52 protein-coding genes and 1 tRNA gene (2 of these 53 running past the window's edge) are annotated in these 57,671 nt (G+C 43.4%); 24 read left to right on the top strand and 29 right to left on the bottom strand.

Annotated features, from left to right (window positions below; translation table 11 throughout):
• The 3 genes from AACV32_RS13715 to AACV32_RS13705 all read left to right on the top strand — a co-directional run.
• Positions 1-563 carry the end of a zonular occludens toxin domain-containing protein gene (locus AACV32_RS13715; RefSeq protein ID WP_170895285.1) on the top strand. The gene continues 811 nt to the left of window position 1, outside the view, so only the last 563 of its 1,374 coding nucleotides appear in the window; the start codon falls outside the window, past its left edge; it ends in the stop codon at positions 561-563.
• Positions 564-1,209: 646 nt separating this feature from the next.
• On the top strand, positions 1,210-2,373 hold the full coding sequence (locus AACV32_RS13710) for a cytotoxin (protein WP_170895284.1): 1,164 nt from the start codon (positions 1,210-1,212) through the stop codon (positions 2,371-2,373).
• A gap of 482 nt (positions 2,374-2,855) precedes the next feature.
• A complete protein-coding gene (locus AACV32_RS13705; RefSeq protein WP_017049554.1) occupies positions 2,856-3,230 on the top strand; it encodes a MotA/TolQ/ExbB proton channel family protein in 375 nt (124 codons plus the stop codon).
• 461 nt (positions 3,231-3,691) lie between these two features.
• Here AACV32_RS13705 and AACV32_RS13700 read toward each other — a convergent pair whose 3' ends face one another.
• The 9 genes from AACV32_RS13700 to AACV32_RS13660 form a co-directional block, all read right to left on the bottom strand.
• Entirely contained in the window at positions 3,692-3,847 is a 156-nt protein-coding gene (locus tag AACV32_RS13700; protein ID WP_013867794.1) for a YoaH family protein, read from the bottom strand.
• A gap of 45 nt (positions 3,848-3,892) precedes the next feature.
• Positions 3,893-5,083 carry a conjugal transfer protein TraF gene (locus AACV32_RS13695; protein WP_013867795.1) on the bottom strand — a complete coding sequence of 397 codons (1,191 nt, stop codon included), beginning with the start codon at positions 5,081-5,083 and terminating at the stop codon, positions 3,893-3,895.
• A 60-nt stretch (positions 5,084-5,143) separates the two neighbouring features.
• Positions 5,144-6,028, bottom strand: a complete 885-nt coding sequence (locus AACV32_RS13690; protein WP_013867796.1) for a DUF2861 family protein — start codon at positions 6,026-6,028, stop codon at positions 5,144-5,146.
• Positions 6,025-6,684, bottom strand: a complete 660-nt coding sequence (vxrB, locus tag AACV32_RS13685) for a response regulator transcription factor VxrB (RefSeq protein WP_013867797.1) — start codon at positions 6,682-6,684, stop codon at positions 6,025-6,027. The genes AACV32_RS13690 and vxrB overlap by 4 nt, the downstream gene beginning before the upstream one ends.
• The gene (gene vxrA / locus AACV32_RS13680; RefSeq protein ID WP_170895283.1) at positions 6,659-8,113 is read right to left on the bottom strand and encodes a sensor histidine kinase VxrA; all 1,455 of its coding nucleotides are present in this window, start codon (positions 8,111-8,113) and stop codon (positions 6,659-6,661) included. Before vxrA ends, vxrB begins: the two co-directional genes overlap by 26 nt.
• 151 nt (positions 8,114-8,264) lie before the next feature.
• Complete coding sequence (pntB, locus tag AACV32_RS13675; RefSeq protein WP_017046914.1) at positions 8,265-9,641, bottom strand: Re/Si-specific NAD(P)(+) transhydrogenase subunit beta; 1,377 nt, start codon at positions 9,639-9,641, stop codon at positions 8,265-8,267.
• 11 nt (positions 9,642-9,652) lie between these two features.
• Positions 9,653-11,203, bottom strand: coding sequence for a Re/Si-specific NAD(P)(+) transhydrogenase subunit alpha (locus tag AACV32_RS13670; protein WP_170895282.1), 1,551 nt, complete (start codon positions 11,201-11,203; stop codon positions 9,653-9,655).
• A gap of 289 nt (positions 11,204-11,492) precedes the next feature.
• The gene (locus AACV32_RS13665) at positions 11,493-11,777 is read right to left on the bottom strand and encodes an HlyU family transcriptional regulator (RefSeq protein ID WP_026028968.1); all 285 of its coding nucleotides are present in this window, start codon (positions 11,775-11,777) and stop codon (positions 11,493-11,495) included.
• Positions 11,778-11,787: 10 nt separating this feature from the next.
• Positions 11,788-12,156: a late competence development ComFB family protein gene (locus tag AACV32_RS13660; RefSeq protein WP_013867802.1), complete on the bottom strand. Its 369-nt coding sequence runs from the start codon at positions 12,154-12,156 to the stop codon at positions 11,788-11,790.
• Between the two features lie 114 nt (positions 12,157-12,270).
• Between AACV32_RS13660 and AACV32_RS13655 the strand changes: the two genes are divergently transcribed.
• Both AACV32_RS13655 and AACV32_RS13650 read left to right on the top strand, forming a co-directional pair.
• The gene (locus AACV32_RS13655) at positions 12,271-13,635 is read left to right on the top strand and encodes a GGDEF domain-containing protein (protein ID WP_094132280.1); all 1,365 of its coding nucleotides are present in this window, start codon (positions 12,271-12,273) and stop codon (positions 13,633-13,635) included.
• A 175-nt stretch (positions 13,636-13,810) separates the two neighbouring features.
• Positions 13,811-14,023, top strand: a complete 213-nt coding sequence (locus AACV32_RS13650) for a cold-shock protein (RefSeq protein ID WP_013867804.1) — start codon at positions 13,811-13,813, stop codon at positions 14,021-14,023.
• 81 nt (positions 14,024-14,104) lie between these two features.
• Here the strand turns inward: AACV32_RS13650 and AACV32_RS13645 are convergent.
• Positions 14,105-14,179: transfer RNA gene (locus AACV32_RS13645), tRNA-Gly, on the bottom strand.
• A 164-nt stretch (positions 14,180-14,343) separates the two neighbouring features.
• Positions 14,344-16,341 (bottom strand): methyl-accepting chemotaxis protein, encoded by a 1,998-nt coding sequence (locus AACV32_RS13640; RefSeq protein WP_249339499.1) that lies wholly within the window; start codon positions 16,339-16,341, stop codon positions 14,344-14,346.
• Between the two features lie 247 nt (positions 16,342-16,588).
• Here AACV32_RS13640 and AACV32_RS13635 point away from each other — a divergent pair, with 247 nt between their 5' ends.
• Positions 16,589-18,940 carry a fatty acid cis/trans isomerase gene (locus tag AACV32_RS13635; RefSeq protein WP_170895280.1) on the top strand — a complete coding sequence of 784 codons (2,352 nt, stop codon included), beginning with the start codon at positions 16,589-16,591 and terminating at the stop codon, positions 18,938-18,940.
• Between the two features lie 35 nt (positions 18,941-18,975).
• Positions 18,976-19,164 carry a hypothetical protein gene (locus AACV32_RS13630; RefSeq protein ID WP_013867807.1) on the top strand — a complete coding sequence of 63 codons (189 nt, stop codon included), beginning with the start codon at positions 18,976-18,978 and terminating at the stop codon, positions 19,162-19,164.
• A gap of 59 nt (positions 19,165-19,223) precedes the next feature.
• Here the strand turns inward: AACV32_RS13630 and AACV32_RS13625 are convergent, their stop codons facing one another.
• Both AACV32_RS13625 and AACV32_RS13620 read right to left on the bottom strand, forming a co-directional pair.
• A complete protein-coding gene (locus AACV32_RS13625; protein ID WP_047691143.1) occupies positions 19,224-19,721 on the bottom strand; it encodes an RNA-binding S4 domain-containing protein in 498 nt (165 codons plus the stop codon).
• A gap of 74 nt (positions 19,722-19,795) precedes the next feature.
• Complete coding sequence (locus tag AACV32_RS13620; RefSeq protein WP_013867809.1) at positions 19,796-20,464, bottom strand: glutathione S-transferase family protein; 669 nt, start codon at positions 20,462-20,464, stop codon at positions 19,796-19,798.
• Positions 20,465-20,628: 164 nt separating this feature from the next.
• Between AACV32_RS13620 and AACV32_RS13615 the strand changes: the two genes are divergently transcribed.
• The gene (locus AACV32_RS13615; protein ID WP_017042825.1) at positions 20,629-21,024 is read left to right on the top strand and encodes a PPC domain-containing DNA-binding protein; all 396 of its coding nucleotides are present in this window, start codon (positions 20,629-20,631) and stop codon (positions 21,022-21,024) included.
• A 267-nt stretch (positions 21,025-21,291) separates the two neighbouring features.
• A complete protein-coding gene (locus AACV32_RS13610) occupies positions 21,292-22,896 on the top strand; it encodes an ABC-F family ATPase (protein ID WP_013867813.1) in 1,605 nt (534 codons plus the stop codon).
• Positions 22,897-23,052: 156 nt separating this feature from the next.
• Here AACV32_RS13610 and AACV32_RS13605 read toward each other — a convergent pair whose 3' ends face one another.
• From AACV32_RS13605 to AACV32_RS13590, 4 genes are all read right to left on the bottom strand, one after another.
• Positions 23,053-24,741, bottom strand: coding sequence for an SgrR family transcriptional regulator (locus tag AACV32_RS13605; protein WP_088733382.1), 1,689 nt, complete (start codon positions 24,739-24,741; stop codon positions 23,053-23,055).
• A gap of 79 nt (positions 24,742-24,820) precedes the next feature.
• Positions 24,821-25,054: a DUF3389 domain-containing protein gene (locus AACV32_RS13600; protein WP_010320752.1), complete on the bottom strand. Its 234-nt coding sequence runs from the start codon at positions 25,052-25,054 to the stop codon at positions 24,821-24,823.
• A gap of 1 nt (position 25,055) precedes the next feature.
• On the bottom strand, positions 25,056-25,508 hold the full coding sequence (locus AACV32_RS13595) for a hotdog fold thioesterase (protein WP_010320753.1): 453 nt from the start codon (positions 25,506-25,508) through the stop codon (positions 25,056-25,058).
• Between the two features lie 271 nt (positions 25,509-25,779).
• A complete protein-coding gene (locus AACV32_RS13590; RefSeq protein WP_026028495.1) occupies positions 25,780-26,862 on the bottom strand; it encodes a site-2 protease family protein in 1,083 nt (360 codons plus the stop codon).
• 203 nt (positions 26,863-27,065) lie between these two features.
• Between AACV32_RS13590 and AACV32_RS13585 the strand changes: the two genes are divergently transcribed.
• Positions 27,066-27,632: a PhnA domain-containing protein gene (locus AACV32_RS13585; protein WP_026028496.1), complete on the top strand. Its 567-nt coding sequence runs from the start codon at positions 27,066-27,068 to the stop codon at positions 27,630-27,632.
• Between the two features lie 150 nt (positions 27,633-27,782).
• Here the strand turns inward: AACV32_RS13585 and AACV32_RS13580 are convergent, their stop codons facing one another.
• From AACV32_RS13580 to AACV32_RS13570, 3 genes are all read right to left on the bottom strand, one after another.
• Positions 27,783-27,974 (bottom strand): hypothetical protein, encoded by a 192-nt coding sequence (locus AACV32_RS13580; RefSeq protein WP_017042819.1) that lies wholly within the window; start codon positions 27,972-27,974, stop codon positions 27,783-27,785.
• A 324-nt stretch (positions 27,975-28,298) separates the two neighbouring features.
• A complete protein-coding gene (locus AACV32_RS13575) occupies positions 28,299-29,249 on the bottom strand; it encodes a TerC/Alx family metal homeostasis membrane protein (protein WP_170895279.1) in 951 nt (316 codons plus the stop codon).
• Between the two features lie 498 nt (positions 29,250-29,747).
• On the bottom strand, positions 29,748-31,487 hold the full coding sequence (locus AACV32_RS13570) for a bifunctional metallophosphatase/5'-nucleotidase (RefSeq protein ID WP_017045544.1): 1,740 nt from the start codon (positions 31,485-31,487) through the stop codon (positions 29,748-29,750).
• Positions 31,488-31,746: 259 nt separating this feature from the next.
• Between AACV32_RS13570 and AACV32_RS13565 the strand changes: the two genes are divergently transcribed.
• Entirely contained in the window at positions 31,747-33,378 is a 1,632-nt protein-coding gene (locus AACV32_RS13565) for an ATP-dependent endonuclease (protein ID WP_026028965.1), read from the top strand.
• Between the two features lie 162 nt (positions 33,379-33,540).
• Here the strand turns inward: AACV32_RS13565 and AACV32_RS13560 are convergent, their stop codons facing one another.
• Both AACV32_RS13560 and AACV32_RS13555 read right to left on the bottom strand, forming a co-directional pair.
• Positions 33,541-34,047: a DUF1097 domain-containing protein gene (locus AACV32_RS13560; protein ID WP_013867824.1), complete on the bottom strand. Its 507-nt coding sequence runs from the start codon at positions 34,045-34,047 to the stop codon at positions 33,541-33,543.
• A gap of 329 nt (positions 34,048-34,376) precedes the next feature.
• Positions 34,377-35,282, bottom strand: a complete 906-nt coding sequence (locus AACV32_RS13555; protein WP_013867825.1) for a LysR substrate-binding domain-containing protein — start codon at positions 35,280-35,282, stop codon at positions 34,377-34,379.
• Positions 35,283-35,521: 239 nt separating this feature from the next.
• On the opposite strand from AACV32_RS13555, the gene focA reads away from it, so the two are divergent.
• Positions 35,522-36,973, top strand: coding sequence for a formate transporter FocA (focA, locus tag AACV32_RS13550; protein WP_170895278.1), 1,452 nt, complete (start codon positions 35,522-35,524; stop codon positions 36,971-36,973).
• 107 nt (positions 36,974-37,080) lie between these two features.
• Here the strand turns inward: focA and AACV32_RS13545 are convergent, their stop codons facing one another.
• Positions 37,081-37,953, bottom strand: coding sequence for a YdcF family protein (locus AACV32_RS13545; protein ID WP_170895277.1), 873 nt, complete (start codon positions 37,951-37,953; stop codon positions 37,081-37,083).
• Positions 37,954-38,258: 305 nt separating this feature from the next.
• Between AACV32_RS13545 and AACV32_RS13540 the strand changes: the two genes are divergently transcribed.
• Positions 38,259-39,743, top strand: coding sequence for a peptide MFS transporter (locus AACV32_RS13540; protein ID WP_170895276.1), 1,485 nt, complete (start codon positions 38,259-38,261; stop codon positions 39,741-39,743).
• 187 nt (positions 39,744-39,930) lie between these two features.
• Entirely contained in the window at positions 39,931-40,722 is a 792-nt protein-coding gene (locus AACV32_RS13535; protein ID WP_094164972.1) for a siderophore-interacting protein, read from the top strand.
• 96 nt (positions 40,723-40,818) lie between these two features.
• Here AACV32_RS13535 and phnR read toward each other — a convergent pair whose 3' ends face one another.
• On the bottom strand, positions 40,819-41,529 hold the full coding sequence (gene phnR / locus AACV32_RS13530) for a phosphonate utilization transcriptional regulator PhnR (RefSeq protein ID WP_026027711.1): 711 nt from the start codon (positions 41,527-41,529) through the stop codon (positions 40,819-40,821).
• A gap of 173 nt (positions 41,530-41,702) precedes the next feature.
• Between phnR and rnk the strand changes: the two genes are divergently transcribed.
• On the top strand, positions 41,703-42,110 hold the full coding sequence (gene rnk, locus AACV32_RS13525; protein ID WP_026027712.1) for a nucleoside diphosphate kinase regulator: 408 nt from the start codon (positions 41,703-41,705) through the stop codon (positions 42,108-42,110).
• A gap of 68 nt (positions 42,111-42,178) precedes the next feature.
• On the opposite strand, the gene yjjG is transcribed toward rnk, so the two are convergent.
• A complete protein-coding gene (gene yjjG, locus AACV32_RS13520; RefSeq protein ID WP_017045536.1) occupies positions 42,179-42,853 on the bottom strand; it encodes a pyrimidine 5'-nucleotidase in 675 nt (224 codons plus the stop codon).
• A 158-nt stretch (positions 42,854-43,011) separates the two neighbouring features.
• Positions 43,012-44,631, bottom strand: a complete 1,620-nt coding sequence (locus tag AACV32_RS13515; RefSeq protein WP_038148414.1) for an NAD(P)/FAD-dependent oxidoreductase — start codon at positions 44,629-44,631, stop codon at positions 43,012-43,014.
• Between the two features lie 213 nt (positions 44,632-44,844).
• Between AACV32_RS13515 and fdxA the strand changes: the two genes are divergently transcribed.
• A complete protein-coding gene (fdxA, locus tag AACV32_RS13510; protein ID WP_170895275.1) occupies positions 44,845-45,168 on the top strand; it encodes a ferredoxin FdxA in 324 nt (107 codons plus the stop codon).
• 127 nt (positions 45,169-45,295) lie between these two features.
• Here fdxA and AACV32_RS13505 read toward each other — a convergent pair whose 3' ends face one another.
• Positions 45,296-46,030 carry an RNA methyltransferase gene (locus tag AACV32_RS13505; protein ID WP_088729640.1) on the bottom strand — a complete coding sequence of 245 codons (735 nt, stop codon included), beginning with the start codon at positions 46,028-46,030 and terminating at the stop codon, positions 45,296-45,298.
• Between the two features lie 132 nt (positions 46,031-46,162).
• Between AACV32_RS13505 and AACV32_RS13500 the strand changes: the two genes are divergently transcribed.
• The 3 genes from AACV32_RS13500 to msrB all read left to right on the top strand — a co-directional run bounded on the left by AACV32_RS13500 (position 46,163) and on the right by msrB (position 49,470).
• Positions 46,163-46,306 carry a hypothetical protein gene (locus AACV32_RS13500; protein ID WP_013867835.1) on the top strand — a complete coding sequence of 48 codons (144 nt, stop codon included), beginning with the start codon at positions 46,163-46,165 and terminating at the stop codon, positions 46,304-46,306.
• A 118-nt stretch (positions 46,307-46,424) separates the two neighbouring features.
• Complete coding sequence (locus AACV32_RS13495) at positions 46,425-48,173, top strand: formate--tetrahydrofolate ligase (RefSeq protein ID WP_170895274.1); 1,749 nt, start codon at positions 46,425-46,427, stop codon at positions 48,171-48,173.
• Between the two features lie 145 nt (positions 48,174-48,318).
• A complete protein-coding gene (gene msrB, locus AACV32_RS13490; RefSeq protein WP_170895273.1) occupies positions 48,319-49,470 on the top strand; it encodes a peptide-methionine (R)-S-oxide reductase MsrB in 1,152 nt (383 codons plus the stop codon).
• 114 nt (positions 49,471-49,584) lie between these two features.
• On the opposite strand, the gene folE is transcribed toward msrB, so the two are convergent.
• On the bottom strand, positions 49,585-50,238 hold the full coding sequence (gene folE, locus AACV32_RS13485) for a GTP cyclohydrolase I FolE (RefSeq protein ID WP_013867838.1): 654 nt from the start codon (positions 50,236-50,238) through the stop codon (positions 49,585-49,587).
• Positions 50,239-50,390: 152 nt separating this feature from the next.
• Here folE and moeA point away from each other — a divergent pair, with 152 nt between their 5' ends.
• From moeA to AACV32_RS13470, 3 genes are read left to right on the top strand one after another with little or no spacing between them, the layout of a single operon-like run.
• Positions 50,391-51,626, top strand: coding sequence for a molybdopterin molybdotransferase MoeA (gene moeA, locus AACV32_RS13480; protein WP_017046934.1), 1,236 nt, complete (start codon positions 50,391-50,393; stop codon positions 51,624-51,626).
• Positions 51,627-51,634: 8 nt separating this feature from the next.
• Positions 51,635-52,384, top strand: a complete 750-nt coding sequence (moeB, locus tag AACV32_RS13475) for a molybdopterin-synthase adenylyltransferase MoeB (RefSeq protein ID WP_094145690.1) — start codon at positions 51,635-51,637, stop codon at positions 52,382-52,384.
• A 21-nt stretch (positions 52,385-52,405) separates the two neighbouring features.
• Positions 52,406-53,290 (top strand): sulfurtransferase, encoded by an 885-nt coding sequence (locus tag AACV32_RS13470; RefSeq protein ID WP_170895272.1) that lies wholly within the window; start codon positions 52,406-52,408, stop codon positions 53,288-53,290.
• 65 nt (positions 53,291-53,355) lie between these two features.
• Here the strand turns inward: AACV32_RS13470 and AACV32_RS13465 are convergent, their stop codons facing one another.
• Positions 53,356-54,357 (bottom strand): sugar-binding transcriptional regulator, encoded by a 1,002-nt coding sequence (locus AACV32_RS13465; RefSeq protein WP_170895271.1) that lies wholly within the window; start codon positions 54,355-54,357, stop codon positions 53,356-53,358.
• A 455-nt stretch (positions 54,358-54,812) separates the two neighbouring features.
• On the opposite strand from AACV32_RS13465, the gene tal reads away from it, so the two are divergent.
• On the top strand, positions 54,813-55,763 hold the full coding sequence (gene tal, locus AACV32_RS13460) for a transaldolase (protein ID WP_026027792.1): 951 nt from the start codon (positions 54,813-54,815) through the stop codon (positions 55,761-55,763).
• A 75-nt stretch (positions 55,764-55,838) separates the two neighbouring features.
• Positions 55,839-57,671: the 5' portion of a transketolase gene (gene tkt, locus AACV32_RS13455; RefSeq protein WP_306690528.1), read on the top strand. Its footprint extends 162 nt past the window's final position; only the first 1,833 of its 1,995 coding nucleotides appear in the window; its start codon is at positions 55,839-55,841; its stop codon lies beyond the right edge, outside the window.

Here is a 57,671-nt window from a genome sequence, read left to right as displayed (position 1 = left end):
CGAAAAATCCGGCACTCATTGCGGTTTTTCTAATTATCATTTTAGGCATAGGATACTTAACGTATGGTTTATCCCGTCTGGTTTTTGGTTCTTCTTCGGAGATTCAGGACGCGCAAGCGGACTCGACTCAATCTAGCGTTTCTCAATCGTCCAGTGTCAGCAATAAGGCGGATTCTTCGTCTAATTCTTCTGTATCTGATGGTGGGAATAGCAATACGGCTGCTAGTGGTTCCGGTGGTCCATCTGGTTCTGGGCGTTTAGATGGTTTACGTTCGATGCTTGGCTTGTATGATATTCAAAACTTGTACTACACGGGCCATACCACAAAAAAAGGGCCAAATGGTTTCAAGTTCTTTATTACGCTTGAGGCCAAAACACCAGACGGAACGTATTATTTTGATGATACGTTTCTCGCGGCCAACGATATCAAATACGCTCACTATGACGATTGCTTGCTCAAGCTGACAAAAGACAACATGAATCTAAACGTATTTTGCAAACCGCGCGCACTGGATGCGCCAGTTCCTGAACGCGCTGAAGTCAAACTCAACTCTATTTTTTAAGAGGCCGCTTAGCGGCCTTTTTACTGCCAAGCGATAAATGACATACCGATTTGCGCGAGTATGTCAAAAAATGACATACCAACCCCGTAGGGATAAGAGTGCGCGTGCGCGAACGATGCACCAAGCCGCCCGACTAGGGTTAGTGGTTCTCTAGATTCAATCGGCGCGGTTTCTAACTGCCCATGCTTATCGACATGCTGCCACCCTTCATCCTGCTAGAACATCCCCTCGCAGAGCCTCTCCGCATCAGTGGGGCTTTATGCCACTGCAACCCTATGGACGTTCAGCGTTTGGGCTTTGCGAGTGTCGAGCAATGCCCTTGCCTCTTTCATACAGGATCATTTATTGAGAATTAGGATCTTTGCTCGTGAGAGAGCGTGCACGACGACGAGGACTGAGGAGGAGGAGCGAGAGCGAACGAGAACCCCCGTCTTGTACTACGGGGGTACTACGGGGGTACTTTCCACCTAACTATCAGGCTTAGCGGTGTTTTTTCATTATTCTTTTGTAGCAATACGCAACAAAACAAATAAAGATGATTTTTATGGTGACATCAGTTCCGTTTAACTTAAGCGCATATATTGCGCACATGTTTTCTTTGTAATAGTACTATGCGTATATTCAGATAAAGCGAATGGATTGTGATATGAACTTAGCCGATATTTTTGACCCTTCTAAACCTCATAAGTGTCCCGTGATGCATCCTAACCCGCTAGAGTGTCCTTGTGCGAGTTGTGAGATGGCTAGGGAATCCGCTGCATCAAAGGCAGCATTAGATCGCGCTACTGCTAGCAATTTTGCGCCTACAAGCTCTTTAATGCCAGTAAAGCAAGTTATTAAGGAACCCGTAATAACAAAAGAGAGCCCCGGAGAAAAAATTGAAAGACAGGGTAAAGAACGACTTCAGGAGCGAAAAAAAAGCTGGCAAGAAATTCAAGCTAGTGAGGCTCGATACGCTGAGCATAGAAAGAAGATAGTCGCTGACCGTAAAGTGGAAAAACAAAATAACCATATTTATGTGGGTGAAGAACGAGAGTTTCCTGATGCAATTTTGTCACCTATGCCAGCATCAAGAATGGGAATGAACGATGCGATAGGAAAACGCGTATTGCCATCTGATCTACTTGATTCCAGCTTTGCTAATCAGCCTGTTAGCACTGACGTCGTCGCTCTTCAGATCTCATCACTCAGCCCTGAGACTCAAAAGGAAGTAAGAGAGAGTGGTGAACTTGTTTTTAGTGGCATGCAGTACAAATACACTCATGGAACAGTAGGTACTATCCAAGTCATCGACACATTCTCAGGTGAACAGCCCGATAAAAATACATCAGAGATGGCCTACTGGGTCGCGCAAGGCAAATATCTCAATATACCCAAACACCCCGATCCTCATCGCGACCATTTATATGTTTTCACACCAAACTTTAGCGGTTGCTCTTTTGTTGTGGATGACTGGGGAGATGAAGTAATCAGAGTTTACCATGTGGAAGGTGGCAAAGAAGATAAGCAATACAATGACGTGGAGAACCACGGTAAAGGATTGATTAATTATATGAGTTTTCGTGATTATGGTTTTTACCAAAAAGGTAGCACCACTATTAAGAATATTACAGGCTTTGCTTTTATGCGTTACAACACTCAAATTCGAAATTGGGAAATTCATTATCAGAAGCAAGAGCATGCCCCTTGTATCAGCCAACCTATGACATCAGCTAAATCACTTTTCTCACAAGAAAAACACACGGCAAAAGTTCTGGCGTCGAAGGAGTCTCGCGTGGTGGAAACGGGAACCATTGTAATAAAGCGCTAACTCTGAGGTAATAATGAGTTTTAGCTGTATACGAATGAGCGTCTGAGGGATGTTTTAGGGGGGAAACCTAGCGATTTAACATAATTTCCTGTGGTAATCTTGGTTCAATATTGTGTTTTTCTTTGGGCATTCTTTGTTAGATTTCTTTTATGATAATCACTTGTTATGAACTTTGTTGCTTAGAATGTTATGTCATCATCGTTAATCACGAGTGCTATAGAGCAAATCTATGGTCGTGTGTCCGAGAGAAATGCTGCTAATAAATTGTATAAAGTGCTTGTTCCTGAGCTTCATGAGGCGTTGGAGAGTGGAAAGCCAATTAGCGATCCTCAAGTCCAGCGGTTAATTGCTGCAATCAGTGATCTACCATCAGCAGGTGCTAAACAACGAAACTTTGTAAGGCGTTACATGCAAGATAGAGATTCTATGCTGCGTCTACCACGTAACCCTGACAGTCTTATGTACGGTTTTTGGTGGTAAATATGATTAGTAAATTTATAAAAATTTTATATGTAGTTAGTACTTTTCTTATAATAAATGAAATAGCGTCTCTTGGTGATGTATTGCAATTTATAGATTTGAGTAGCTTTTTAATTGTGGCTATCCCTAGTCTTCTAGCTTGTGCTGTTGGTTGGTTTGAATCTAAAACTGCTGCAATTCATTGCGCTTTTTATTCTTTAATTTTGAGCGGGATCTTGGGTGCGGTTATCGGGCTTATACGAACTTTTTCAGATGCCATGGGTGATAGCGTTATTCTTCAGGCTGGTATAAGTGTTTCTTTACTTCCTATTTTTTACGGCCTCTCTATCGCATTGTTGATTTTACCTTTTTATTTAATGAGCAAATCGACTAAATGAAAGATAAAAGCCCCTTACGGGGCTAATTTATGCCTTTATTTTGCTGATTGCTCGCGCGAATTTAAGCCGCTTAGATAGTGTTTTCACATCGTTGACCGCCTCAATTTCTAACAACGCTATACCGGCTAAAATTTCTTGGGGTGTTACAAGCTGCCCTGTCGGCAATTCCATTCTGTTATAGTGCATTTTGTTTACCCTAACACGATCAGCACTTATTCGAGATGAACGCAGTGACATGTAATAAAATTACACTAGGTCGATTCGTGATATTCGTACAGTTTTTTATCCTACCATATCTTGTTGTTTTTATTGAAAATTATCCTTTTCTGTTCGATCGAATTCGATATGTGCAATGAATTCGTTTCTGGTTTGTAATGATTTAAAGTCGAGATAATAAGGGTATAAAAAGCGTCCACTAGTGAGTGAACGCTCTTATGCAATGGAAATAGTTAGGTTGAGAATTAATTCGTTTTATCTGCAGATTTTTCTGCTCTAATTTGGGATGCAACGATTTTTATGGCTTCTGCGGTACTGATACCTTGAGCCATTAGTTGTTGAATTTTCTCAACAGCTTCTTGCTGTTCTTGGTGAGATAAAGTTGGAATATCATCAAACATTTAAAAAGGCTCCGGTTGATTAGGAGCCTGACTATAGAGATCGAGTTAATAACTAGCAAGGAAATTTATGTAAGCTCCCATCGCATTATCGTTTGTATAGCTAGCTCCAATGTCCAGTTGGAAGAGATTGAGAGGTGAGATCCCTACCCCTGCTGTGATTGTTCCATCAACATTATCGTATGCTAAGTTCTTCTTATATCCTGCTCTTAATTTTAACTGACGCATGATATCGATTTCACCACCTACTCGAATCATCTGTGTATTGTCGTTAAAATTAGTGTAGCGCTCTTCTTCATTAAGATCATAATCCACGCTTAATGTGGCATAGTCTGCAACAATGCCTACGCCTACTGTATAAAGTGGCCTCATTTGGTATGCGTAGCCAATATTGATGTCTCGTGTTTTACCGAATTGGCTCTTAAGACTCTTAGTGTAAGATTGAGTTTGAATGTCTCTCTTGACTAAATTGGTTGCGGAAAATCCAACTCTTAAAGGCCCATAAAACCACAATGCGCCGGCATCAAGGTTGAACATGGTTTCACCTTGGCCATTATCTCGTGCATCTTTGATATCGTAATCGGTTACGCTTGCTGAATATACATAGGTGTAGATGCGTTGAAGTTTAGGTGTTACACCAAAGGCAATATGTTGGCCTAAAAATGTTTGGTACTTGGCTAGCGAGAAACCCACTTCTGTTACCCCAACGGAAACAGCGTTCACTGCGCTGAGCTCTGCGTTTTCGACAGTTTGTAGCTCAGGAGTTAATGATGCAGTATTTTCGCCGCTGTAAATATCAGGAGTGACAAACGTTTCGGTATAGGCTTTGGCGAATAAATTAGCCGCTATAAATTGGTTAGGAATGGCAAAGGCGACAACACCGCCAATTTCGGCTTTTAGTTTATCATTTTGTAAATTATCTAAACTTTTCTGCAGCTGTTCAGTATTTGTGTAATCTTTTTTTTCTATGAAGCTTGAAATGCTGTCTAAATCATCGACCATGTGGTCTTCATCATTATAAGAAATCCCGAAACTCGGAACGATCATACCTACGTCATCGTTACGACGATAAATAGCCACAAGTGCAGGGTTATAAAATGGAGCCGTGAGAAAGTTCGCAGATACAACCCCTACACCACCCATCGCATCCCCTCGTGCCTCTATTGCATAATTGGCTGCGAAGCTGAAAGATGGTGTAAGTACGACTGCAAGTGGGAGTATTTTAATGAAATTTTTCATAATGTTATAAACGTGTCGTTTCCTTTATGTCTATAACGGCACATTGTCTATTATCTTTAATTATTCATCTACTGAAACATCGTAGGTTTTACTGATTACTTGAGATTGCTCAATGATAATCGGCCCTTGCCAACGCTGTTGAGTCATTGATACCGCTAATACATAACGGTCTGCAGCCAAATTAGTGATTTCAAGTTCATTAGGATACTCAGACTCGTATCGTTGACTCCATATTTCAGAGTATTTTCCATCGATGTAATCATACAGCGATACATTGAGTTCAGGTAAAGGACAATATGGATTGAGTAGCGCTTTTTTTTCAATTTGCCATTGATCTTTCGAAGCCCAACGTACAATTTGCTTTGCTTTGGGTTCACCAAGCACAATCCATGCGCTCCAAGATTGCTGATCTTTGGCTGTTATATCAAGACGGTATAAACCCATTGTAATTTTACTATTGAGATTATAACGCTTTAAGTAATGTGTCTTTCCAGTGACGCTGTCACTCGAAGTGGTCGTTAATACACTATCGGTTGATAAACTTTTATCGACCCACTGCGCCAGCCTAATATCAGCAAGTGGTTTCTCAGCGTCCACTTCTATATCAACATGAAATGCATCTCTTCCTGGGCTCTGGATCTCTTGCCTATTAATGGTGATTGATTTAAGCCATTCAGGGAGTGGTTTTTTGTCTAAACTTTTACCGCAATCAACGGTTAATGATTGTAATAATAATTCATTGAGATGGCTCTGAATGTTTTTGTTATGTTCAAGCTGCCACACTTCGACAAGTGAGTTAAACATTGCTTCTAAATTATTATTTAAAAGATTCTGATGCGCTTGGGTAAGCGGTGTGATTTGATCAAACCACTCAACATTTTGTGCTTTGGTAGGAATAGTCACAAATGCTATGCCTACCAATAGTAAACGAGATTTCTGCATCACGCTTTCATCTTGTATCCAACACCGCGCAAGGTTTCAATCTCTAAGCCTGGAAGTTTTTGGCGCAATTGCAACACGTGGGTATCTACGGTTCTTGTCGTTGGAAAGTGGTTATAACCCCATACATGATCAAGCAATTCGTCACGCGTAAACACTCTCCCGAGATTGCTTGCTAAAAATAAGAGTAAGTCAAATTCAGTACGCGTTAAGGTAATTGAATCTTCTTTAAAAAAAACTTCTCTTGTGGCTTTATCAATAACAAGATTGGGTGTAACCACTTTCGTGTCATCCTGCCCTTCTGATTCTGGTGAACGAAGCTGGGCTCGAATTCGTGCAAATAATTCAGCCTCGGCAAAAGGCTTGGTTAAGTAATCATTTGCCCCCGCGTCCAATCCAGCCACTTTGTCTTTGACCGTAACAAGTGCGGTTAAAAGAATTACTGGCAACTCTTTTATTTTACGCCATTCTGGCAAATGCTGAACAGAATCGCCATCGGGTAATTGGCGATCGAGGATGACTAAGTCTGCACTGTCCCAATGCTGTTTAACATCTGCAATAGTTTCTGCATGTAAACAGTCATACCCTGCTTGTTCAAGGCTTACTAATAAGCCATCGGCAAGGTTTTTATCATCTTCAACGAGAAGCAATGTCTGTTTCACAGGGGATCTCCAATATAAATGTGGTTGGCGGTCCTGCGAGTGTCATCTTACCACCCATCCGACCTACCATTGATTCTACAATAGTCAAACCTAAACCTAAGCCACTTTTGCTGACGAAAGGTTTACGCAAATTTCTCCAATCTCGATGATTTAACAGACCTTGATCTGTAACTTTGATCGTGATTGAATTTTGTTTAGTTGTTACCTCTAACGTAACTGGAGCAACACCGTATTTTACTGCGTTTCTAATTAAGTTATCGATGCATGTCCCAAGCCAATAAACATTCAGTTTAGCTGCAATATCTTTGTTTATAACAAGATCTATGCTTTCGCGAAACTCTTCTTCCACTTTGTATTGTAACCATTCTTCAACGGAAGGTACCCAGTCTGTTGCAAGCGGCCTGCTCTCTGACTGTAAATAATCCTTACTGGCTTCGGCTAGTTGCCGTAAACGTCTGGAATCTTCGCATAGTCGTCTAAACTCATCGTAAACAGTTGATGGTAACCTTTCAAATTCGCGCCGAAATCCTTCAACGGTTAGCGATAGACTTGCAATGGGTGTTCTGAGCTCGTGAGTAAGAATCTGCAGCACCAACATACGACTTTTCATTTCCTGTCGTTTTGAATTCCAACGATAAAGGGACCAGCCTAATACAAGTATTATGTTAGCTAGGACAAGAATTACCATACTTATCCGTAACACGTTGGAATGATCTTCAACATTCCAACAAATGTTGCCTCTTTGAATAAAACAGGTCGAATTTTCCGAGGCCATGCTATAGCTGAGTCCTGCTTTACTCGCGTTGTCTAACCATACGTCTTCGTTAAAAACGTAATAAATATCCCCTTTTCTCAGCCAAAGATCGTTGTTCTCTACAAACATGGTTGCACCTGATATAAGTGCTAAGATCGTATCTTCATTCATGTTTTGGATGCGGCCAAGCAAAGAATCCATACTTGCTTTGGTGCGCTCTCGTATGTGCATATATTGCTGTAACTCTACAAATTTCTCAGGGTATTTTTTCACATAACGAGCCGCATATGTCCCACCTCCTGGGTGAATCAAAGCGCTTCTCGCAAACCATTTCGACGGTAATGGGGATCCTTTACAGATAGCTCTCGTGAAGACTAATGGCTCTGTTATGAGTGGGCTCAGCGGCAACTTACCTGTACAGCTTTGAGATAATTTGTATAACAACTGTAGATCTTTTAAAGGGTATTCAGCAGTTTGCGGTAACATTGATTCGGGAGTCAATAAGCGAGTTGGATAATCAACCTGCAAAGTACGGATATCATAACTTACATCAGCGGTACTATAATCAAAAAGCGACGCAAAAAGGTCGATGCGTTCTGGCAACGAATCGGCATAGGTTTGAATAGGTATTAGAACTAAAATAGCCCAAAAGTAGGTCTTAATCGCTTTAAACAAGTTTTATTTTCATTAATGGTTTAGATTAAAAACTATATAACATTATTAACTAATAATACATTGTACGTGTTATATCCATGTCAATAATGATTGCTCAAAAACAGAAGAAGCCAGCAAAATGCTGGCTTCTTTATTATCCTAATCGTAGATGCTATAACGCTTTTGAGATGGCGTCTACACTCTCTTTTGCATCACCAAAAAGCATGTAGGTATTATCTTTAAAGAAAAGAGGGTTTTGTACACCCGCGTAGCCAGTATTCATTGAACGCTTGAATACAATGACATTTTGCGCTTTCCATACTTCCAACACTGGCATTCCGGCGATCGGACTGTTCGGATCTTCTAATGCTGCTGGGTTTACTGTGTCATTTGCACCGATCACCAAAACCGTATCCGTTTCAGTAAAATCATCATTTATTTCGTCCATTTCTAACACAATGTCATAAGGCACTTTTGCTTCAGCAAGCAGTACGTTCATATGGCCAGGCAAACGTCCCGCTACTGGATGAATACCAAAGCGAACTTTAATGCCTTGTGCACGTAACTTCTCCGTGATTTCGTGAACAGGATACTGTGCTTGAGCCACTGCCATGCCATACCCTGGAGTGATGATCACTGACTTAGAGTTTTTCAGCATTTCGGCTACTTCTTCAGCGTTTATTTCACGGTGTTCACCGTATTCAACGTCTGCGCTGATAGCTACATCCTGGCCAAAGCCCCCGGCAATCACACTAACAAAAGAGCGGTTCATCGCTTTACACATAATGTAAGAAAGAATGGCACCTGAAGAACCAACCAGTGCTCCGGTTACGATCAACAAATCATTCGCTAACATAAAGCCAGCCGCTGCCGCTGCCCAACCTGAATAGGAGTTAAGCATCGATACCACAACGGGCATGTCTGCACCACCAATCGAAGCCACCAAATGGTAGCCAAACGCGAACGCTATCAGAGTCATAATAATCAATGCAAACATGCTGCCACCATTATTAACAAAGTAAATCATTAATAATGTGGAGACAACAATGGCCGCGAGGTTGAGCTTATGCTTATGAGGGAGGTTGAGCGACGACGACGAAATGATTCCACGCAGTTTACCAAAGGCGACGATAGATCCTGTAAAGGTGACGGCACCAATAAATACCCCAATGAACACTTCAACCAAATGAATCACGTGTTCAGCGTGATCGAGTACAATTGGCGCATCGATATAGCTGTTATAACCCACTAATACCGCAGCCATGCCCACAAAACTGTGGAGAATAGCCACAAGTTCGGGCATTTCGGTCATTTCTACTTTTTTAGCATAATGAATACCGATACCACCCCCAATTACCATCGCCAACAATACCCAAGCTAAGCCCTGCGCATCTGGACGAAAAATAGTGGCGATGAGTGCGATAGCCATACCCGCGATACCATAGTAGTTACCAGCTCTTGCTGATTCCTGCTTTGATAATCCAGCAAGGCTCATGATGAAGAAGATAGCAGCAATAATATATGCGGCTTGTACTAATCCTGCAGACATATATTACTCCCTTAGCCTTTACGGAACATTTCAAGCATACGTTTGGTGACTGTAAAACCACCAAAGATGTTAATGCTTGCAATTAAAACAGCGATAAACGCGAGGAAAGTGACCACACCACTCCCTTGACCTATCTGCAATAAAGCTCCGACCACAATAATGCCGGAAATTGCATTGGTAACGGACATCAAAGGAGTATGTAAAGCATGAGTAACATTCCAAACGACGTAGTAACCCACAACACACGCTAAAACAAAAACGGTGAAATGGCTTAAGAAAGCCGCAGGTGCGACCGATGCGATCCAAGCAAAAGCGCCAACGGCAGCAACTAAGCCAGTAATTTTTTTCGTCGCAGAAACGGGTTCTTGTTTTTTTGGTTCAGGTCTAGTTGGTGCGGTCTTGACTTGCGGTTGCGCAGAGACTTGGATCGGTGGTGCTGGCCACGTTATTTCGCCTTCTTTCACGACCGTCACACCACGTAAAACAACGTCTTCAAAGTCAATATTGATGGATCCATCTTTTTCCTTGCATAACAATTTCAGCAAGTTAACGATGTTTGTTGAATATAATTGAGAGGATTGTGTTGGTAAGCGGCCAACCATATCAGTATAACCGACCACTTTCACACCATTGGCGGTTGTAATCACCTGATCGGCAACCGTGTATTCACAGTTCCCTCCGTTTGCAGCTGCAAGATCGACGATCACGCTACCAGCGCTCATACTGTCGACCATCTCTTTGGTGATCAGCTTAGGGGCTGGACGTCCAGGGATCAAAGCCGTCGTGATAATGATGTCGACATCTTTAGCTTGCGCTGCATACAGTTCAGCGGCCTTTTTATTAAAGTCGTCAGACATCTCTTTGGCGTAACCATCGCCTGAACCAGCCGTTTCTTGGAAATCGACTTCCAAAAACTCTGCACCCATTGATTGAACTTGTTCTTTTACTTCTGGGCGAACATCAAAAGCTCGTACAATTGCCCCCAGACTGCCTGCGGCACCGATAGCAGCGAGGCCAGCAACGCCAGCTCCAGCAACCAGTACTTTTGCCGGCGGGACTTTGCCCGCTGCGGTAATTTGCCCTGTAAAGAAGCGGCCAAATTCATGTGCAGCTTCAACAACAGCGCGGTAGCCAGCAATGTTAGCCATTGATGACAAAGCGTCTAAAGCTTGTGCTCTGGATATTCTCGGCACTGAGTCCATCGCCAGCACGTTGATTTTTTTACTTGATAACTGTTCCATCAATTCTGGGTTTTGTGCAGGCCAGATAAAACTGATTAGGCTTGCCTCTTCTTTGATCAAAGCAACCTCATTAATCGATTGTTCTTCATCAACAATCGGCGCATTGACCTTCAAGATAATGTCTGAATTCCAAACATCTTGTGTCGAAACAATCGTGGCACCAGCCGCCTCAAAAGCCGCATCATCAAAACTGGCTAAAACCCCAGCTTGAGTTTCAATGGAGACGTCGAAGCCTAGTTTGATTAATTGCGCTACCGAACTCGGTGAAGCTGCAACCCGTGTTTCACCCGTAAGGGTCTCTTTTGGTACACCAATTTGCATAGTTATTCCTTGACTATTGGCACAATGATTATTCTGTTTTTATCTAACCACCAGCATAACTGCAAGCAGTTTGTAATAAAAATACAAAATGCTATTACATATAAGGTTAAGTAATGAGTGATTGTCATAGGTGAAAGACAAAAACACAACGACATCCAAACAAAGAAGAGGTCGAACCACTTATCACAAAGCTCTATAAAAACAGGATATTAGCCATGTATTTTACTCAATGAATAAGGGTATCGACTAATGAGGATATTCATTATGATTTTTATCAAGTTGGACGATGTTAGGAAAAGATTTTCTCGCCCATCTGATCGATGAGCATTTTTGCTTTTTTAAGCATAAGCTCATCAGCGTCGCTTCTGCTAGCTACGACATCGGAGCGGATAAAACGGTGAGTACATATTTCACCATTAACATCTTTACTAATTTTACCAGCGACACGATATTGCCCTGATTCAGACATTGCATCTTGGTAAATTAAAAAACCTTTATATTCAATGGGATCCAAAAGCTTCATTTTTGAGTCATTGCCTGACCCTTGATTAAATAAACGAGAAAAAAATCCCACAAGAGCTCCTTTAAGACTTGTTTGTTTCAATAATCGGCTTCTCGAACCACTCTAGTTCTAAGTTATCGTCAAAGCGCAATTGGCCTAGAATGATAGGAATATCATCTTCTCTGTGTCTACGTCGATCATTAACGATCATGCTTTCCGCCGATTCAACGGCAACTTGTGCATTCTCTTTAAGTATGACCAATTTTTCTTCAGGTAGCGCAGAGAGAAAATCTATGTCGTATCGAATATAGATCGGTCTCAATTGAGCAAGGGATAAGCAAGCAAGATCGGCAAGCTGCTCATTATCATAGTGATTTACATACTTATCTTCAGCCAATACGCGTCCGACAAGTGTTTCCATGTAATTATGTACATCAACACTGATTTGCATCCTTACACTCCTTCCTCTTCGTACTAATCAAAATATTTAGATAGAACTTAGCAGTAACAACTTAGCGTACCTTGGTGATTTTATACAACTTTTAGATGCGTTGTCGTCTAAACTTTGTTCAAGTGCTCGCTTTCATTTAGTAAGTCTAGCAAAAAGCTTGGCAATCTATTAAATAAAAGTATGCTATGGGCCTTATTATCAATTTTAATTTTAAATGCCACAAAGGTCATATTTGTATTATTAATGCCGACAAGTTTTGTATCATCTCATTGGTTTCGATTCTTATTCCCAATAGGGTTGCTAATAGCCATTATGTTGGGGATGGAAAACGTCATTCTGATCACTAGCGCCAATATTGGCTTCGCTAGTAACCTGCCTTATATTCTTTTCACGGTAGCAATCGCATTAGGACACATTTTTAAGCAAGGGCGTTTGGCTATGATCTCGACAGCGATGATGGTGGCCTACGCAATCATCCAGTGGCGCTTACAGATGCCCCTTTCTACGGGAACAACCTTGCTAGAGCTTTCGTTATTAAGTTTGTTATTACCCGTTTTGTGTTTAGTACCTTATGCGTTAGGAAGTAATGCTACTGTATTGAGTAAAACTTATGGCTTATACATCGCTATTTTGCTGCTGTTAATGTTTTGGGCCGTTGTTACTTTGATGTACGTCAGTGATGGCGGATTTGAGAATTTTAGCCAAGTTTTTTTAGTAACTATACCGAAAATATCGAAATTGCCATTTTTGTTGGTGATGTACCTCTTGGCATTAATTGGGGTCTCCGCAATATTTGTGCTCACGCGAAACCAGATCTTAGACACCAGCATTTACGCCAGTATTTTACTTTCCTCCGTCACCTTTATTTTTTTCCACGTGAGTTATATCTCAAGCACACTTTTCTCTCTAGCCGGGGTTTTATTGATCTTATATCTAATTTCGGCGGGTCATAAAATGGCGTTTATTGATCGCTTAACGGGTATCCCAGGTCGCCACGCCTTAGATCTTGACATCAAATACTTAGGCAAAAAATATGCGATAGCGATGCTAGATATAGACCATTTTAAGCAGTTCAATGATCGCTATGGTCATGACACTGGTGATGATGTGCTTAAGTTGATTGCTAGCCGTTTATTGCTGACTCAAGGAAACGCACGTGTTTATCGCTACGGTGGTGAAGAGTTTACCATCCTATTTAAAGGAAAAAATGCACAGCAAGCTGCAATCTACTTAGATTTGCTTCGCAAAGATATTGAACAGTACCAAATGGTCATTAGGAACGCAGAAGACAGACCAAAAGACGATAAGCTCGGTTCCAAGAAGCGTGAGCAGAAAACACCATCAAATCTTGTCTCTATTACGGTTAGTATTGGCGTTGCTGATAGCTACGCCTCAGAAAAACCTGAAGCAGTGTTAAAAATTGCGGATCAAGCGCTCTATAAAGCTAAACAAAATGGCAGAAATAGAGTTGAAGTATGAACAGTTACCTTGATTTAATGCATCACATTTTGGTATAGAAATCGCAAAATTTGATATTCAACAAGGCGTACATCACATTCACAGAAACTTCATTAGATTGTGCAAAATACTTTGGTTAAGTTATTCATGTTGCAACTGTTTCGCAACGTCAAAACAACATAGCAAGAGTAAGATTATGAGTGAAAAAGTAAACGGAATTGTAAAGTGGTTCAACCAAGATAAAGGTTTTGGCTTTATTACCCCAGATAATGGCAGCAAAGATGTATTTGTACATTTTTCCGCTATTACAGGTGAAGGGCGCCGCAACTTAGTCGATGGCCAAAAGGTGAGTTTTGTAATCACTGATGGTCAAAAAGGGCCACAAGCAGAGAGCGTCAGTCCCGTTTAAATTTTTAAAAAGAACGACTCTAATCCACTCTTTCTAGGGTGGATTTTTTGTTTCTAGTAGACTGGATAAATACGAGAATATTGGAGCGGGCAGCGGGAATCGAACCCGCATCATCAGCTTGGAAGGCTGAGGTAATAGCCATTATACGATGCCCGCGCACCGAATTGACGCTGTCACTATGCCACAGTTAGCAAAAAAGAAAACCCATTTTTTATCAAAACCCGTTCAAGCGAACAGTAAATAAACAAAGTAAATTCAATTGGTTGAGATTTGTGTGGCTTTTGGTTATTTTTAACTCAATTGAATATCTACTCTTGCGTTTAAATTTTGAACTTTTCCATTTCTTGATTGAGTACAGTGACATTATCTTTTACTTGCGCTGACGTTTGGTTTGAGATTTGGCTAATACTTGCCACACTTTCCACCGAACTGACAACCTCTTGCATGAATTGAGTCATTTGGTGTGTTGATTGTTGTTGTAGATCCGCCGCCGAGGATAACTGGTGCATTTCCTTATCTAACGCCGTTATTTTTCCTTGTACGTCCATCATTTTGTTGAAGGCGTGGATGGTCTGCGTCGCACCTTCATTGGCAAGGTTCTGACTCATGTTAATTTCATTGACCACAGCCGCAGTCGCTGACTGTATGGCGTTTATAATAGTGTTAATTTCTGTGGTTGATTGAGTGGTTCGAGTCGCCAGCAGCCTAACTTCATCCGCTACCACAGCAAAGCCTCGTCCGTATTCTCCGGCTCTTGCGGCCTCAATCGCCGCATTTAAGGCTAGAAGGTTAGTTTGTGCCGCTAATCCCTCTATTACTTCGGTCACACGCCCAATCAATTCGCTTTCTCGACTAAGATCGAGCACCAATTGCGTTGCCTTTTGTATGGTTTGATCAAGCTTATCAATACTCTTTCTATTTTGTTCTAGCGCCGAGGCTCCCTCTTTGAGCTCATTTTGTGATAACAAAAGAGATTGCGTAGATTGTTCAGCTTTTTCTGCGGTCACCATAGAATACTGCGCCACATCGCTTAAACGTACTGTAACCTGCTCAATACTTGCTCTCTGCTGCTGTACTTGCTGCCGAGTGTTTGAGTTATAGTTCAGAAGCTCATCCATGTTTTGACTGACCTGTTGCGCTTTGGTACTAACTCCCTGAACGATCGTTCGCAGTGAGTTGTTCATATTGTTTATCGCGGCGGTAAGCTGAGATAGCTCGTCGCTACCTTCACACAAAAGTGCTGGTTGAGAGACATCTCCTGCCGCAATGATTTCGGCTCTCTTTCCGATTCGACTCACTCTGCGGCCGATATTCTTACCTAAGTAATTGGAAAGCAAAACAGCAACTGAAACAGTCACGGCAATCATGATAAATAACACGTTAATCACATTACTAATGCTACGACTCATCCTTTCGCCACTTTGCTCTGCTTTTGATTGTTGAGTGGCGATAACATCTTCAAGACGGTTAGTCATTTTATCTACGGCAGGCATAAGTTGTGTGGCCATTTTTTGATTGACGCCGTTCCATTGCTCAGATTGGCGTATCGCAATCACCTGCTGTGCGAGTGGGAAATAAAGCTGCTGCATCTCATTAAATAATGACCAAAGACTCTGTTCATCATCCGATAGCAAAGAGGACTTTTCCACAATTTCAGCAACAGATTGGTTATGAGAGTTAATCAGGTCTTGATATTTTTCGAGATGTTCAGGCTTCGCATACAGTAAGAAATCTCGCAACGATGCCAGTGCATTAGCTAACGAATTATAGCTGTCAGCATACAATTTAAAGAGACGTTTCCGCTCCCCTCCTTCTTTGTTAGTCGACTCGTCGTTAATCAGCCCTTGTAACTGGTCAAGGGCAACTTCTGCTATGGGGGCGGCCTCGTTAATGAATAATGTGTGGGCAGGTAAATTATACTCACTTTGGCTCAGTAATACGATGCCTTGGATATGCGCTTTGATTGCAGCCCATTCGCTTATGATCGCGGTGTATTGCTCACTGAGAATCAGCGTTTCTAACACAGGTACCGTTTTGTCCATCTGTCCAATAATAGTTTCAAGTTTTGTCAGTTGCGTTGCACCCACTGCACTTTGAGAACCCACCAATAAATAGGCGCGTAACGTTGAAATAACCTCTTGCATCGACTGCTGAATATTTCGGCTAGTATTCACGGTTGGCAGATCCGTTTGCAGCAATGAATTGGTGTGAGTTTCGACTTGCGTAATACTGCGATAGGTAAAAAAGGTCGAAATGATAAGAAGCACCACCAGCAATAAAAAACTTAATTGCAACTTCCCTGATATCGAGAGTTTCATCCTTTGACTCCTCAAAATTTTATTCGTTTAACTATAGCGGGTTCAATGGGTTTATTAAATGCGTATAGCCAATGCGAGTCTACCGTATACTCGTCTTATAACCCTAAATTGAGCATTGTGCGTTCAGTTGTGGCGTTTATTCCACTCGGGCGATTTATCATCCCTAATGCGCTATTTTCATCGTTTTGTGGTGCATTTTGTTAATCTTTGCTTTAATTGGGACAAATATTCCTAAATTTCTCATGTTATGTCTTTTCATCGACTTATTATTCTTAGCATCGTGTTTTTTTCAGGATGTGCAATGTATGCGGGCTTGAACTATGACCAACTGTTTGGTGAAGCAAGCGTTCAGTCAAGACAATCGCCAGTAGATTCAAAAGAAGCCTCTTTCTTTTTAAATGATGTTAAACCCATCATCGATCAGCGCTGCGTGGTCTGTCACGCCTGTTATGATGCGCCCTGCCAGCTAAAAATGTCTTCAGTTGAAGGGATTGATCGTGGAGCCAGTAAAGCGTTGGTTTATCATGGTACGCGTCTGACGGCGTCGGCTCCTACCCGTTTGTTTGAAGATGCACAATACACAGAGCAGTGGCGAGATTTTGGTTTTCATCCTGTGCTGAACGAGAGATCTCAAACGCCTACCGCGAATCTAGAAGCAGGATTAGTCGCGAAATTATTAATGCAAAAAGAGGAACATCCGTTACCAGAACAAGATCAGCTAACAGGTTTTGATTTTTCGATAGATCGCGAACAAGTTTGTCCAACAATTGAAGAGTACGGACAGTACAAACAAGATCATCCAACGTGGGGAATGCCTTATGGCATGCCAAATCTTAGCCCTCTTGAATACAATACGCTACTCACGTGGCTCAGAGATGGCGCAATCATGAATGGTCATATTTCGCTCACTTCTGATCAGGAGAAATCGGTTGCGCAATACGAAAACTTTTTAAATAAAGGTACAGCAAAGAATCAGTTAATGGCTCGTTATATCTACGAGCATCTTTTTCTTTATCACCTTTATTTTTCTGAACTTGCTGGTCAGCCTAGATTTTTCACTTTGATACGTTCGACAACGCCCCCAGGCGAGCCGGTTAACCGAATTGCGACAAGGCGTCCTTACGATAATCCTGGTGTAGAACGCGTCTACTACCGTTTGATTCCTGAGCAAGGCAGTATCGTAGATAAAACTCATTTACCCTATGCGTTGAATAAAAAACGTCTAGATGATTGGCAGGCATGGTTCATTCGGCCTAATTATCAAGTCTCGGTTTTGCCTAGCTATGATATTGAAGTTGCCGCCAATCCGATGACGGCATTTGATGCCCTTCCGGTTAAAGCACGCTTTCGATTTATGTTAGACAATGCTCAAAACACCATCATGGCTTTTATCAAAGGGCCAGTGTGTCGTGGCCAGCTAGCCCTGAATGTTATTAACGACCATTTTTGGGTGTTCTTTTTAGACCCAGAGAAAGCTGATTTACCCGAAGTGAATCAATTTTATCGCTCGCAAGCCGCGAATCTGAAACTGCCAAGCGAGTTGGAAAGTAACACGTTGCCTATTACTCATTGGGTCCGTTATGCGCATCAACAAGCACGTTATTTGAAAGCAAAATCTGAATTTACTAATCAGTGGTTCAAAAATGGCGAGAACTTAACCACGGATGTACTGTGGATGGGTGATGGCTATAACCCGAATGCGGCACTGACTATTTTTAGGCATTTCGATAGCGCATCGGTAGTGCAAGGTTTGGTGGGAGAAAAACCCAAAACAGCATGGGTTTTAGACTATGCGCTACTAGAAAGAATCCATTATTTACTGGTGGCGGGTTTTGATGTTTACGGCAATTTCGGCCACCAGCTCATTACTCGCATGTTTATGGATTTTCTGCGTCTTGAAGGTGAAAGTAATTTTGTCTCTCTGCTGCCTAGAGAGATAAGGCACCAAGAGCAGTCAAGTTGGTATCAAAATCAAAGCACTCAACTCAGTGACTTTTTGCAACGTAACGTTGCCCCTTTTGATCAACCGACCAGTATTGTTTACCACACGCAAGATCCAAAATCTGAGTTGTTTGATCTTTTGAAGTCTGAGCTTCAACCTGTGTTATCAAATCGTTATTCGATAATTGACACTGGTTTTTCAAAGCGTAGTGAACAGATGTTAAATAGCATTAATAAGATCAAAGGTGAAGGGTTGTTGGCTGTGCCACAAATTATCATGTTGATGATCACGGCTGAAAACGGAGAGGATCAACTGTTTACTTTGTTACACAATAACGCCCATCTCAATATTTCAAGTCTATTTGATGAACAAAGCAACCGTGACCCAGCGAATGATGATTTGACTCTAGTGAGAGGGGTCATTGGCAGTTACCCTTCTGCTTATTTGTCACTGCATGAACACGAGATCGCAGAATTGGTGATGCTATTGAGTAAAATGCAAAATGAGCAGGACTACGTTAAGTTGCTCGATAGGTTCGCCATTCGCCGCAGTTCTTCGAAGTTTTGGCCGTTCAGCGATAAAGTTCATGCATGGTATCGAAAAAATCAACCTGTCGAATCTGGTTTACTTGACTACAATAGATTTGAAAACAGATAAAAGTCACCTTTAATGGGTGAGATGAGAGGTGCCAAATGACCATACGCGACAGCATTGAAGCACTAGAACAACAAATTTATGTAGCCTGTTCTGAAGGTGACTATGAGACAGTCAATCAGTTAGAACATCAGTTGGAAGTGTTACTGTATAAGGCACAACACCCTTTTGATGATGATCCTAATGGGTTAAATAGCGGTTCGACGACAAATGACGAATGGCGTTGAATAAAAGACGGGAGCCATATCGCTCCCGTCTATTTATCAGATCATTAAAAAACAGAAAATTAGAAAAAGTCTATTGAGTTGCGGCCACTTTCAGCATCTTTGCTGTTAGGTGCATCGGAGTTCTCTTTCTTTGTGGTCGCCGGCTTATTTCTAGCCGATTTGGTTTTTGACACCTTTTGCTTCGGCTTAGGCACATTTGTTGCTGCCACTACCGACGTCACATTAGTTTCAGGTACTTCAGTCACGGGTTGATCACACAATACAACGTAGTACTCCTGGTTAAATTCAAGAAAATCCCCATTGTACATTTTACGTCGTTTTCGAGTTTCAAGTTCTCCATTGACTGCCACGTAACCATCGCTAATCAGGAATTTTGCTTGCCCGCCACCATCCACTAGGTTAGCAATCTTTAACACCTTATAAAGCTCAATAGGTTGCGACGAAACTTCAATACCAATCGCCTCTATTTCAATTTCTTCGTTTTCTAATGTGTCTTTATCGTTAATCATTACGTTTTTCTTATCACGAATTTTCACGCAGTGTAATGCTAAATGCACAAATTAGGAACCACAGTTAAATACTTCAACTGAACTTATAAGCCCACCGTTTTGTCATACACACATCACTCAGGTTACCTTGTCACCATTTTCTGAATGCGTTCCGCTCGCTGTTCATCGCTTTCTTGACTTGGTGGTGGCACGGTAAGCCCCTTAATCACTGCAGGGCGTTGCGCGATTTCCGCCAACCAACGTTGTAGGTGCTCGAGCCCGTCAATATTAATGCCACTCCATTCGTAAATTCTCACCCATGGCCATGTTGCGATATCGGCGATGGTGTATTCATCACCCGCAAGATAACGGTGATGCTCTAATTGGCTATCCATGACTTCAAATAGACGTCGCCCTTCTTTTTGGTAACGATCAATGGCAGGTTGTATTTTTTCTGGAAAGTAACGAAAGAAGACGTTCGCTTGTCCCATCATCGGCCCTACGCCTCCCATTTGAAACATTAACCATTGGATCACTTGAGAGCGGGCTTTCGGATCTACGGGCAGAAATTTTCCCGTTTTTTCTGCCAAGTAAAGCAAAATTGCCCCAGATTCAAATACTGGAAAATCATCGTTATCTTTATCTACAATTGCGGGAATGCGTCCATTTGGATTGATGGCCGTAAACTCAGGCTCTTTTTGCTGATTGGTTGAAAGATCAAAAGCGTTGACCTTGTATGGCAACCCCATTTCTTCTAATGCAATGGAGATTTTCTGACCATTCGGCGTTGCGGCGGTATACAGTTCAATCATTCTTAGGCTCCTCGGTGAAATGACGGGCGTTACTCAACGGATTTAAGCAAATAGCAAAATTGCCACTTTGTGTCTCAACAAGGATATAAGCAGTAATCTCTTTAGACGTAAACTCTCATGCACGATAAACTAAACATAACCCATAATTTTATAACGAATTATCTATGATAAAAGTGACAGTGTCTCGCTTAATAAAAGGCCACGACTTAAAGCAATCCATTGCCGCGTTGATAAAGCAAGAGAACATACAAGCGGGTAACATCGCTTCTTGTGTCGGGTGCCTATCTGAAGTGCGCATCCGCCTCGCTGATGGCTCTTCAGAGCTACACCTTGTTGATGCATTTGAAATTGTCTCTTTGATAGGCACGCTAACCGCATCTCATCAACACTTGCACATTGCGGTTGCAGATAAAACAGGCAAAGTGATCGGTGGTCATCTTTTAGATGGTTGTCTTGTCAATACTACCGCAGAGCTGATTTTACATTCCTACCCTGACTTAGTGTTTGAGCGAGAATTTGATAATCAAACGGGCTACAGTGAGTTGGTGGCACCTTGTTAAAATCCCTTTAATGATAAAAGTGAATGCACATATACTAGTCTGCATTCTGTAAAATGTGGTGAAGCGTGTTTTTTATTCACCCATTTCTCCCCAATAACGATAGGCAATTCGACGTTGAGCAATTTCCGTCTGTGAGCTATCTCTCACATCTGTTCTTTTTGTAATAACTCTGTATAATTCGCCGCCTATTTAACCATTGTTTATGTTCTGCTGATTTGGCGTCTGCACATCACTGATTCGCTAAACTGAATACCTAGGAAAACTCTCTTGATCTCTACCGCAAATATCACCATGCAATTTGGCGCTGAGCCTTTATTTGAAAACATTTCTGCAAAATTCGGTAACGGCAATCGCTACGGTTTGATTGGCGCTAACGGCTGTGGTAAATCGACGTTCATGAAGATCTTGAGTGGCGCGTTAACTCCCAGCTCAGGCAACGTCTCCATTACACCAGGGCTAAAATTGGGTGTGCTGAGCCAAGATCAGTTTGCTTTCGAACAGTATACGGTAATTGATGCCGTAATTATGGGTGACCGTAAACTATGGGAGATCAAGCAAGAGCGTGACCGCATTTATTCATTAGCCGAGATGAGCGAAGCCGACGGCATGAAAGTCGCCGAGCTTGAGAGCGAATACGCTGAAATGGATGGTTACACCGCCGAAAGTCGCGCGGGAGATATTTTGTTGAAAGCGGGTATTGAGGAATCGTTTCATTTTGGTTTGATGCAGCAAGTGGCTCCTGGTTGGAAACTGCGCGTTTTGTTGGCGCAAGCCTTGTTTGCCAACCCAGATATTTTGCTGCTCGATGAGCCAACCAACAACTTAGACATCCACACCATTGGTTGGTTGGCTGAAGAACTTAATCAGCGTAAATGCACCATGATTATTATTTCCCATGACCGTCACTTTTTGAACTCAGTGTGTACCCATATGGCTGATATTGATTACGGTGAACTGCGTATTTATCCGGGTAATTATGAGTATTTTCTTGAAGCGTCAAGCTTGATTCGAGAGCAGTTGCTCTCTGGCAACGCGAAAAAAGCGGCCGAGATCAACGAACTGCAAGACTTCGTTAACCGCTTTGGTGCCAATGCTTCAAAAGCAAAACAGGCTAGCTCACGCGCAAAAAAAATGGACAAGATCAAGCTTGATGAAGTGAAATCCTCAAGCCGCATCAGTCCTTCGATTGATTTTGGTGAAGGTAAGAAACTGCATCGCCTTGCACTTGAACTACAAAATCTCGGCCACGCTTTTGACGATGAACAGCTCTTCAACGGTGGTAATCTGCTGCTTGAGGCGGGCTCACGTTTGGCGGTAATTGGTGAAAACGGCGTCGGTAAAACAACCTTTCTACGCTGCTTAGTCAAAGAGCTTCAGGCCAACCAAGGTGTGGTGAAGTGGTCTGAGAATGCCTCAATTGGCTATTGCCCTCAAGACAGTACTGTCGATTTTGATAACGATCTGACTATCTTTGATTGGATCTCGCAGTGGCGCACCGTAAAACATGATGATTTGATGGTGCGTGCCATTCTTGGCCGACTACTCTTTACAGCCGATGATGTGAATAAGAAAGCAAGAAACTGCTCGGGTGGTGAGAAGAACCGTCTGCTATTTGGCAAACTAATGATGCAAGATATCAACGTGCTGATCATGGACGAGCCAACCAACCACATGGATATGGAAGCGATTGAGGCGCTCAATAACGCGCTAAAGTCCTACACGGGGACACTGATTTTTGTTAGCCACGATCGCGAGTTTGTCTCTTCGCTGGCCACTTCGATCATTGATGTGAAAAACAAACAGTTGGTCTACTTCCAAGGAACGTACGATGAATACTTGGCTCATCAACAGAAGTTGTTAGCTGCGGCGTAATCAAACCAACGTCATAATTCTTGATACTTGTTGCCGCCAGAAATGACGGCAACAACGGATAATTTAGATTCTGCTGTTTACTCTTAGCTTATTTTATCGGCCACTGACAAGCCGCCTACTTGTAACTCCAAGTCGTTTGGGTATCACTGTGATTTGTTATAACTCTGGTTTAACCCAAACATTGCTAAAATCAAACCAGCCTAACGCGTTGCATTTCGCGTTTTGTAATGCACCACATTGATCTTTGCTTATCCCTAACCAACAGTGGAACATCGGGATAACTTGCTGTTTTTCTATCAAAGACTTGCCAATCTCTTTGGCCGGAAATATGGCATTTGGATCGGCGCGCCATTCATCCACTAACTGACACCAATACGAAAAATCTTCAGCGCGGCTTAAATGCTCGATATCACTGTAATCAAGTAACCATCCTGCTAACGCATCTTCTCTGTGGTTGGCAATTCCCATCGGTTTGACCCAAACATCGACAGCATCGGTGTCTTCAACCGTCAAATCATATTTAACAAGCTCCACCGAAATCCCATCTTCTTTTAACAGCTGTTGTATTGTTTTCACTAAGCTTGGAAACATAGGATGTTGAGCATGATATGCAATGGTGATCGAACGCTCACCCGGCGGTGTAGCGGCAACATCTCCCGATGACTGATGATACCAGCCCGGTTTCAAGCCATAAGCAGGTAACACCCCCAACTCGACCACTTTGTCTTCTGGTAATTGACGAAATAGGTTGAGAGTACTGAGCTTATTGGTAAGGTAGCTAGCCCAATTGACATCTGCGGCGACGCCATTTTTTCGATTGAGTAACAAGTAAGTACAGCCGGGATCAAGATCCACGTCTTCTGTAAATGAACCTCGCTTTGTTTTTATCGGATGCGATAAGCTAGGAAAAACCATCGAAGAATGTACTTCGTCAATCACCCACACTTCGACCCGGTCTAACAAAGGCCTAAATCCAAAATATCCATCAAACGCTTGCAAAACTAAGCGTTTTTCATCATTTAAAATGACTTTGTAAGGGCCAGTACCAATCGGCATTAAATCAAAATTATCACTACGATTGGACTCTGGTAGTAAAATCTTGGCACATGACTCAGATAAAAGAAGCGGTAAGCGACTATCCGCTTTTTGTAAAAAGATATCGATAACCCAATTGGAGGGCGAGCTGATCCTATCAAGATGAGAGAATAAATTCAGAAATCGCAATTCCCACAAACTTTGGATAACACCGTCGGTGGTAAGTAAATCACCATTGTGGAAACGAACCCCTGGGCGAAGATAAAAACGCCAATGTGTTGCTGTCACCGATTCCCATGTATGTGCGAGATCTGGCTGCAGCTGTTCATACTCATCTAGCCGCGTTAATCCACTAAAAATTTGCATTACGATATGTTGCTCAGATCGACGCATGGATTTTAGCGGGTTTAGCATTGAAAGCGGGCGATAATAAGGCAACCGTATGACTTGCAGACCTTCTTGATGCTGAACACCAAGATAGCTTTGGATCACTTGCGTCAGTTTCGCAGCATCTTGATCCAGTACTGAAAATGCATGGCCAATTTTACCTTCATCTAAGTATCGACGCGCAAGGTTTTCACTGACATCACTGCGACTACGTTTAAAAATGAGATCGGATAATTTTCCACGCCCCGCCGCAGGACGCCATTCTATCCAGCCTTCATCCTCCATTTTATTTAGAACAATACGCGCATTACGGCGTGTGCAGAAAAGGATCTCGGTGATCTCTTCTAGCTGGACACCAACATCTTGGCCGTTAAAGTGCTCAAATAAGGATTCAAATTGAACGCGAAGTCGTGGGCTACTCATAAAGAGGAAATCTCAGTTTATAAAAAACAGAGATAGTTTCCTCATTTTATATTGGTTATGCAATAGTCTTAATCACTGTTTAAAGAATATTACAGCCGAGCTGTTGAGAAAGTTGCTGAATTTGCTCTTCGTTGTCCAACTTAATCGACCATTTACTTTCTGAGCAATTTACAGAGATGACATTCGCCCCTCTCCCAATGAGCTGAACAGCATCGGCTTGGGCTTGTAGCGTGATGGCGAGATCACCCAATACTCGTACCACTAATTCATGGGGTGTTACGATGATTTTTCCACCTGAAAATTCAATCACCATTTTATAAATCAACCTTGATAGCTTGAGAACGGTTACGAATTTTTTGTACTGCGACCGTCAAACGGCTGGTGCACACCAAACGTTCGCGCTCATCAGTGATATTGATTTGCCATACTTGCGTTGAAATACCAAGATGGATAGGTGTCGCTGTTCCTATAACCATCCCCTCTCGCATGGCGCGAACATGATTAGCATTAATGTCTAACCCTACACAATAGTGTTCTTGATCCACACTGAAATTCGCGGCAACTGAACCTAGGGTTTCCGCAAGTACCACCGAGGCGCCACCATGCAGCATACCAAGCGGCTGATGGGTAAAGTGACAAACAGGCATGGTCGCAGACAAAGAGTGATCAGTATAATCGGTATAAATAATATTGAGATGCTCTATCAAGGTGTTTTTGGAGGTGGCGTTTAATGTTATTAAATCGATAGGCTTCTTCCAAATATCCATGCTTTTTTGTCTCATTCATCGTAAAAGAGATTCATTCTATACTTAAACAGTAACAACTTGCAGCGAGTAATCAGTCAGTTCCAGCGATTGAGATCCTGCCAACTACACATTTTCGAGACAGATCCGATCGCTCATAAATATTAACTGCAGTGTTGTCATTAGCCGTTTATCGGTGCTAAGAAGCCTCTTCATACAAAGATGTCATTTAAGCGCTTAAAGATGAGCACAAAAAGTGCTCTGATACATGGCTTACAAGTGTCAACGTACCGACTCAAGTACCTAAAATGCGTAATGGCAGTTGTAGCAGCTCATCCCCTGTCGTTGCAAAACCCCAAATAATAGCGATAAGCGCAGCCACTAAACTGACATACCAAAGTGAAGCTACAATTTGTCCATATCGATTCAGAGGTAGCAAATGACTTTGATGACGCTGCTTCCATTCCATTACAATTTCAATGCTGCCCATAATCAATAAAAAGCCGAACAGGGTTAATCCAAGCCAATAGCTCAAAATGACACCAGCGATCGCCGCAAGAGCACACAACGAAATCCCCAAAGTGCTGTTCATAGAAAAGCTGATGCTTTTTAACACGTGACCACCATCAAGCGGCAATATAGGCAATAGATTGAAGAGATTGAGAAAGGCATTAAAAACAGCAAGGCCGGCAAAAAATATCTCTCCTGTGATCCAGTACACGACAACCAGCACTACCGAGAGCAGCAAACCAAAAAATGGCCCCATAATTGAGATCACTACATCTTGCCAACGTGTATTGATTTTTTCATCACTTAATGCCAAGCCACCAAGAAATGGAATGAGATAAATGCCTTTAGTCTTCATACCAAAATACTTCATCGCTTTGATATGGCCAAATTCATGGAACACCAAACAGGCAATAAGCGCCATAGCAAACTGGAAGGAAAATAACCACGAATAGGCTGCGATACTTGCTGACGCCAGAACAACTTTAATCAGCTTGGCACTTTTCAGTGCTTTCATACCAAGTGAGACTAGACCAATAAGGCTAAAACGTCGCTCCGGCTTTGGCGGGCTATATGGTGTTTGTTTTTCAATGTCTTTTTCTGAACGCTCACCTTGCGTGACAATGTCACCATTGACTAATGCCTGATAACGAAGTTTAAAAGGTTGCCAACTCAGCTCGACATTCAGCTCACACTGGATCGGCGTTTCACCACTTAACAACTGAAATCTATGGGTCGTTGTCGTCTCGATATTCCCTGTCGCATCGCATTGCGCGACCAGTTGATTATCCCAATAGAGTTGCTGCCAACCTGACATTGAACCTTCGAGACGAAGTGATTTTCCTAAAAATGGAGCGGAAAGGAGTTCCACAGTGATACCTACATACAAACATAAAAACGGCGTTCATTATGCCTTTGAGCAATAACAGCGTAAAGCACGATGCCCATTTACTTACTATTGACGATGACTTAGTTCAATTCCCTCACGAATACCAAGCTTTTTGCCATCTCCCCTTTTAATTCCAGTCGTAACGTGGATAATACGCGCTTACATATTTTTACAAGGTGGGTACTATGTCTACTGAAGCAACTTTACTTGAACGCAGCCAATCAAAATGTGAGCTTTGTTCATCAGAATCTCCATTAGCTCCATTTGTGGTAGCGCCACACACTATGGTTACTGTTGACCATGCCGTTATGTTGTGTGATGTCTGCAAAGGCCAAATTGAGAACCCAGAAGCAGTAGATGTGAACCATTGGCGTTGTTTGAACGACAGCATGTGGAGCCAAGAGCAACCCGTTCAAGTACTGGCGTGGCGTCAACTTAAGCGCCTTGCGGCCACTGAGGGTTGGGCTCAAGACCTACTTGATATGATGTATCTTGAAGAAGAAGCTGCAAAATGGGCTGAAATTGGTATGGATGATGATGCAGAAAAGCCTCGTGATGTGAATGGCGTAGAACTGAAAAAAGGCGACGACGTGACCATCATTAAAGATCTCCCTATCAAAGGCTCAAGCCAAGTCATTAAACAGGGTACTGTGGTTCGCGGTATCAGTTTAAGCGACGATCCTAAGTTGATCTCTGGTAAAGCCAATGGCCAATCGATGTATATCATTGCTGAATACTGTCGCAAAAAATAATAGCCATTGACGAATAAAACAAAGGCGCAACTTAGTTTGCGCCTTTGTTTTTCGGAAACCGTTGTTTTCATGAGCAGTGAAACTAGTAAATTTTAAATACAAAAAAGCCGACGATTTAATCCGTCGGCTTTTACATCTCTACACATTGAATTAACGGTATAAACCGATATCTTTCTGCATGTGACCAGACAAATTATTCGCGTAGTAGCTGCGAGGTTCGCTGTGGTCGACAAACAGAATATCAACTAAATGTGCAATCAATCCTTTGAAGTTAACCGCGTAGGTTTTTTTATCCATAGAGGTAGGTGCTGTAATCGTACCCATATTCATTGCTTGTGCCATGATAGCCTCTCTGTTAATTCGGTAACTTACTTTGTTGAAATGAATTCTAGGTGATATTTTTTTGGTTAAAAAATGACAAATTTTCCACATTCAAATTAGTTATTCTAATGAAACAACCCCATAACAATGCATTTTTTTATTATCCACGATAATCGATTACTTATTCACATTAAGCTTTATTTGGTGAATTTAAATCTCAATGAAAAACAAAAACACCGGTTATTTACAAAACTTTCACATTAATGTTTTTATCGTCGGTTAGCTAAAGGATAAATAAAAAAATAGAGGTAAGTATTGTCAAACACTTACCTCCGTTTACTTATATTATGGCTTATTAGTAGCAGGTAATGGACTTCTCTGCTTATAGACAGAAGCCAACACCGCAATAATCATAGTGATTAACAGTACACCCAGTGAGACTGGTATCGGAATTTCCCACGCAGAACCGACTAGCATCATCTTAATACCAATGAAGATCATGATGAAGGAAAGCGCTGGTTTTAGGTAAATAAACTTATCCATCATCCCTTGCAACACAAAGTACAAAGACCGCAAACCAAGTAACGCAAACACGTTCGCTGCTAACACTAAAAAGGGTTCGCGGGTCACGGCAAAAATAGCCGGTATTGAATCTAATGCGAACATGACATCCATAAAAGCAATCACGCCAATCACAATCATCATTGGAGTCACAAACCATTGCTTATTGCGGCTCACAACCAAAGCATTCCCTTCGTAATGATCCGTCACATTGAACCAACGTCGAATCAGTTTCTCCGGCATTGGGTTTAGCTGTTCATCGCCTTTCTCACGCGCAAGTTGAATACCGGTCCACATAAGAAATAATGCAAACACATAAAGTAACCAATGATATTGTTCAAGCAGCTGCGCACCAATCACAATCATCACCGCTCGTAAACACAAAGCGCCGATCACTCCCCACAATAGAGCCCGCGGGCGTAAATGCTCTGGGACGGCGTATTGATGAAAAATAATCGCAAAGACGAATAAGTTATCAACACTTAACGATTTTTCTAACAAGTAACCAGTAATAAACGAGATCGTCGCCTTTTCGGCACTGTATGAACTGGTTGGTGCGTAACTATCCCAAAAGAAATAGATACTCGCGGCGAATGCAAACGCCAGCATAAACCAAATCACGCTCCAAACGGCAGCTTTAGTGATCGTGACTTTACCACCACGGGTTTGCCAAATATCGATAACAACAAGAAATAGAGTCAGAATTGCAAAGCTGAGATAGGTTGTTGGGGTCATATATCCTCCAAAGGCGGAAGGATAAGATGGGATTAACCGATCGAAACCTTCCGCAAACAAAAACCGCTGTTCATAATGAACAGAGCTGAATGCGTTGGTCTCGTCGAAATAAGCATTCCGTTTTTAACAGAAGGCTATTTATACTTACCGGATAAGCATGCGCTTAACGAGCTGACGATAAGTAAACAAAGGCGACTACTCCCCAATCAGCGCGGATTTTATGCCTATTGGATGCAAAGGTCCATAGCCGTGATCAAAAAAAGGAGCCATTTATGCTCCTTTTTAGCTTAGATTTTTATACGCCTGCCAGTGGTAATAAATACACCAATACAGACCATGCACTGACCCAAGCAACGACGACAGCAGCATCTAACCAATCTCTAATCCACATTATACTTTCCCCTTTCACATCTTCATGCACCTTCATCGGGTTGAAGATGCGTTAAGACTGAAAGTTAAAAAGCAAAGTCTATGCCAGTAAATTTATGTCAAACCGAGTTACTGATAATGATGTTGGGGTTGAGTTCCTGCGTGGTTAAGTATTTCAGGTTTTTCCGTCAGCAGTTCAATAAACGCATCGGCCATTGACACATTCGAAACAAAACCTTCTCCCTTCATTTTCAGTATCGCATCATATCCCTCTTTGCCTTTCATGGTATAGGCCGAAGAGGTTCCACAATAATAACTATTAAGATCAATAGGTTGCCAACCTTTTTGCTCATCAAATAACAACACATTTGTGATGCGTTGTCCTACAGGCCGATCGGCGGCATAAGTAAACGAGAGATTGTGGGTGTAAGGATAACTGCCAGAACCTGTGCCGTCGACCCCATTGCCCAGCGCATTATTAATTGCCCCTTCAAGCATCTCAATTAAGGTTTCTCCCTGCACTCGGTAGACACCAATAGGAACGGCAAAAGGCAATAAATTTCCGGCAATGTCTGCCACCGAAACTTGTCCGGCGTTGAGCGAGTTTCTGACTCCACCAGCGTTATGTATTGCAAACTGCACGGGGTGCCCTCTTTGCCGCATGGCATAGACGAATGATTGAGCCACCAAAGGAGCCAACTCACTCGGCCCAGTTTCATCAGGAATTCTGACGTGTCTTAAGAAACGATCAGCATGTGCGATAATATTTTGTTGCAGCTGACGTACTCGCGGCATGTATTTATCGATCAATATTCCTTGGACCTGCGGATCTTTCTTACACACCACCACATTAGGGTGCTGGCTTAAAAATTCGCACGCCGCTAAATGGGTGTTATCGGTGCCCGCTTCGCTCATGCTGGCATCAAGAAACAGTCGACGGCCAAGTAACAGTTCATTACGACCCTGAAATTTGTCCACTTTGCCATCGGCTGAAAAGTCGATATAACAATGACCTAAGCTCAAAGAATGATAACCGGATTGGACGACATAAGTGTCATTAATTCTTAAACCATACTCATCATCTTTCATCAGCCCTAGTGCACTAAAATCACCTTGTAATCGGTGGCTATGCCCGCCGACGACAACACTAATGCCTTCCACTTGCTGTGCGAGCTCAATGTCCGCTTCATAACCTAAATGGCTAAGTAGAACAATTTTGTTGATCCCTTTAGCGCGTATTTCAGCAACCGTATTTTTTGCCGTTTGGATAGCGTTAATAAATGGAGTATCGAGATCTGGGTTGGCAATATCAGCCATTTTATCGAGTGACAAGCCGAAAATTGCAATCGTTTCATCACCAGCCTGTTTTTCTATCCAGCGAGCGTATTTACCTTGAGGTTGATAACTTATCACTTGCGGGCTACCGGCTATTGGAAAAGGCTTATTCGATCTTTCATTGGAAAGATCCCAATTGCCAGCTAGCAATGGAAATTGAATACGTTTAACAAAATGGGCAACGGGTTCATTACCCATATCCAGTTCGTGATTGCCTAATGCCATCGCATCAAGATTCAATGCGTTGAGCATGTCCGCATTGGCTTTACCTTTAAATAGCGAGAAATAGAGCGTGCCTTGGAAACAATCCCCAGCGTGTAAAAATACAAAGGCTCGCTTCATACGCGCCGCATCTTCTTTCAATTGCTGAACTCGTGTTGCAATTCGTGCAAAACCGCCAGCGCTTACATACGGTGTTAAAGTCTGCTGTTGGATGTGGAGAGTCAATTGCAGCGATGTCGGTTCAAAATATGAGTGAGTGTCATTAATGTGTGCCAGCATAATTGATGCTGGTCTATTCTTTTTATGCATCATTTATCTTTCTCTTCTTTTTCCACTCTATCCTAGCTGAAGAATCATGACAGAATCGTGACTTTTATGAAACGAGTTTGAAAATATAATTACGCTAAGTCAACCTCATCACGCTTTGTAGCCTTTGTCTCATTCGGCTGCCCCTACATAAACACTTGATATGTGAGCCAGCAGCCTACTTATCTGCATAATTTCCATTATGCTTAAAGAAAAACAGACTCAGCGAGAAGCTAACTTGTTGAGTTATAAAAGGAGTCTGCCTATGCATCTAGAGCGAATTGAAATTTCCGGATTCAGAGGAATCAAACGTTTATCGCTCGCTTTTGATGAACTCACCACATTGATCGGTGAAAATACTTGGGGTAAGTCCTCATTGTTGGACGCCTTATCAGTAGTGCTACCAGCCAACGGTGTACCTTATCAATTTGAAATGCAAGATTTCCACGTCGATTACTCTATCGCTCATCCTCAAACTCAGCATTTACAAATTGTCTTAAGCTTTGTTTCTACAGACAAAAATGAATCTCGATCCGGCCGTTATCGTAAGCTGAGGCCGATTTGGGTTGAAGATGAAACGGGTACGAAACGGATATTCTATCGCATCAGTGCCACTCGTGAGCGATATGATATTACCACTCGCTACCTGTTTTTAGACCTCGAAGGCAATCCACTACCGCTGCATCATTCCGAAAAATTAGCGCAAGAGCTGATGAGCTTACACCCAGTGATCCGTTTGAAAGATTCACGGCGTTTCGAGCGACCTTTCGTTAATGGTAACGGTAAAAATTCTCGCGCCGAAAAACGCATTGATAATACCTGTCGTCGTTTACTGGCCATCCCTGGGCATGTCAACAAAGGCGAAATGAGAAGTAGCCTTAACTCAATGAATGTATTAGTTGATCACTATTTTTCATTCAAAAGTCAGACACGTAAAAACCCAAGACAGCAACGTGACAGCTTAGTCTATTCCAGCCCAACCGCCGATAAAAACATAAGCCAATTTGTTGAAGAAACTAAAAATAAGCAAACTCGTTTGCTGTTGATGGGCTTACTCAATGCTTATCTGCAAGCCAAAGGCCCAACTGACCTACGACGTTGCGCTAGGCCGCTGCTGATTATCGAAGATCCCGAAGGTCGATTGCACCCTACTCATCTGGCGCGCGCTTGGAGTTTACTTCAACTATTACCCATGCAGAAAATTCTCACAACGAACAGTGGTGATCTGCTTGGCTCTGTTCCCCTTCATTCGATTCGGCGTTTGGTGCGTACTTCTGACCGTACCATTGCAAATTCGATGATCTCTCGTGGATTGAGTAAGGACGAACTACGACGTATCGGTTTTCACATTCGTTTTCATCGTTCAGGGGTGCTTTTTGCTCGCTGCTGGTTGTTGGTTGAAGGAGAAACTGAGGTGTGGCTGTTTAGTGAGCTGGCTCGCCAGTGTGGCTATAACCTAGCCGCCGAAGGAGTACAAATTGTCGAATTTGCTCAATCTGGCCTGAAGTCCTTAATTAAAGTGGCGAAAGCGTTTGGCATTGACTGGCATGTCGTGACTGATGGCGATCCCGCAGGCAAAAAATATTCGTCAACGGTACGCGGTATGCTAACAGGTGATCAAGAACGGCATCGCCTGACCGAACTTCCCGATCGAGATATCGAACATTTTCTGTACTCTCATGGCTTTGAACACTTCTTCAAAGATTTGATTAAAATACCTTACGATCATCCAATCCCTGCGAAAAAAGTGGTCACACGTGTGCTGAAAAAACACGCGAAACCTGATTTGGCGCTTGCCATCGTTTCCCATTGTGAACAACAAGGTGTGGACTTTATTCCTGTACTGCTGCGCTGGACACTAAAACGCGTGATTACGATGGCCAATGGCCACACGTAAAAAAAGGCACACATGATTGTGTGCCTCGTATCATTTTCATTTCGCTATATGTGACTAATCTTATATTGAATGGGTATATCAACAATTTTGATGAATCGATACGGATCAATTGGCGTAACCTTTACCAATGCGGATTTCACCAACATTAGTCTTAAACACAAATTAACAAGTTGAGGATTTAGAACGCGTTTCAACAGTTGCGCTATCGCTCAACGTTGGCTGGTTAGATCGTTGATGCAACCACATACCACTTGTTTTCATCGCAAAGCCAAAAATGCCACCTAATAAAAGTGATGGAATAACCAGTTGCCAATCACCACCCGCAGCAAAAGTGGCACAAGCGCCAATAAAGGTTCCAGGGATATAACCAAGCCACGCTTTCGACGCTTGAATGCACATTAAAAATGCCACTACCGCAGTGACAACGTAACCCAAAATATCCAAGCTCACCAAACTGGATGAATGAATAATGACCATTGCCCAAAAAACGCCACTGATATTAGTTATCAAACTTTCTGCAAGACCTTTAATACCCTCGGTTGGAGAGGCAAAATAACTCGTACATCCTAAAAAGCCAGCCCATGATAGTAAGCCTAACGAAACGGCTATCCAGCCCCAAACACCAGAAAGAATGCCTGTCGTTAGTGAAATTGCAAATAGTGTGCTCATAGCGCCCTCATTTAGCCGCTATCTGCCTGTCATTTAACAAGCCGTTGCTATAGCGACATCAATAAATCAAGTGCCGATATTAAAAGCTTCAACCACAGATGACTAGTGACCTAAGTCATGAAATAAATGCAATGACTGCACTTATTTCATTGAAATGTTGACGCAAGCGATAAATCAACACATTTGAAGTGCTTTTTAATCGAGCATGAGCGTTAGATTAGGCGATGAGGGTGTGTGACATGATGCTAAATGCGAACACTCAACAGCTTCACTTATCACACCCCCATATTGAGAAGTAACAAAGTAAATCATAACCAAGATTAACAAGCTTAAAGTACGCTTGGTCGTCCTTTCATCATGCGCAGTCCTTCACGCTTAATGCACTCAACCAACGGGTTTTCAGCCATATCTGCCCGCCAAATAAACGACAAGGTTCTTTCCATATTCAGATCAGGCACATTGAGCGCTACCAGTTGGCCATTCTCAATAAAGCGTTCTACATCGAGGTAAGGTAAACAAGTTAAGTACGGACCATTCGCAACCATACTGCGTAGCACAGGAACATGTTCGTACTCTCGCCACACATCTAAATCGGAAATAAGATGGTGAATCGAGCTATCAAAAATATTGCGAGTGCCAGAACCGTGCTCTCTTAACACCCATTTGGCTTGTTCAAGCTGTGCAAGACTCACCGTTTTACATTTGGCAAAAGGATGATGAGCCGAAGCTATCACTGTTAGGTGATCTCGACACCACACTTCTTGGGAAATGCGGTTATCATCGCATCGACCTTCAATGATACCAAGGTCATATTTGTAGTCAAGGATGCCATCGATCACCCCTTTGGTGCTTTTCACACCAAGCTCAATACGCATCTCTGGGAAATCGTTATCAAGAATGCTGATAAGGTCTGGAACGAGGTGCTCGGCAGGGGTCTGGCTGGCCCCCATACTGATTTCACCGCTAAGCAAGTGCTGATCATAAAAGCCCATTTCGATCTGCTGAGCATCTTGTAATAAACGCTTCGCTTTCGGCCTAAGCCACATTCCCCAATGAGTCAATGCCATCTGCTTTCCTTGTCTTTCAAACAAAGGGCGACCTAACATTTTTTCCAATTGTGCTAGCGACATACTGGTCGCGGATTGAGTTAACGCTAATTTATCCGCAGCTTGACTGACGCTGCCACTATCGGCAACAGCATCGAAAACTGCTAATTGTTTGAGTGAATACCGCACTGCTTTTCCTATTTAGCTTTCATCTACTGCGCGCCACACCTTTAATTTCAAGGGAGTTAATATGCGCAAACGGTTTCATTCTACTCTTTCATTTATTCATATCAATTCATTTGATGAGTAATCTAAAAATTATCAATTTTACTACTTCATGACCCGTTCGTTAGTCTGTATGGGAAGCAAGGCATGACGCTTTGTTTGAACTTGGGAGGTAATTATGAAATTGAGCTTTGGGAGCGTGTATGTCAGCAGCCTATTCTGAAAATAAACAGCTGTTCTCACCGATTGAGATGATGGCAGAAGCCGAGAAATTTGCATTAAGCAAAGCCAAGAAAAGCAGCGGTATGACACTGAGCCTTGCCATTATGGCTGGTGCCTTTATCGGCTTAGCATTTTTGTTCTACATCACGGTCACAACAGGCAGTGCTAACGCAGGTTGGGGGCTCAGTCGGTTAGCGGGTGGTTTAGCCTTTAGCATGGGGCTGATTTTAATCGTGATTTGTGGCGGTGAACTGTTCACCAGTTCCGTATTGTCGAGCATTTCTTGGGCCAATAAACAAATCAGCTTTAGCAAAATGTTATCCATTTGGGGCAAGGTTTATATCGGTAACTTCATTGGTGCCATGTTCTTACTGCTTTTGGTTACTGGGGCTGGTCTCTATCAGTTGGATGATGGTCAATGGGGGTTGAATGCGCTGAACATCGCGCAGCACAAACTGCACCATACACCTGTTCAAGCATTTTCTCTTGGGGTGCTATGTAACTTACTGGTTTGTCTTGCTATTTGGTTAACGTTTAGCTCTGCCAATGCAATGACCAAAGCCGCAATGACAATTTTGCCTGTGGCGATGTTCGTCTCTAGCGGCTTTGAGCACTGCGTAGCCAACATGTTTATGGTCCCTTTAGGCATTGTGATTCAAAACTTTGCACCAGAGAGCTTCTGGCAGCAGATCGGTATCAGTGCCACTCATTACGCAGATTTGAATATTCATCAATTTGTGGTGGCAAACCTTATCCCAGTGACTTTGGGCAATATTGTCGGCGGTGCTGTGTTGGTTGGTCTCGCCAACTGGTCTATTTTCCGCCGTCCACAACTTAAAGCCGCAAACATTAGCACTATAACGGAAACAGCAACAATTACGTCAGTGAAGGAAACGAAAATGAATAAAGCAATTACAGTTAAAGACATTATGAACACCCAACCTGTAACTCTAGGCGTGGAAATGCCAACCGCAGTTGCCATTGATATGTTGCTGGATAACCAGCTCGATAGTGCACCTGTGGTTGATGTGGCTGGTCGTTTGGTCGGGTTTTTCTCAGCTCACGATGTCATGGTGGATTTATGGTGCCAAGACTACCTCCCTACCGAAGGGCAAAAAGTGGTGGATCTTATGAGCCGCGATGTTATCGCCATCGATGCATCTGACCGTCTGATTGATATCGCCGAGTTTTTATGCATCGATAAAGAACAGTTATACCATACTACTAGCATGGGTATTGCTACCCGTTTTAGCTCACTCTCTTTAGAAGAGCGCGCAAAAAGCATGAAAGTGAACAAACCACAAAATCTCCCCGTCCTTGAAGATGGCAAGTTTGTCGGTATGCTAACTCGTAACCATGTACTGGCAGCACTACGTCCAATTTATGGCGAGCGTCTAAGCGTGGTCAAAGAGCGTACGTTAGAAACGGCTTAACACGTTGTTTTGTTCAAAACGGTTTTTGGTCAGGAAATAAGTCGCTTGACTAAAAAGCAAAGACCCCGCATTGCGGGGTCTCTTTGATTCATCTATTTCGCTTGTTACTATCCCTGACGCCACCAACGTCCGACGCACGGGTTTTCAGGATCAAGATATCGATTCAATAACGTTAAGTTGCTGTCGAACAAAATGAGATAGGGTTGAATCTCACTGACATTTAACGCCCCCTTTGTGGCATTGATACACTGCATCAATAAATCCGTAAGACAGCGAACAAAAACCCACTTTGGGTTGTCTGCGATTTTATGGTTGATCGCTAAAATAGCCTCATATGCGATTTGGTAAGGAATGGCTCTCACTTGCGTGAGATCGCGCAAGTGAGAGCCAGCCACAACACCTTCAAGATAGACACGGTAAGTCGTTAGTTGATCGACCAATAGAAACAGTTCCGCGGCTAAATGCGTATAAGGGTATTTCACCGCTAGGTGATCGTGCAGATCCGGTGAAATAGCCAGCGTGATCCCCATCATTTCACAGCGTTGTTTTAGCACTCGCAGTAACCCTTGTTCATCCATTAGTTGCTGAATTTCAAAAATACGCTGCAAGTGATAGTCGTTAGAAATGAAAGTGACAGGTAGTATTTTTTGTGTGTCAATGTCACCGTTTTTTTGCAGCTCTAACGCGACGTTCTCGATATTTTCCACTGTGCTGGTCGAGTGTTCTTCCAGCAAAATGCGGTTATTCGAAAGTGACACATTGAGCCGAGTAAGCTCCGATTGAAGGTAATGATACATAGCCTTCGCTTCAGAAATCTGTTGCCCTAGCGTGAGCCCACCGCATAAAGCAATGACACTATGATCGATGTCATGACGTTGTAACGCCTTAACGAGGCCATCAACACGGCTACGCCCTTCTAATGTTAATTGCTGATCAACAAGTCGTTTACCCAATACGATATAAAGATGCTCGGCTACCATCGTTATTTTTCTCTCTCCATTCCAGCCACCATAAAACTTGTGTCATAGCAATCGACACCAAGAAAGCAGCAGTATTAAAACGTATGGTTTGGTAACACGTAAATACTCCTACATGTGCATAGTGCTTGAGTCAAAAAATAAAATAAACAATCGCTTTTTAAACATTACTCAAACGATAGCCACGCATTAGAAATGCTCGTGCATAAAGTAAGGTTTCTGCGATAATTGTTTCAATTTATTTATAACTACCGATGATAAAATCCACAGGAATAAAATCTAAAAATCCACTACATGGAGAGATTAATATGTGGAATAAACTCAATAAATCAATGATGTTCTGCCAAATGATGTTTGGCTTATCATTTTACGGGGTAATGGTTATCCTAACCCGTTTTTTTCTAGAAGATTTGGATTATAACGAAGCCGATACCATGATGGTGGTAGGAGCATTTTCATCCATTGGCCCCCTTTTTGCGATCGCTGGTGGTTTTATTGCCGATAAGTTCCTTGGCGCTTATCGTTCATTAACCATTGCCTACGGCGCTTTTGCTCTTGGTTACACACTACTGGTGCTGGGTGCCTCAACAACCAACGTCGCGATGGCATTAGCAGGCATCGCTTTAGCGAGCTACGCACGCGGATTAATGTCTCCTTCTTACCCCAGTTTATATAAACGCACTTTTAGCTCTCAAGAACATTTTGAAAACTGTTACCCTGTCAATTATTCGGTAAACAATGTGGGAGCACTACTTGGTCAATATTTATTCCCGATGTTTGTTTTAGTGATCGGTTTTCACGGTAGCTTTATGCTCTCAGCCATTTTGGCAGCGTTCGCCTTTGCCACTTTAATTGTGTTTAATAAATCATTAGTGAATGCTGCAGCTGAGATTGATCAAACTCCCGTAAGCGTGAAAAACTGGATCGCCTTTTGTGCAGTATCATGCGCGATGGTTGGGCTAGTTTTCTTCATGTTTTCTAATATGGACATCGGTCAAAACATCGTTTATGCCATTGGTGCCGCTGCCATTTTTTACTTCATCTTTTTGATGTTTAAAGCGAATCGATCCGATACCTTGAAAATGGGCACTATTCTTATCATGACGGTGCTCACCACCTGTTTCTTTGTCTATTACGGGCAAATGATGACCTCCATGACCATGGTAACCATTAATACGATGCGTGGTGACTTATTTGGATTAATTCCAATCGCTCCTGAAGCATCAATGGCGATGAACCCACTGTGGTGCATTGTTGCTGGGCCAGTCATTGCTATGACTTTCTCTTCACTGGAAAAGCGAGGCATTAATTTTTCAACAGCCACTAAAATTGGCTTTGCATTCATCTTTACCGCCATTGCATTTGGCATTTTAACCATGGCAGTCATGAATATTGGTGTTGATGTTGTCATCAGACCAGAAGTCTTTTTGATGATCCACTTCTTCCAAGCTTTTGCGGAAGTCATTGTTGGTAGTTTAGTAGTGGCCTTCATTTTGTCAGTGGCTCCCAAGCACATCGAAAACTTTTCGGTTAGCCTCTTTTCAGTCGCCATCGCCTTAAGCGGCATTGTGGGTGCGGTGTTCTCAACCTCCATCGCATTAGAAAAAGGTCAAGTGATCAGTCAGCATATCGTCCAAAGCGTTTATGGCGACTACTTTAAAATGCTCACGATCTTAGCCGTAGTGATGGTAGCAGTGGCCATCGTCGCTTCATTGGTTGTTCGAAAAATGCTTGAAGCATCAAAAATGAACGAACGGGATGAACTTGCAGAAGTTGCACCTAACGAAGTTTAAACATCAGCAAAATGTGAGCATTATTAAGCCTCATACCATTATGCGTATGGGGCTTTTTATCTGCAAAGTTACATATTCCCATCTCTTCAAAGTAAAATAACGTAAATGATAGTTATTATCATTGAATCAATTGAGCACTCAGTTTAAGGTTATACCTACAAAAGACAAAACGGTAATCTAGAGAATAATGAAAAAAGAAACAGAACCTAAACGCTCTTTCTATCCACTCACGGTTGTGGGTAGTCAGCAGATTTCGCCTTCCCTGCAACGCATTACGTTACAGGGTGACTCAATTGAGCATTTTACACTTGAAAACGAAGGCGATTATATCAAGCTGTTGTTTAGTGAAGATGGTGGCACTGATTTGTCACGGTTAACCCCTGATCAGCGCCCAATAATGCGCACTTATACCATTCGAAGTTTTGATGCGACCAACAATCGCATTGAAATCGATTTTGTACGGCACGAAGCGGAAGATAAGCAGTGCGGATTTGCAGTCAGATGGGCGATGCATACGGCCATTGGTGATACGATTTCAATCGCTGGCCCAGGTAAAGCTCAAGGGTTGAATCCCAATGGGAAATGGTTTTTCTTAGCCGCTGACATGACCGCGATCCCTGCTCTTGCAGCTCAATTAAAACGCTTACCACGTGATGCAAAAGGTTATGCAGTAATTGAAATTGAGCATGTGGATGACAAACAGGCACTACAGGCTCCGGAGAACATAGAGATCTCTTGGGTAGTGAAAGACAGCAGCACCAATTTGGCGACTTCGGTTATCGAGAAAAATTGGCTGGGTGAGAATGGCTCGGTATGGTGTGCGTGTGAATTTGATACCATGCGCGCGCTAAGAGAGTATTTTCGCAATGAAAAAGAGATAGCCAAAGACTATATTTATATCAGCAGCTACTGGAAACGTGGCGTCAGTGAAGATGGGCATAAACAGCTCAAACAAACGGATGCACAAACTCAGTCATAAACAGCAATAACACAGTAAAAAGGTGACTTAATAGAGGTCGCCTTTTTCATTGAATGCGCTCAATTTTCAACGAACATAGCTTTAACGGACATAGCCTCAGCGGGCCACGGTTAGCTTGGCTAACGACTCAATACAAATCGCGTCATGTCGCCAGTATTCGATGCCACAATCGATCAGTTCACCCTGTTGATTATAATTAATGCGCTCAACGACCATCGCCGGAGTGCCTGATGTAGCGCGTAGCGCTTGCGCCATATGACCAAGCAAAGAGCTAGTGGTAATTCGATAACGGACTGTTTGATACTCCACGGCAAAATGGTCGCGATAAATATCCGTCAGTGATTGAGACAAATCGAAAGTCAGCAAGTTGGGAAACAATTCAGGGCGCACGTAATTCGTCACATAGACCACGGGGCGATCTTCTAAATAACGCACACGATCAATTTGGTAAACATCCGAAAATGGCTTTAATCCCAATAAGAGCGATGCTTGTTTATTGGCTAATAGCGCTTTTGCCATCATCAGTTCCGTTTTTGGTACTCGGTTTTGTGCTAAAGCCATGTTGGTAAAATTCAGAGTTTGGGTTGGGTCGTAACGTATCGGCTCGGGAGAAATAAACCAACCTCGCCGATCTTCTCGGTAGATCTTGCCATCCGCTTCCAACAGAGACAAAGCCTCACGCAGGGTAACGCGTGTGGTATTAAACGACTCTGCAAGTTTTCGTTCAGAAGGTAATTTTTGACGAGGGGCAAGCATGCCAGCATCGATTTGTTCAACAATCACATCTTTAATTTTTACGTACTGCACAACATCCACTCCCAACCTAAATACGTGCATGCCAAATTCATAACAAACTGATACCGTATTATTTGCATTCTATGTCGAACAAGATTAATGTCATAGCCTGAATCGCAATAACATTGACGTTAATTTTTATACCGCCTAGCTTTTGGGCGGTATTTCTTTTTGGAGTATTAAAAATGTCAAACTTAGCACCTGTCTTAGTTTCAAGCCTTGATATGGACAGAATATCCGCATTACTGGATGGCATGCCTAAACTAACGCCAGAGTTAGAAAAGCTCGAGGCTGAGTTGGATAGAGCCACCATTGTCGCCCCGCAAGAGATGCCAAATAATGTGGTGAGCATGAATTCGACCGTACGCTTCAAGTTTATCGACAGTGATGAAGTGATCGAAAAAAATCTTGTGTATCCGCATGAAGTGAAAAGCAGTCAAGATATCTCTGTTTTTGCCCCAGTAGGCAGTGCATTGTTGGGCCTAGCTGTTGGTCAACAGCTAAGTTGGCCAATGCCAGGTGGTAGAGAAAGAGTGATTGAGATTCTTGATGTAGTTTATCAACCTGAGCGTGACGGTGAATTCAACCGCTAACGAATCGATTTGTTGGTGTGGAGGTCGATATCATCACTCCACACCCCAAGCCACATCATTGTAAATAATTATGCGACCAAAATATCTTTAAGCTCGTGCAATGAACGCACATGGTAGTGTGGCTCAATACCCTCAACAGCACTTGCGCCAGTAGAGTTTAGCCAACAGGTCTCAATACCAAAATTCAAGCCACCTAGAATATCGGAATGCGGGTTATCTCCTACCATCAATACACGATTTTTAGCAGGGTTGCCCATTTTGTCTAACGCGTAGGCAAAAATCCCGTGATCAGGTTTCGCTACACCAACCTCTTCTGAAATAATCACGTGGTCAAAGTATTCACTCATCCCCGTTCTTTGCAAACGAATCGCTTGAAGTTCGGTAAAACCATTAGTAATGATGCCAAGTTTCGCTCGACCTGTAAGGGCATCCAATAACTCTTTTGCTCCTGGTAGTGGAGTACAAATATCAGCCATGGCTTCAAGAAACGCGCTGTTTAATTCCGTGGTTGTCGTCGCGAGCTTTTCTGCCCACTCTGCAAAACGAGTATGCTTCAACTGCGCCGCCGTGATATCACCATTTTGGTAATCGACCCACAGTGGTTTGTTAACTTCTTGGTACTGCGCAAAATCTTGTTCAGTAAACAACACTCCTTTGCGCTCAAACATCAGCTGCATACCTTTGAAAGCATCAAAATGAAACAAGGTCTCGTCAGCGTCAAATAAAATCCAGTCGTACTTCATGATCTCTCCTCATAATGTTCGGGCTAGTTTAGATTGTTTTTAGTTAAATGATAATCTCTATCAGAAGAAACTTTTAAAATTCAATGTGATAACGAATCTAATCGTCCCTGTAATAAAAAAGGCTCCAATGAGCCTTTTCTTATGCTTAATATTGCAAATTATGATGCTTTTTCAGCTTCGTTAACCATAGAAAGCGCCAATGCTTCGGCCGCTTTAATACCATCAATGCCTGCTGATAAAATCCCGCCCGCATAACCTGCACCTTCACCTGCCGGATAAAAGCCTTTCAGGTTGATGCTTTGGAAATCTTTACCCCGTTTAATGCAAATGGGTGATGACGTGCGAGTTTCTACTCCAGTTAACAAACCATCCTCAGAGGCAAATCCTTTGATCTGCTTATCAAACGCTGGGATCGCTTCACGAATGGCTTCAATAGCAAAATCAGGCAACGCTTTTGAAATATCTGTCAACTTGATGCCGGGTGTAAAAGAGGGTTCGACATCACCTAACGCACTCGGATCACGACCTTGTAAAAAGTCACCAATTTTTTGTGCTGGTGCATCGTAGTTTTCGCCGCCAAGTTGATAAGCTCGTGATTCAAGTTCACGTTGGAAGCGCACGCCCGCTAGCGGATCACCGGGATAATCACGTTCAGGATCAATACCCACTACAATCGCACTGTTAGCATTACGTTCTGCGCGAGAATATTGGCTCATGCCATTGGTCACAACGCGCCCCTCTTCAGAAGTAGCCGCCACTACCGTGCCACCGGGGCACATGCAGAAGCTATAAACAGTGCGGCCATTCTTACAGTGGTGAACCAATTTGTAGTCCGCCGCGCCAAGAATGGGGTTACCCGCATTCGCACCAAAACGCGCTTCATCAATCATTGATTGTTTATGTTCAATACGGAACCCTACTGAAAAGGGTTTGGCTTCCATATAAACGCCACGTTCATGCAGCATTTCAAAGGTATCACGTGCGCTATGACCGACCGCAAGGACAACATGACGCGTTTTAATTTCTTCACCATTTGACAGCGTAAGCCCGGTAATTTGCCCTTCTTCGATGTGAATGTCATCAACACGAGTACTAAAACGAATTTCACCGCCTAATTCGATAATTTTGGCACGCATTTTTTCAATCATGGTCACCAATTTGAACGTGCCAATGTGCGGTTTGCTCACGTACATGATTTCAGCAGGTGCGCCCGCAGCGACAAATTCTGTAGTGACCTTACGACCATAGAAGTTAGGATCTTTCACTTGGCTATAGAGTTTTCCATCAGAAAAAGTTCCCGCTCCACCTTCGCCAAACTGCACGTTAGATTCAGTATTCAATGTACGTTTACGCCAAAAACCAAAGGTATCTTTGGTGCGTTCGCGCACTTCTTTACCACGCTCGACAATGATTGGGTTAAACCCCATTTGAGCAAGAATCAGTCCTGCGAATAGACCACAAGGGCCAAAGCCTATCACCACTGGGCGCTCAGTAAGATTCGCTGGCGCTTGAGCAACGAATTTGTACTCCATATCCGGCGTCACTTTCACATGCGGATCATCAGCAAACTGAGCAAGCAACTCTGTTTCATTCTCCACGCTCACATCTAGCGTGTAAATCAGCATGATTTTCGTTTTCTTACGAGCATCGTAGCCACGTTTAAACATATTGAATGAAAGAACTTGTTCATCAGCAATACCAAGTTTTTCAGTAATAGCAGCAAAAATTGCCCCTTCCTCGTGGTCCAAAGGAAGTTTAATTTCGGTTAAACGTATCATGTCGGTGTCTCGTTTTAGTCGGTGTCTTAGCCAAAGCCGCAAGCGGCCCGCTCACAATGGCGCGCATTTTACGGGAAATGGCGTTATCTGTCATACTAAATCCCGAATTCATCACACGTTACGCTAGATATTCATAGCGTTGGATGTTGAAATTTAACTTGGGATGCGTATTATCCCCATTCTTCATTTTTGACTAACTAAGAGCTGATCATCATGGCGTTTGTCGTAACGGATAATTGCATCCAATGTAAATTTACTGACTGTGTCGCGGTATGCCCTGCAGATGCCTTTCACGAAGGTCCCAATTTTATGGTGATCAACCCCATTGAATGCATTGATTGCGGTTTATGTGTTCCTGAATGTGCAGCTCAAGCTATCTTTCAAGAAGATGAACTCCCAGAAGATCAGAAGATTTACATCGAACTCAATGCTGAGCTTGCCGATATATGGCCGGTGCAAACCGAAGTCAGACCAGCCATGGATGATGCTGAAAAATGGAATGGCGTGCCAAACAAACTGGGGATGTTAGAGAAGTAGTCTTTTCTTTTTATAACTAGCGTTATAAAAAAAGCGCAAACACGGCATCCGTTATCACGCTTTTTGACGACAATCCAAAGCAACAACTTTTAAGCTTTACTTATTGACCGAGTGATCTTGGTTTGATCTAGTGATGTTGGCGGCGCAGGTTATCCAAAATAATACCCGTAGCCATTGCTACGTTAAGTGACTCTGCTCCCCCGAAGGCGGGAATGGTGATTTTGTCGGTGACATATTGAGCCACTTCGGCACGAATACCATGCGATTCACTGCCCATCAATAAAATCCCTTCTGCTGCAAATTTCGTATGATGTACGCTCTCACCTTCTAAAAAAGCCCCATAAACAGGTAGATTTGAACTCTGTAAATAAGCACTCAAATCCACTTGGCTCACCGTAACACGCCCAAAGCTACCCATGGTGGCACTGATGGTCTTGGGATTGTATGGATCGGCGCAATCGTGGCTAGCGACAATGTGTTTAATGCCATACCAATCAGCGACACGGATAATCGTCCCTAAATTACCGGGGTCAGAAACACCATCGAGAGCGATCATCAATCCTTTTGCTTCAGGCACCGTCACTTCGGGGATCTCAACGACGGCGATTGCCGCATTATTGCTCACCAAAGTGCTGGCTTTGGTTAAGTCATCTAATGTGGCCTCAATGCATTCAAAAACACTAAGCTCAACGCGGTTTTGTGCGATAAACTCCGCAGTGGCAAAAACCTGCTTTACCGTCAGTTGGCTGTTAATCAATTCCAACACGTTCTTTTCGCCTTGCACTAAAAACAGGCCATGAGCCTTGCGCTGTTTCTTTTGGCCTAAAGCACGAAGTAGTTTCAGTTGGTTTTTTGAAATCATAAAATATCCGCAGTGAGGTAAGGTTGGCCTAGTAAAAACGCCGCATTATAGAGTAAAGGCCGTCAGAGCTAAAGCAGTGTAAGTCGAGTTTCAATACCATATGTTCAGTTACTAACAAACAAGGAAATCCATATGAAACGTTTTCTTCCCTCTTCCGTTATGTTAACCCCCTTTGTCGTCAAGCATTATGATCAACAAGATAGTGATCAACTTGAAGATGATCATCATAAAGAGCCCAACGACAATGACACAAAAGAGAACGAAGAATCGAGCTAAAAGCTCAGACATTAGTTTATAATCCACTCATCAAATAACTTTACAACCCATTTTTTGACGTTATTATCGCGACGCAAACGTTTTCCCAACCCGTACAATACTAAATAATGAGGGTTTTATGCTGCCTGATATTGAAATTTGCCGCGCCACTTCATTAACCTCCATAGAGGCTATCGCTAACAAAGCAGGATTCACCGCCAGCGAATTCCACAGCCAAGGCCGCTTTAAGGCGAAAATTTCATTAAGTTGCCTTGAACGTTTGCAAACACAAACGGTTGGAAAGTTAATCCTTGTGACTGCCATTACCCCAACGCCATTAGGGGAAGGAAAAACCGTCACGACCATCGGCCTATCACAAGGAATGGCAAAATTGGGTCATTCGGTGATGGCATGTATTCGTCAACCCTCAATGGGACCAATCTTTGGTGTTAAGGGCGGAGCCGCTGGCGGCGGTTATTCACAAGTGGCACCAATGGAAGAGCTCAATTTGCATCTCACTGGCGATATCCACGCCGTCACAGCCGCGCATAACCTAGCGGCAGCGGCGATAGATGCCCGGATCTATCACGAACAGCGCCTTGGTTATGACGATTTCGAGCAGCGCACCGCAATGAAAGCACTGCGTATCGACCCGAATAATGTGGTTTGGAAGCGAGTGATGGATCACAACGATCGCGCATTGCGCATGGTTACCGTTGGCCGAAATGAAACGGATAAATCAATCAATGGCTTTGAGCGTGAAGATGGTTTTGATATTTCAGCGGCTTCTGAGCTGATGGCGATTCTTGCCTTAGCCAAAAACTTAAACGATCTGCGTCAACGGATTGGGCGGATTGTCGTCGCCTATAGCCACCATGGTACACCGATTACCACTGAAGATTTGCAAGTCGCTGGGGCGATGGCTGTCAGTATGAAAGAGGCGATTGAACCTACATTAATGCAAACGTTAGAAGGCGTACCGACACTGATTCACGCCGGGCCTTTTGCCAATATCGCGCACGGTAACTCTTCTATTATCGCCGATGACATCGCCACAAGGTTAGCCGAATTTACTGTAACAGAAGGCGGCTTTGGCTCTGATATGGGATTTGAAAAGGCGTGCAATATTAAAGCTGCGACATCTGGGAAAGCGCCAGATTGCGCCGTTATCGTCACCACACTTCGCGGCTTAAAAGCGAACTCTGGTCTGTATGAATTGCGTCCCGGTCAGCCAGTTCCCGACACTCTATTTCAGCCAGACCATGCCGCGTTGGTGTCCGGTTTTGAAAATCTCAAATGGCATATTGAAAATGTGAGTAAGTATGGAATACCCGCCGTAGTTGCCATTAACCGCTTTCCACAAGACAGCCAAGAAGAGCTTGAGCAGCTCGCCATGATGATTCACGCACTACCTTATAAGGTTGAGGTTGCACTGAGTGAAGGTTTTGCTCTTGGAGGCGAAGGGACGACTGAGCTTGCTTCCAAAGTCATTAAGCAGTGTCAAAAAGTGAGTACGTTCACACCGTTATACCAAGCACAGCAGACGATCGAAGATAAGATCAACGCCGTAGCGAAAAAGGGCTATGGCGCGGCAAGCGTCACTTTTAGTGATAAAGCACAACGTCAAATGCACAACATGCAAGAGCAAGGTTACGGGAAACTTGCTGTCTGTTTGGCGAAGACGCCGCTTTCAATTTCAACCAACGCTGCGATTAAAGGTGCACCAAAAGGTTTTGATGTACCGATTCGCGAATTAAAGCTCTGTGCGGGTGCTGGCTTTATCTACGCACTATGCGGCAACGTGATGACCATGCCTGGCCTTCCTGAAAAACCCGCCTTCATGTATTTAGACATTGATTCTAAAGGAAATATTATCGGCCTAACCTGATATTATTGTTCGAAATTAACCTTTCTGAGCGCAAATCTTCGGGCTCAGAAAGGCTTTCTTCACGCTATTTGTTTTCTTTCTCTGTAATTTTTTGCGCTTTTCACCGTTCTTTACCAGTATCAATAAAAAATAAGTAAGGTCGGTTATGAAACGTTTTACTCCCTTTATATTCTCAATAGCGCTTATTGTGCCTATTCTGTTTTCGCTATTTAGCCAAGCAGAAACTCAGCCTAAAACCATGCCCAGCATTGGTAATCAGCAAATCGCGACATTAGCTGGGGGCTGTTTTTGGTGTACAGAATCTGATCTTGAAAAACTCAACGGTGTCATTAGCGTTGTCTCTGGTTATGCGGGTGGCAGCCTTGAAAATCCAACCTATAAACAGGTCTCATCAGGAAAATCGGGCCACATTGAAGTGATTCAAGTGACCTTTGATCCACAAGTTGTCAGCTACGAGAATGTATTGGATCATTTTTTCCGCCACATTGATCCGACAGATGATCAAGGCTCGTTTGTTGATAGAGGCCCACAGTATCGGCCTGCCATTTTTTATCACAACAGTGAACAGAAGCAGACCGCGCAGCGCTTTATGCAAGAAATCAATGCGCTAGGGATCTTCAAAAAGCCGCTCAAAACAGAGCTGATTCAATACAACCAATTTTGGCCTGCTGAAGAGTACCACCAAGATTTTTATAAAAAGAGCAAAGTACGTTACACCTACTATCGTCATGCTTCCGGACGTGATCAATATCTTGATACCATCTTCGGTAAAGATCGTAATGAGCATCCAAAAACCTTACGTCAATTGATCGAAGCGCAAAACATGCAAAACATGCAAAACATGCAAAACAACGTTAAGGTATACACCAAACCTTCTAATGAAAAGATACGCGCCAAATTGACTGATTTGCAATATTACGTGACGCAAGAAGAAGGTACTGAACGCGCATTTAACAATGAGTATTGGGATAACAAAGCCGATGGTATTTATGTCGATGTGGTCAGCGGAGAGCCATTATTCTCTTCTACCGACAAATACCGTTCTGGTACAGGCTGGCCCAGTTTTACTCGGCCAATTAATGAAGCATATATTGCGACCAAAAGCGATTCTCGGCTTTTTTATACCAGAACCGAAGTGCGCAGCCGTTTTGCAGATTCTCACCTAGGCCATGTCTTTGAGGATGGACCAGCACCAACCGGCTTACGCTACTGCATGAACTCTGCCGCGATGCGATTTGTACCAAAAGAGGCGATGCAAGCTGAGGGCTATGGCGAGTACTTGGTTCTGTTTAAATAAAATTTGGCTCTGTTTCAATAAAGCGTGCATGGTAAAACGAAAAAGCCCTCGGCTTCACTTGCGAGGGCTTTTTTAGTTGATCAACGTTAATCGATGGACTCAACTGAGATTCGATTAATGTAAACCATGGAAAAATTCGGCGCGGGTGGCAGGGTTAGATTTAAAAATACCGCCTAATGCTGTGGTGGTCGTTTCACTGGTCGCATCCATAACACCACGTGACTTAACACAGTAATGAGTGGCATCAATGGTGACCGCGACATCGTCTGAACCGAGTAAGGTTTGCAAAGCCACCAGAATCTGCTGTGTCATTCGCTCTTGAACTTGGGGGCGCTGAGCAAAAAAACGTACAATACGGTTAATCTTAGAAAGACCAATTATCTTGCCTCTTGGGATATACGCCACCGCAGCTTTACCATCGATAGTCACAAGATGATGCTCACAGGTACTGGTCACGGTAATCTCTTTTACACGCACCATTTCACTGACGTTCATCTTGTTTTCGATCACAGTAATTTTGGGGAAGTTTTGATAATCGAGGCCGGAAAACACTTCATCCACATACATTTTCGCAATTCGATGGGGCGTCTCTTCTAAACTGTCGTCGGTCAGGTCAAGACCGAGTAGTGTGAGGATCTCACGCATATGGTGTTCGATTTTTTCTTTCTTTTCTTCACGAGTAACCTCATTTGGACGCATAGGCGTTTCCAAACCTCGGCTCTCTAGCGCATCTTTGACCAACTTTGCTGATTCGCTAAGACCTAGCATTCCGATTCCTCTTACTTTTTACCCCTTTCGGATGGCAGACAAGGATACTCGGAATTTTGAATAATTACATCCATATTTTAAGGATGGTCATTATTGCCCGTAAGCAATGTATGATAAAGTCCTCGCAAAGAAAAAAGCTATAGGAACCGACCATGGGCTGTTGTGATTCACCGGGCTTAATGCCTATCGAACAAGCGTTAGAGACAATGCTAGCGAATATCAAACCCATCCAAACGACGCTGAAACTACCGCTAGCCGACGCGTTAGGCTATGTGTTGGCCGAAGAGTTACTCTCACCCATTTTTGTGCCGCCTTTCGATAACTCAGCGATGGATGGATACGCTATTCGATTAGCTGACCTGCAACAGTCAACCACCCTGCCGCTGGCTGGCAAATCTTTTGCCGGTCTTCCATTTGAAGGGCCGTGGCCAGCCAACAGTTGCGTGAGAATTATGACTGGCGCGAAAATTCCAGCTGGTTGCGACGCGGTGATCATGCAAGAGCAAACGACCGAAAACGAAAATGGTATCTGCTTTCTACAGCCGAATGCAAAGCCTCAGCAAAATATTCGCCCCACTGGTGATGACATCAAACAAGGCGATGTAGTGCTACATAAAGGGGCTCGCTTGACTTCGCGTGATATCCCAATGATTGCCACACTCGGCATCAGCCATGTGACCGTTTTTCGTAAACCTAAAGTGGCCTTTTTCTCAACTGGAGATGAGCTAAAACCACTCGGTGAACCTCTTGCTGAGGGGCAAATCTATGACAGTAATCGTTATGGCATTAAACCATTAATTGAGAATTTTGGTTGTGAAGCGATTGATCTTGGGATCATTGCTGATTGCCCTGCCACTTTAAAAGCTACCTTCGATAAAGCTCAACATTTGGCCGATGTGGTTATTACTTCTGGCGGCGTAAGTGTAGGCGAAGCTGACTATACCAAAGATATTTTGCAAGAACTCGGAGAAATCGGTTTTTGGAAACTGGCAATAAAACCGGGCAAACCGTTTGCATTTGGAACATTAGATCATGCTTGGTTCTGTGGCTTACCTGGCAACCCCGTCTCAGCCGTATTAACCCTATACGTCTTGGTGCAACCTATGCTGGCTAAATTGGCTGGACACACTCAGTGGAAAGCACCGGAGTCCATTCCAGCCATCACTAAAAATGCCTTTAAAAAATCACCGGGCCGTACTGACTACCAACGCGGTATTTACACAATTGAAAATGGCCAGTTTGTTGTTGAAACTACCGGAAACCAAAGTTCGGGGGCATTTCGTTCGATGAGTCTCGCCAACTGTTTTGTGGTGTTAGAACAAGATCGTGGCCGAGTGGAAGTGGGCGAAACCGTCAATATCCAACTTTTTAATCCCAGCTTGTATTAAGGATCACTATGGAGATCCTATCTGATCAAGAGCTACTGCGTTACAACCGACAAATCATTCTCAAACAGTTTGATTTTGAAGGACAAGAAGCACTTAAACAAAGCTCTATTTTAATTCTTGGCGCAGGAGGATTGGGCTGCGCTGCAAGCCAATACCTTGCCACGGCAGGTGTTGGTTCACTCACGCTCATCGATGATGATGTGGTTGAGCTCTCTAATTTACAGCGCCAAGTGCTGCATAGCGATGCCGATATTGGACGTAAAAAAGTGGACTCAGCGGCAGAGTCACTGCGTATGCTTAACCCGTATTTAACGGTAAATACCGTTGATCAACGCCTTGAAGATGCACAATTGAAAGCATTAATTGAACAGCATTCTTTAGTGCTGGATGCATCAGATAACCTTGATACTCGTAACCAATTGAATAAACTCTGCTTTCAAACTAAAACACCACTGGTATCTGGTGCCGCGATTCGTATGGAAGGGCAAGTCAGCGTGTTTATGTATCAGCACCCAGACGAGCCCTGTTACCAATGTTTAAGCGCTCTTTTTGGTAGTAACGTACTCACTTGCGTCGAAGCGGGCGTAATGGCCCCTGTCGTCGGGATTATTGGCGCGGTACAAGCTATGGAAGCGATCAAAGTGATCGCTCAATATGGGCAGGTAAAACAAGGCAAAATTTTGATGTTGGACGCTCTTTCAATGACGTGGAGAGAAATGAACTTAATCAAACTCGCTCACTGCCAGACTTGCCAGTAAATGAACGACAAAGACTCAATAATGTCTTTCTCGTTCGTCCACCGCATCAGCCCACACAATAGGAGAGTTAAACTCATGTCACCACTCGTCTCCCCCCAATGGCTAGCACAAAAGTTAGGCGACCCGCGCACCGTTATTCTTGATTGCAGTATTGAATTCCAAATTCCCAGTGAAACTGAGAAAGATACTCTGCATAACATTCCCGGCGCTCGGCGCTTTGATTATGATGGTGAATTCTGTGACCTACAATCGCCACTACCTCATATGATGCCTAGTGAAGAACGCTTTAATCAATTAGGACAATCGATCGGTTTAAACCACGATTCGATCGTCGTTGTCTATGACAATAGCGGAACGTTTGCATCACCGAGGGCATGGTGGATGCTCAAAGCAATGGGACATGCGTCGGTATACGTTCTTGATGGTGGATTAACAGAATGGAAACGCCAAGGTTTACCCGTTGTAAAAGAGTACACACATGCCTTTAAACACGGAAACTTCCATGGCACGCTCGATCCTCGCTATTTTGTGAACGCAGACTATGTGCTTGCACAAATAGAGAACCCAGAGAGCTTAACTGTTGATGCACGTTCACAAGCCCGTTTTTTGGGTCAAGTGAAAGAACCAAGAGAAGGCGTGCGCAGCGGCCATATTCCTCACTCTATTTGCTTACCTTTTACAGAGTTGATGAATGGGCATAAGCTTAAATCACCGCAAGATCTACAACCTATTATGCAAGCGACGCTGGCTGCTGGAAAAGAGCAATACATTTTCAGTTGTGGCTCAGGCGTAACCGCCTGTATTGTGCTGCTGGCTGCGCAAATTTGCGGCTACGAAAAACTGTGCGTTTACGATGGTTCGTGGACAGAATGGGGGCAGCGCACTGAGCTGCCTATTGAGCTTTAGCCTCTGAATCAATCCCCACCGTCGTGGGAATTGATTCAGAGGCTAAAGGATTATATAGGTTAAATTCAAATTGACGATTCTGTGACGGTTTGTATCTGCTCATCTAAATTCAATACCGTTAACGCGTTGCTTACGCTGGTGGCAATCACATCAATTGCACCGGTGCGTAGCGCCCCAAGCAGCGCTAAAGGTTTGCTGTTTTCAGCCGCGATAGCGATCACCTCAGCAATCGGTCGAAATTCGTCAATCCCTAACCCAATCACACGATCGCTCATCACCGTATTGGCAGCTTTACCGTGGATATCAAAAAAATCATAACCAGCGAAATCCCCCACCACACCTTGCTGTAAACGCGACTGCACCACTTCATCGGCGGTAAACCAACCGAGATCGACCATGTAGCTGTTTTCACTCATATCCCCAATACCCACTAACGCAATGTCTGCCTTACGTGCTAAATCTAAGGTTTGTTTGACGGTTGCATTTTGCATAAATGCTAATTTTTGTTCGCGATTTTCAGCATAGGCAGGCGCATAAAGCGTTTCAGAGCTTCCACCGTATTTTTTGGCCAGTTGCCGACAGATATGATCCGCATTAAACATCCCACCCCTTGGGTGAATGCCACCAATACTACAGACAAACTTACACTCTCGCGGTGTGATCACGCCAATATGATGCGCCACGGCCGATACATTTCGGCCTTGACCAACGGTCACAACCATGCCGTTTTTTAGCGTACTGGTCAGGTAATTGGAAACCAACCCCGCCACTTGTTGGCGCTGCAACTCTTCGCTAGGTTGGTCAAGTGCAACCAGCGCACGTTTTACGCCAAAGCGTTCAATCAGTCGCTGCTCAATTTTGGCGCTAAAAACAGGGTGATATTTCACCGTAATTTCGACAATCCCTTCATCGCGTGCCTGTTTAAGCATTCGCCCTACTTTGGCTCGTGAAAGAGAAAACTTTTTCGAGATCTCTTCTTGAGTTGCACCATCTTGGTAATAAGCCACTGAAATTTCAGTTAATAAGTCAGTATTTTCGATAGAAATGTCTTGATTGGGAGTGGTCATACGGGATCTCATGGTCAATATTGTGCGCAGAATAACGACAATTGAGCATTTGCTCATTGACCTAGCATAGGTTAAGCCTCATTTACTTTGCAACATTTGCTCACGGAAATTACATTTTCTCACTCTGATCAATGCACAGTAACGTTCGCTTTCAACCCTTGATAAATCTAAGCAAACGTTTATTTGTCAGCACTTAGATTAATTCACAAAAAAATAGTTGATTGATATCACTATAACCTCAGAACAGCGATTGACTTTCCCAGTGGATAAGATAAATATGGCTATATCATTTACTCAACGATCGAGCAAATGTTCAACGCAAATGTTCGGTCGCTGGAAATAATTGAGTTAGCTTTTCTGGCATGTGTAAGACATGACTATGTGATTGCTAACCCGCTTGCAAATGCCCAGCAAACTCAAAATCTGGCTTGGCCCAAAGAAATAGGATGATCGATATGAGCAATAAATTAGAGCAACTTCGTAAAATGACGACTGTTGTTGCTGACACTGGTGAAATTGACGCAATCAAAAAATACCAACCAGAAGATGCGACCACTAACCCATCTCTCATTCTTAAAGCGGCTCAAATTGCAGAATACGCGCCACTGATTGATGCTTCTATCGCATACGCAAAAACACAGAGCTCAGACAAGGCTCAACAAGTTCAAGATACTTGTGACATGCTTGCTGTCAATATCGGTAAAGAGATCCTAAAAACGATTCCGGGCCGTATTTCTACCGAGGTCGATGCTCGCCTCTCTTATGATATGGAAGGTAGCGTGACAAAAGCGCGCCAACTGATCAAAATGTACAACGATGCTGGCATTACTAACGACCGTATTTTGATCAAGCTGGCTTCAACTTGGGAAGGTATTCGCGCAGCAGAGATCCTTGAAAAAGAAGGCATCAACTGTAACCTGACTCTATTATTCTCCTTTGCTCAAGCACGCGCGTGTGCAGAAGCAGGCGTATTCCTGATTTCTCCATTCGTCGGCCGCATTATGGATTGGTATAAAGCCAAAGAAGGCCGTGATTTTGCACCGCAAGAAGATCCTGGTGTATTGTCCGTGACTGCTATTTACAATTACTACAAAGAGCATGGCTACAAGACAGTCGTGATGGGCGCAAGCTTCCGTAATATCGGTGAAATTTTAGAGTTAGCAGGCTGTGATCGTTTGACTATTGCCCCTTCTTTACTGGCAGAACTCGAAGCAGCTGAAGGTGAAGTGGTTGAAAAACTGGTTGACTCTCAAGGTAACAAAGAACGCCCTGCAGCAATGACCCATGCAGAGTTCCTATGGGAACATAACCAAGACCCAATGGCCGTAGAAAAATTAGCGGAAGGCATCCGTAATTTTGCCATTGACCAAGGCAAACTTGAAGTCATGATTGCAGCCAAGTTGTAATCCACTTACGAATTAAAATTTGGGGAACGATTAACGTTCCCCTTTCCTTTCTAACTCTATTATTTGTCGGTAATTATTATGGAACGTAAACAATTAGCCAATGCCATCCGTGCTCTTAGTATGGACGGTGTTCAACAAGCTAACTCTGGTCACCCTGGTGCACCGATGGGTATGGCCGATATCGCTGAAGTGCTTTGGCGTAGTCACTTAAACCACAACCCACAAAACCCACAATGGGCTGACCGCGACCGTTTTGTGCTGTCAAACGGCCACGGCTCAATGCTGATTTACTCTTTATTGCACCTGAGCGGTTACGCGCTGTCGATTGATGATTTGAAAAACTTCCGTCAATTGCACTCAAAAACACCGGGTCACCCAGAATACGGTTACGCGCCGGGCATTGAAACCACCACGGGCCCACTAGGCCAAGGTATTACCAATGCGGTCGGCATGGCGATGGCTGAAAAAGCACTGGCGGCGCAGTTCAACAAACCGGGTCACGACATCGTTGACCACTTCACTTATGTGTTCATGGGTGATGGTTGTTTGATGGAAGGCATCTCGCACGAGGCGTGTTCTCTGGCGGGCACACTGGGCCTTGGCAAACTGATTGCGTTTTGGGATGACAACGGCATCTCTATCGATGGTCATGTGGAAGGCTGGTTCTCTGATGACACGCCAAAACGTTTTGAAGCGTACGGCTGGCATGTTATTGCTGCGGTTGATGGCCATAACGCTGAAGCGATTAATGCCGCGATTGAGGCTGCAAAAGCAGACCCTCGTCCAACCTTGATTTGCACCAAAACCATCATCGGTTTTGGTTCGCCAAATAAAGCGGGCTCACACGACTGTCACGGTGCCCCTTTAGGCGCTGAAGAAATCAAAGCAGCGCGTGAATTCCTGGGTTGGTCGCATGCACCTTTCCACATCCCTGCCGACATTTACGCGCAGTGGGATGCCAAAGAAGCTGGCCAAGCGAAAGAAACCGATTGGAACGCCAAGTTTGAAGCCTACGCCGCCGCTTACCCAGCCGAAGCCGCTGAGTTCAAACGCCGCGTAAATGGCGAGTTGCCAGCAGAATGGGAAGCGAAAACGAGTCAAATTATCGCTGACCTTCAAGCTAACCCAGCCAATATTGCGTCACGTAAAGCGTCACAAAATGCGCTGGAAGCGTTTGGTAAAATGCTGCCAGAATTTATGGGCGGCTCGGCAGACTTGGCACCGTCCAACCTCACCATGTGGTCGGGCTCTCAATCGCTCACGGCGGAAGATTTCTCGGGTAACTACATTCACTATGGTGTGCGTGAATTCGGTATGACTGCCATCATGAATGGTATCGCGCTGCACGGTGGCTTCGTTCCTTACGGCGCAACCTTCCTGATGTTTATGGAATACGCCCGTAATGCAATGCGAATGGCCGCGCTGATGAAGATTCAGAACATTCAAGTGTACACGCACGACTCTATCGGGTTGGGTGAAGATGGCCCAACCCATCAACCGGTTGAGCAAGTGGCTTCACTGCGTTTGACACCAAACATGAGCACATGGCGTCCGTGTGACCAAGTGGAATCAGCCGTCGCATGGAAGTTGGCGATTGAGCGTAAAGATGGCCCATCAGCGCTGATTTTCTCTCGTCAAAACCTAGCGCAGCAACCACGCAGTGAAACGCAAGTTGCGGATATCGCGAAAGGTGGTTACATCCTAAAAGAGTGCGCGGGTCAGCCTGAGCTTATCCTGATTGCCACTGGCTCTGAAGTTGAACTGGCGGTAAAAGCTGCAGAGCAACTTACAGCTGAAGGTAAGAAAGTGCGCGTAGTTTCGATGCCATCGACCGATGCGTTTGATAAACAAGACGCAGCCTACCGCGAAGCCGTACTACCAGCAGCCGTGACTAAGCGTATCGCTATT

The sequence above is a fragment of the Vibrio sp. B7 genome (assembly GCF_963888765.1).
GTDB lineage: Bacteria > Pseudomonadota > Gammaproteobacteria > Enterobacterales > Vibrionaceae > Vibrio > Vibrio anguillarum.
Note: the sequence above shows the minus strand (reverse complement) of the source record. Positions and strands in the feature narration are given on the sequence as shown.

Excerpts from the sequence above, each read along its gene's own strand:
- AACV32_RS13710 (WP_170895284.1), top strand. The coding sequence starts at position 1,210 with ATGAACTTAGCCGATATTTTTGACCCTTCTAAACCTCATAAGTGTCCC.
- AACV32_RS13705 (WP_017049554.1), top strand. The coding sequence starts at position 2,856 with ATGATTAGTAAATTTATAAAAATTTTATATGTAGTTAGTACTTTTCTT.
- AACV32_RS13700 (WP_013867794.1), bottom strand. The coding sequence starts at position 3,847 with ATGTTTGATGATATTCCAACTTTATCTCACCAAGAACAGCAAGAAGCT.
- AACV32_RS13695 (WP_013867795.1), bottom strand. The coding sequence starts at position 5,083 with ATGAAAAATTTCATTAAAATACTCCCACTTGCAGTCGTACTTACACCA.
- pntB (WP_017046914.1), bottom strand. The coding sequence starts at position 9,641 with ATGTCTGCAGGATTAGTACAAGCCGCATATATTATTGCTGCTATCTTC.
- AACV32_RS13670 (WP_170895282.1), bottom strand. The coding sequence starts at position 11,203 with ATGCAAATTGGTGTACCAAAAGAGACCCTTACGGGTGAAACACGGGTT.
- AACV32_RS13660 (WP_013867802.1), bottom strand. The coding sequence starts at position 12,156 with ATGCAAATCAGTGTTGATGTACATAATTACATGGAAACACTTGTCGGA.
- AACV32_RS13650 (WP_013867804.1), top strand. The coding sequence starts at position 13,811 with ATGAGTGAAAAAGTAAACGGAATTGTAAAGTGGTTCAACCAAGATAAA.
- AACV32_RS13640 (WP_249339499.1), bottom strand. The coding sequence starts at position 16,341 with ATGAAACTCTCGATATCAGGGAAGTTGCAATTAAGTTTTTTATTGCTG.
- AACV32_RS13635 (WP_170895280.1), top strand. The coding sequence starts at position 16,589 with ATGTCTTTTCATCGACTTATTATTCTTAGCATCGTGTTTTTTTCAGGA.
- AACV32_RS13630 (WP_013867807.1), top strand. The coding sequence starts at position 18,976 with ATGACCATACGCGACAGCATTGAAGCACTAGAACAACAAATTTATGTA.
- AACV32_RS13620 (WP_013867809.1), bottom strand. The coding sequence starts at position 20,464 with ATGATTGAACTGTATACCGCCGCAACGCCGAATGGTCAGAAAATCTCC.
- AACV32_RS13615 (WP_017042825.1), top strand. The coding sequence starts at position 20,629 with ATGATAAAAGTGACAGTGTCTCGCTTAATAAAAGGCCACGACTTAAAG.
- AACV32_RS13605 (WP_088733382.1), bottom strand. The coding sequence starts at position 24,741 with ATGAGTAGCCCACGACTTCGCGTTCAATTTGAATCCTTATTTGAGCAC.
- AACV32_RS13600 (WP_010320752.1), bottom strand. The coding sequence starts at position 25,054 with ATGGTGATTGAATTTTCAGGTGGAAAAATCATCGTAACACCCCATGAA.
- AACV32_RS13595 (WP_010320753.1), bottom strand. The coding sequence starts at position 25,508 with ATGGATATTTGGAAGAAGCCTATCGATTTAATAACATTAAACGCCACC.
- AACV32_RS13585 (WP_026028496.1), top strand. The coding sequence starts at position 27,066 with ATGTCTACTGAAGCAACTTTACTTGAACGCAGCCAATCAAAATGTGAG.
- AACV32_RS13580 (WP_017042819.1), bottom strand. The coding sequence starts at position 27,974 with ATGGCACAAGCAATGAATATGGGTACGATTACAGCACCTACCTCTATG.
- AACV32_RS13575 (WP_170895279.1), bottom strand. The coding sequence starts at position 29,249 with ATGACCCCAACAACCTATCTCAGCTTTGCAATTCTGACTCTATTTCTT.
- AACV32_RS13570 (WP_017045544.1), bottom strand. The coding sequence starts at position 31,487 with ATGATGCATAAAAAGAATAGACCAGCATCAATTATGCTGGCACACATT.
- AACV32_RS13565 (WP_026028965.1), top strand. The coding sequence starts at position 31,747 with ATGCATCTAGAGCGAATTGAAATTTCCGGATTCAGAGGAATCAAACGT.
- AACV32_RS13560 (WP_013867824.1), bottom strand. The coding sequence starts at position 34,047 with ATGAGCACACTATTTGCAATTTCACTAACGACAGGCATTCTTTCTGGT.
- focA (WP_170895278.1), top strand. The coding sequence starts at position 35,522 with ATGTCAGCAGCCTATTCTGAAAATAAACAGCTGTTCTCACCGATTGAG.
- AACV32_RS13545 (WP_170895277.1), bottom strand. The coding sequence starts at position 37,953 with ATGGTAGCCGAGCATCTTTATATCGTATTGGGTAAACGACTTGTTGAT.
- AACV32_RS13540 (WP_170895276.1), top strand. The coding sequence starts at position 38,259 with ATGTGGAATAAACTCAATAAATCAATGATGTTCTGCCAAATGATGTTT.
- AACV32_RS13535 (WP_094164972.1), top strand. The coding sequence starts at position 39,931 with ATGAAAAAAGAAACAGAACCTAAACGCTCTTTCTATCCACTCACGGTT.
- rnk (WP_026027712.1), top strand. The coding sequence starts at position 41,703 with ATGTCAAACTTAGCACCTGTCTTAGTTTCAAGCCTTGATATGGACAGA.
- yjjG (WP_017045536.1), bottom strand. The coding sequence starts at position 42,853 with ATGAAGTACGACTGGATTTTATTTGACGCTGACGAGACCTTGTTTCAT.
- AACV32_RS13515 (WP_038148414.1), bottom strand. The coding sequence starts at position 44,631 with ATGATACGTTTAACCGAAATTAAACTTCCTTTGGACCACGAGGAAGGG.
- fdxA (WP_170895275.1), top strand. The coding sequence starts at position 44,845 with ATGGCGTTTGTCGTAACGGATAATTGCATCCAATGTAAATTTACTGAC.
- AACV32_RS13505 (WP_088729640.1), bottom strand. The coding sequence starts at position 46,030 with ATGATTTCAAAAAACCAACTGAAACTACTTCGTGCTTTAGGCCAAAAG.
- AACV32_RS13500 (WP_013867835.1), top strand. The coding sequence starts at position 46,163 with ATGAAACGTTTTCTTCCCTCTTCCGTTATGTTAACCCCCTTTGTCGTC.
- AACV32_RS13495 (WP_170895274.1), top strand. The coding sequence starts at position 46,425 with ATGCTGCCTGATATTGAAATTTGCCGCGCCACTTCATTAACCTCCATA.
- msrB (WP_170895273.1), top strand. The coding sequence starts at position 48,319 with ATGAAACGTTTTACTCCCTTTATATTCTCAATAGCGCTTATTGTGCCT.
- folE (WP_013867838.1), bottom strand. The coding sequence starts at position 50,238 with ATGCTAGGTCTTAGCGAATCAGCAAAGTTGGTCAAAGATGCGCTAGAG.
- moeA (WP_017046934.1), top strand. The coding sequence starts at position 50,391 with ATGGGCTGTTGTGATTCACCGGGCTTAATGCCTATCGAACAAGCGTTA.
- moeB (WP_094145690.1), top strand. The coding sequence starts at position 51,635 with ATGGAGATCCTATCTGATCAAGAGCTACTGCGTTACAACCGACAAATC.
- AACV32_RS13470 (WP_170895272.1), top strand. The coding sequence starts at position 52,406 with ATGTCTTTCTCGTTCGTCCACCGCATCAGCCCACACAATAGGAGAGTT.
- AACV32_RS13465 (WP_170895271.1), bottom strand. The coding sequence starts at position 54,357 with ATGACCACTCCCAATCAAGACATTTCTATCGAAAATACTGACTTATTA.
- tal (WP_026027792.1), top strand. The coding sequence starts at position 54,813 with ATGAGCAATAAATTAGAGCAACTTCGTAAAATGACGACTGTTGTTGCT.